At 36.7% G+C, this 57671-nt stretch carries 40 protein-coding genes and 3 tRNA genes (2 of these 43 cut by a window edge); 21 read left to right on the forward strand and 22 right to left on the reverse strand.

From position 1 onward, the window contains the following. A protein-coding gene (locus ACM9HF_RS04000) for a DUF3422 family protein (RefSeq protein ID WP_473614439.1) crosses the window boundary here: on the reverse strand, positions 1-293 show its 5' portion. The gene continues 952 nt to the left of window position 1, outside the view; the window shows 293 of its 1245 coding nt (coding positions 1-293); its start codon is at positions 291-293; the stop codon falls past the left edge of the window. A gap of 19 nt (positions 294-312) precedes the next feature. After that, on the reverse strand, positions 313-1437 hold the full coding sequence (locus ACM9HF_RS04005; protein ID WP_473614443.1) for an S-methyl thiohydantoin desulfurase family protein: 1125 nt from the start codon (positions 1435-1437) through the stop codon (positions 313-315). 245 nt (positions 1438-1682) lie between these two features. On the opposite strand from ACM9HF_RS04005, the gene ACM9HF_RS04010 reads away from it, so the two are divergent. Next, the gene (locus tag ACM9HF_RS04010) at positions 1683-2798 is read left to right on the forward strand and encodes a M14 family metallopeptidase (RefSeq protein ID WP_473614446.1); all 1116 of its coding nucleotides are present in this window, start codon (positions 1683-1685) and stop codon (positions 2796-2798) included. 74 nt (positions 2799-2872) lie between these two features. On the opposite strand, the gene ACM9HF_RS04015 is transcribed toward ACM9HF_RS04010, so the two are convergent. Both ACM9HF_RS04015 and ACM9HF_RS04020 read right to left on the reverse strand, forming a co-directional pair. Further along, positions 2873-4177, reverse strand: a complete 1305-nt coding sequence (locus ACM9HF_RS04015) for a cytosine permease (RefSeq protein ID WP_473614450.1) — start codon at positions 4175-4177, stop codon at positions 2873-2875. Positions 4178-4289: 112 nt separating this feature from the next. Further along, complete coding sequence (locus tag ACM9HF_RS04020; RefSeq protein ID WP_473614453.1) at positions 4290-6446, reverse strand: TonB-dependent receptor; 2157 nt, start codon at positions 6444-6446, stop codon at positions 4290-4292. Positions 6447-6680: 234 nt separating this feature from the next. Here ACM9HF_RS04020 and ACM9HF_RS04025 point away from each other — a divergent pair, with 234 nt between their 5' ends. Next, positions 6681-7199 (forward strand): Lrp/AsnC family transcriptional regulator, encoded by a 519-nt coding sequence (locus ACM9HF_RS04025; RefSeq protein WP_473614457.1) that lies wholly within the window; start codon positions 6681-6683, stop codon positions 7197-7199. Here the strand turns inward: ACM9HF_RS04025 and ACM9HF_RS04030 are convergent. Together ACM9HF_RS04030 and ACM9HF_RS04035 are read right to left on the reverse strand one after the other, a co-directional pair. Further along, positions 7196-8305, reverse strand: a complete 1110-nt coding sequence (locus ACM9HF_RS04030) for an arginase family protein (RefSeq protein WP_473614460.1) — start codon at positions 8303-8305, stop codon at positions 7196-7198. The two genes, ACM9HF_RS04025 and ACM9HF_RS04030, sit on opposite strands and share 4 nt — an antisense overlap. A 205-nt stretch (positions 8306-8510) precedes the next feature. Further along, positions 8511-8993, reverse strand: coding sequence for a GNAT family N-acetyltransferase (locus tag ACM9HF_RS04035; protein ID WP_077341750.1), 483 nt, complete (start codon positions 8991-8993; stop codon positions 8511-8513). A 194-nt stretch (positions 8994-9187) separates the two neighbouring features. On the opposite strand from ACM9HF_RS04035, the gene ACM9HF_RS04040 reads away from it, so the two are divergent. Next, positions 9188-10897, forward strand: coding sequence for a proline--tRNA ligase (locus ACM9HF_RS04040; RefSeq protein WP_473614467.1), 1710 nt, complete (start codon positions 9188-9190; stop codon positions 10895-10897). A gap of 152 nt (positions 10898-11049) precedes the next feature. Here the strand turns inward: ACM9HF_RS04040 and ACM9HF_RS04045 are convergent, their stop codons facing one another. Further along, positions 11050-12201, reverse strand: a complete 1152-nt coding sequence (locus ACM9HF_RS04045) for a lipase family protein (RefSeq protein WP_473614470.1) — start codon at positions 12199-12201, stop codon at positions 11050-11052. 20 nt (positions 12202-12221) lie between these two features. Then, entirely contained in the window at positions 12222-12692 is a 471-nt protein-coding gene (locus ACM9HF_RS04050) for a DUF6795 domain-containing protein (protein ID WP_473614475.1), read from the reverse strand. Between the two features lie 319 nt (positions 12693-13011). On the opposite strand from ACM9HF_RS04050, the gene ACM9HF_RS04055 reads away from it, so the two are divergent. Together ACM9HF_RS04055 and ACM9HF_RS04060 are read left to right on the forward strand one after the other, a co-directional pair. Further along, positions 13012-14208 carry a leucine-rich repeat-containing protein kinase family protein gene (locus ACM9HF_RS04055; RefSeq protein WP_473614478.1) on the forward strand — a complete coding sequence of 399 codons (1197 nt, stop codon included), beginning with the start codon at positions 13012-13014 and terminating at the stop codon, positions 14206-14208. Between the two features lie 119 nt (positions 14209-14327). Continuing rightward, on the forward strand, positions 14328-15002 hold the full coding sequence (locus tag ACM9HF_RS04060; protein WP_473614481.1) for a flagellar brake domain-containing protein: 675 nt from the start codon (positions 14328-14330) through the stop codon (positions 15000-15002). 95 nt (positions 15003-15097) lie between these two features. Here ACM9HF_RS04060 and ACM9HF_RS04065 read toward each other — a convergent pair whose 3' ends face one another. After that, on the reverse strand, positions 15098-17233 hold the full coding sequence (locus ACM9HF_RS04065; protein ID WP_473614483.1) for an alpha-galactosidase: 2136 nt from the start codon (positions 17231-17233) through the stop codon (positions 15098-15100). A gap of 319 nt (positions 17234-17552) precedes the next feature. Between ACM9HF_RS04065 and ACM9HF_RS04070 the strand changes: the two genes are divergently transcribed. From ACM9HF_RS04070 to ACM9HF_RS04085, 4 genes are all read left to right on the forward strand, one after another. After that, positions 17553-19517 (forward strand): beta-galactosidase, encoded by a 1965-nt coding sequence (locus ACM9HF_RS04070; protein WP_473614486.1) that lies wholly within the window; start codon positions 17553-17555, stop codon positions 19515-19517. Positions 19518-19660: 143 nt separating this feature from the next. After that, positions 19661-19933 carry a hypothetical protein gene (locus ACM9HF_RS04075; RefSeq protein WP_473614489.1) on the forward strand — a complete coding sequence of 91 codons (273 nt, stop codon included), beginning with the start codon at positions 19661-19663 and terminating at the stop codon, positions 19931-19933. An 88-nt stretch (positions 19934-20021) separates the two neighbouring features. Next, positions 20022-20237 carry a DUF6500 family protein gene (locus ACM9HF_RS04080; RefSeq protein ID WP_473614492.1) on the forward strand — a complete coding sequence of 72 codons (216 nt, stop codon included), beginning with the start codon at positions 20022-20024 and terminating at the stop codon, positions 20235-20237. Positions 20238-20289: 52 nt separating this feature from the next. Then, positions 20290-20577 (forward strand): hypothetical protein, encoded by a 288-nt coding sequence (locus ACM9HF_RS04085; protein WP_473614496.1) that lies wholly within the window; start codon positions 20290-20292, stop codon positions 20575-20577. Positions 20578-20664: 87 nt separating this feature from the next. Here the strand turns inward: ACM9HF_RS04085 and ACM9HF_RS04090 are convergent, their stop codons facing one another. Beyond that, complete coding sequence (locus tag ACM9HF_RS04090) at positions 20665-21696, reverse strand: hypothetical protein (protein ID WP_473614499.1); 1032 nt, start codon at positions 21694-21696, stop codon at positions 20665-20667. A 146-nt stretch (positions 21697-21842) separates the two neighbouring features. Then, entirely contained in the window at positions 21843-22769 is a 927-nt protein-coding gene (locus ACM9HF_RS04095) for a hypothetical protein (protein WP_473614500.1), read from the reverse strand. A 314-nt stretch (positions 22770-23083) separates the two neighbouring features. On the opposite strand from ACM9HF_RS04095, the gene ACM9HF_RS04100 reads away from it, so the two are divergent. Then, positions 23084-23764: a DUF2982 domain-containing protein gene (locus ACM9HF_RS04100; protein WP_473614503.1), complete on the forward strand. Its 681-nt coding sequence runs from the start codon at positions 23084-23086 to the stop codon at positions 23762-23764. 147 nt (positions 23765-23911) lie between these two features. Here the strand turns inward: ACM9HF_RS04100 and ACM9HF_RS04105 are convergent, their stop codons facing one another. Next, positions 23912-27496: a carbohydrate-binding protein gene (locus ACM9HF_RS04105; RefSeq protein WP_473614507.1), complete on the reverse strand. Its 3585-nt coding sequence runs from the start codon at positions 27494-27496 to the stop codon at positions 23912-23914. 423 nt (positions 27497-27919) lie between these two features. Here ACM9HF_RS04105 and ACM9HF_RS04110 point away from each other — a divergent pair, with 423 nt between their 5' ends. Then, positions 27920-29191, forward strand: a complete 1272-nt coding sequence (locus ACM9HF_RS04110) for an O-acetylhomoserine aminocarboxypropyltransferase/cysteine synthase family protein (protein ID WP_473614510.1) — start codon at positions 27920-27922, stop codon at positions 29189-29191. Positions 29192-29725: 534 nt separating this feature from the next. Further along, positions 29726-31927 carry a YgiQ family radical SAM protein gene (locus tag ACM9HF_RS04115; protein WP_473618251.1) on the forward strand — a complete coding sequence of 734 codons (2202 nt, stop codon included), beginning with the start codon at positions 29726-29728 and terminating at the stop codon, positions 31925-31927. Between the two features lie 74 nt (positions 31928-32001). Here the strand turns inward: ACM9HF_RS04115 and ACM9HF_RS04120 are convergent, their stop codons facing one another. Both ACM9HF_RS04120 and ACM9HF_RS04125 read right to left on the reverse strand, forming a co-directional pair. Then, the gene (locus ACM9HF_RS04120; protein WP_473614513.1) at positions 32002-33216 is read right to left on the reverse strand and encodes a type II toxin-antitoxin system HipA family toxin; all 1215 of its coding nucleotides are present in this window, start codon (positions 33214-33216) and stop codon (positions 32002-32004) included. After that, positions 33210-33482 (reverse strand): helix-turn-helix transcriptional regulator, encoded by a 273-nt coding sequence (locus tag ACM9HF_RS04125; RefSeq protein WP_473614517.1) that lies wholly within the window; start codon positions 33480-33482, stop codon positions 33210-33212. Before ACM9HF_RS04125 ends, ACM9HF_RS04120 begins: the two co-directional genes overlap by 7 nt. Positions 33483-33808: 326 nt before the next feature. Here ACM9HF_RS04125 and ACM9HF_RS04130 point away from each other — a divergent pair, with 326 nt between their 5' ends. Continuing rightward, a complete protein-coding gene (locus tag ACM9HF_RS04130; protein WP_473614521.1) occupies positions 33809-35401 on the forward strand; it encodes an ABC-F family ATPase in 1593 nt (530 codons plus the stop codon). Between the two features lie 226 nt (positions 35402-35627). On the opposite strand, the gene ACM9HF_RS04135 is transcribed toward ACM9HF_RS04130, so the two are convergent. The 4 genes from ACM9HF_RS04135 to ACM9HF_RS04150 form a co-directional block, all read right to left on the reverse strand. Beyond that, positions 35628-39257 carry a VCBS domain-containing protein gene (locus ACM9HF_RS04135; protein ID WP_473614524.1) on the reverse strand — a complete coding sequence of 1210 codons (3630 nt, stop codon included), beginning with the start codon at positions 39255-39257 and terminating at the stop codon, positions 35628-35630. A gap of 65 nt (positions 39258-39322) precedes the next feature. Continuing rightward, positions 39323-42370, reverse strand: coding sequence for a TonB-dependent receptor (locus tag ACM9HF_RS04140; RefSeq protein WP_473614527.1), 3048 nt, complete (start codon positions 42368-42370; stop codon positions 39323-39325). 237 nt (positions 42371-42607) lie between these two features. Further along, a complete protein-coding gene (locus tag ACM9HF_RS04145) occupies positions 42608-43609 on the reverse strand; it encodes a polysaccharide lyase family 7 protein (protein ID WP_473614531.1) in 1002 nt (333 codons plus the stop codon). A 598-nt stretch (positions 43610-44207) separates the two neighbouring features. Further along, the gene (locus ACM9HF_RS04150; protein WP_473614535.1) at positions 44208-45041 is read right to left on the reverse strand and encodes a mechanosensitive ion channel family protein; all 834 of its coding nucleotides are present in this window, start codon (positions 45039-45041) and stop codon (positions 44208-44210) included. 177 nt (positions 45042-45218) lie between these two features. Here ACM9HF_RS04150 and ACM9HF_RS04155 point away from each other — a divergent pair, with 177 nt between their 5' ends. Continuing rightward, positions 45219-46058, forward strand: a complete 840-nt coding sequence (locus ACM9HF_RS04155) for a 23S rRNA (adenine(2030)-N(6))-methyltransferase RlmJ (protein ID WP_473614538.1) — start codon at positions 45219-45221, stop codon at positions 46056-46058. A 50-nt stretch (positions 46059-46108) separates the two neighbouring features. On the opposite strand, the gene ACM9HF_RS04160 is transcribed toward ACM9HF_RS04155, so the two are convergent. Beyond that, the gene (locus ACM9HF_RS04160; RefSeq protein ID WP_473614542.1) at positions 46109-47440 is read right to left on the reverse strand and encodes a DEAD/DEAH box helicase; all 1332 of its coding nucleotides are present in this window, start codon (positions 47438-47440) and stop codon (positions 46109-46111) included. A gap of 573 nt (positions 47441-48013) precedes the next feature. Between ACM9HF_RS04160 and ACM9HF_RS04165 the strand changes: the two genes are divergently transcribed. Continuing rightward, positions 48014-48925 (forward strand): MipA/OmpV family protein, encoded by a 912-nt coding sequence (locus ACM9HF_RS04165; RefSeq protein WP_473614545.1) that lies wholly within the window; start codon positions 48014-48016, stop codon positions 48923-48925. A 62-nt stretch (positions 48926-48987) separates the two neighbouring features. Here ACM9HF_RS04165 and gltX read toward each other — a convergent pair whose 3' ends face one another. Next, a complete protein-coding gene (gltX, locus tag ACM9HF_RS04170) occupies positions 48988-50406 on the reverse strand; it encodes a glutamate--tRNA ligase (protein WP_473614548.1) in 1419 nt (472 codons plus the stop codon). 271 nt (positions 50407-50677) lie between these two features. Here gltX and ACM9HF_RS04175 point away from each other — a divergent pair. The 3 genes from ACM9HF_RS04175 (at position 50678) to ACM9HF_RS04185 (ending at position 50980) form a co-directional block, all read left to right on the forward strand. Then, positions 50678-50753: transfer RNA gene (locus tag ACM9HF_RS04175), tRNA-Val, on the forward strand. Positions 50754-50792: 39 nt separating this feature from the next. Then, a tRNA-Val gene (locus ACM9HF_RS04180) sits at positions 50793-50868 on the forward strand. A gap of 36 nt (positions 50869-50904) precedes the next feature. Continuing rightward, positions 50905-50980 (forward strand) — tRNA-Val (locus ACM9HF_RS04185). A 574-nt stretch (positions 50981-51554) separates the two neighbouring features. On the opposite strand, the gene aroG is transcribed toward ACM9HF_RS04185, so the two are convergent. Then, positions 51555-52610, reverse strand: coding sequence for a 3-deoxy-7-phosphoheptulonate synthase AroG (gene aroG / locus ACM9HF_RS04190; protein ID WP_473614552.1), 1056 nt, complete (start codon positions 52608-52610; stop codon positions 51555-51557). 223 nt (positions 52611-52833) lie between these two features. Here aroG and add point away from each other — a divergent pair, with 223 nt between their 5' ends. The 3 genes from add to ACM9HF_RS04205 all read left to right on the forward strand — a co-directional run bounded on the left by add (position 52834) and on the right by ACM9HF_RS04205 (position 56178). Then, positions 52834-53835 (forward strand): adenosine deaminase, encoded by a 1002-nt coding sequence (add, locus tag ACM9HF_RS04195; RefSeq protein ID WP_473614556.1) that lies wholly within the window; start codon positions 52834-52836, stop codon positions 53833-53835. A gap of 175 nt (positions 53836-54010) precedes the next feature. Beyond that, positions 54011-54715: a purine-nucleoside phosphorylase gene (gene deoD, locus ACM9HF_RS04200; protein ID WP_473614560.1), complete on the forward strand. Its 705-nt coding sequence runs from the start codon at positions 54011-54013 to the stop codon at positions 54713-54715. Positions 54716-54855: 140 nt separating this feature from the next. Continuing rightward, a complete protein-coding gene (locus tag ACM9HF_RS04205; protein ID WP_473607552.1) occupies positions 54856-56178 on the forward strand; it encodes an IS4 family transposase in 1323 nt (440 codons plus the stop codon). Positions 56179-56228: 50 nt separating this feature from the next. Here ACM9HF_RS04205 and ACM9HF_RS04210 read toward each other — a convergent pair whose 3' ends face one another. Next, positions 56229-57671: the 3' portion of a TonB-dependent receptor gene (locus ACM9HF_RS04210; RefSeq protein ID WP_473614563.1), read on the reverse strand. It continues 837 nt past the right edge of the window; 1443 of the gene's 2280 nt are visible here — the last part of the coding sequence; its start codon lies off the right edge, out of view — the gene reads right to left on this strand; it ends in the stop codon at positions 56229-56231.

Consider the following 57671-nt stretch of genomic DNA (forward strand, 5'->3'; position numbering starts at 1 on the left):
TGTTCAGGTACATTTCGAATATGCTCTAAATCCCCCTTTGCTGAAATAATCCAAATGTATAATACAAATTCATGGTGTATTTCTTTTCTAAGATCGACATTTTCTCCACAGTAAACTTCTAACCGAGAAGAAACATCAACTTCGGCTAATTGAAAATATTCAACTAGCTCAGCGGTATGTTCTTTTTCTTGAATAATATCAATTTCATTTTGACGTAAAAAAGAGTGGCAAAATACAGTGCTTCCTCCTTCAAATTCAGGAGTAGGCCTTGCATTTAGCACTCTATTTTTCATCTTTAAAACGCCTTAAATATTAATATTGCTTAAAGTGTTTTTCTACTGCAGAAAAATACTCATCCGCTAAACCTAAGTACGCAGGTCCAAAAGCTTTTAAACCTTTTTCTGTTAAAAACTCTTTAGGTGCAGGTAAAATAATAACAGCGACATTCATACCAACAAGGTGATTAGGATTGGTAATAGGTTCACCTTTATCGAGATCAATACAACAAATAAGCTCAGGAATAGTAACGTCAATTACACCATTTTTACGCGCAAGCATATTTTCATTTTTAACGTCAATAGAGTAAGTATCACCCTCAAAGTTATTTACACCTTCTATCTCAATATAACCCAGAGTAAACCCATCTTTAGTCTCAAAATTAAAGTTTTGAGTTTTTCCTCTAAAAGCGACATAACCATTGCCTTTATCAGCAATAACTTGAGCAATATCACTCCCATCTGCTTTGGCTAAACGGTAGGCTTTACCTAACTCTAAAGCCGTTGATATGGTGCCTTGAATTACAGCTCCTCTTAAGTTCTTCGCTTCGGTTGCATGATCAATAGCAGCAATATCGTTACGACTTACTTTAGCCAAAGCACGTACTAAACGCTCTGCTCGCATATCGTCTTTAACATTTTCGCAAACAAAACATTCACCAAATTCATTTGCAGCAACAATCGGTGCTGCTGGTAAATTATTTAAATAATAAGTTGAATGCGTTATTTCAGGCACAGCTCTACCAGCGGGATCAGCATCAATAATATAACCATTACTCATCGCTGCTACGTAAAATGAAATAGCCGTATTAGAGCCACCTAATTCACAACAAATAGTGCCGAAATAAGAGTCACCTGTAAGCTGTTCTAGTCGACGAAGCGCTGTCATTATAGAAGGTTCACCACTTTGAGGTAATTCGCTGTATTCTTGTTCTTCTTCAGCAGATAAATCTGAAATAGCGCCTAACATATAAGGTGTACAGATTTTGGCGTTATCAGGTACATGATCAAAATCTATCAACTTAAATTCTTTACCTGCATCAAACGCTTTATTTATATAATTAAAGCCTTCATCAAGTTCGCCTCCACCGCCTGTTCCTAAAATGGTACAACCGTATAAAATATCAGATAAATCTTCTTTGCTTAGACGTTTAAATTGCATGTATTACTAACACCTTTGTCAGAACTTTAGTTACAGCAAATAATAACGAATTGTTAAAAATTTAAGTTTCGAATGCGGCCACTAAATCAAATTTAAATTTTTTCAGGTATCACTATAAACCAATTTAATTTTTAGCTTTTATTACACACTAAACATAGAGTTATACCCGTTACCAATCAATATGCGTATTTCAGAGTATCTTGAATGGTTACGGGTATAAATATTGATTGTACTAAGGGTTAAAAATGAGAATAGATTCCAATTTCGATAGCGGCAATATTACCGTTATAAACACAGACTCACACACGAATATACGATTAAATCTACGTAAAGACACTAACGCAGATCATAAACAGTGGTTCTATTTTAGAGCTTCAAATGTGCAAAACTTTAACTGCCAATATTTTATTGATAATGCAGATGAAGCTTCATTTCCTGAAGCTTGGGATACTTGTACTATTGTTGCCTCGTCAAACAGAAAAGAATGGCGTCGTATTAACACCCATTACGACGGAAAAACATTATCCTTCTGTGATCAATCAGACTCGCCTATTACTTATTATGCTTTATTTGCCCCTTATTCGTATGAGCGTCATATCAATTTAATAGGAAATTCTCTGGTTCATCCACAATGTTCTTTATTAAAAGCTATTGAAACCGTTAATAAAAACCAAGTAGAAGTATTACAAATTGGATCACCTTCACCACACAAAAAATCAATATGGATTATTGCTCGCCAACATCCAGCTGAAACGATGAGCGAATGGTTAATGGAAGGTTTTTTACAAGAACTGTTAGCACAAAACGACCACAGCATATTATCTAAAGCGACATTATACCTTGTTCCTAACATGAACCCTGACGGGAGTGTTGTTGGTAATATACGCACCAATGGGAGTGGTATAGACCTAAATAGATCTTGGAAAACACCTTGCGCAGAAAAAACCCCCGAGTCTTTTTACGTATTAGACTTAATGAAGCAAACTGGTGTTGATTTATTTTTAGATATACATGGTGATGAAGATCGCCCATTTACCTTTGCAGCAGGTTGTGAAGGCAATTCAAACTACACTGAAAAGCAAGCCAGTTTAGACAAAAATTTTAGACATTATTTTAATGAAGAAACAATCGATTTTTCAATTGAGAATGGCTATCCAGCAGATGAACCGAATCAAGCCTTGTTAGATATTGCTTGTAATCAGGTGGGTTACTTATTTGGGTGTTTATCTCTTACTATCGAATTACCTTTTTTAGATAATAAGTACAACCCTGATCCTATATATGGCTGGTCACCTGAGCGTAGTATAAAAATGGGTACACAACTATTATCACCTATAGCGCGTATTTTAGAAGAATTGTAAACAGCCACTTAAACAAATCAGCTTAGCTTTATTTCATTAAAGCTAAGCTGATTTTTATAGATTGACTTGTACGATTAATTAACGGGATTGGTATTAAATTTAGGATTAATTTTCATTAATAGATAATAAACTGGAGCCGTAATTAAAAGTGAGTCACATACTTCTATTGTTGTAAGCGTGAAATACCCTTGATTAGTTAACATAGAAACAACAATACCTACTGCCCACGCGATAAGCGCAACGACATTAACTTTACTCACCGCCGACAGTTCTTCTATAACATAGCGCTGCTTCTTTCTAATAAAAAAGAAATCAACAACATAAATAGCAGCCACAGGTGTAAAAATAGTAGATAAGCCAAACAGAAAACTTGTAAAGTTATCGAGTAAATTAAAAGAAGCGATAAATGTTCCTAAAATACCTACAAAAATAATAACTTTCCATTCAGGCCACTTTTGCGTAATAGAATTTAGACCTAACGCAGAACTGTACAAATTAATAACACTGGTAACCCAACCTGAAGTGATCAATAACACAAAAGCAAAACCACCTAAACCAAGCGCCAGCATAACTTGTAAAACATCATTATTCACCACAGCTAATCCTGCTATAGCCGCTACAATATAAACAAAATTATTAATGAATAAAAAAGGCAAAAAGGAAGCGATAAAAGTCCCTCTTTTGGTTGCTGAAAACCGTGAAAAGTCAGGCATTAACACCACGCTCACAATAAAGCTCCCCACCACAGCAGATACAGCTTCGCCAAAGGTAAAATCAGTATTTGGAGGAAGGACACTAAGCTCGTTAGCGCTATAGCCTATGCTTTGATAAAGCATGTATATAACAATAAGAAAAAGCACAGGAACCAGTAAAGTAGAAAGTTTTTCTAACAGTTTAAATCCCAAAATAGTGGTGAGTGTTATTAATATACCAATAACAATTTCTAACACCCAAATCGTAGCGGTATAGTCATAAGTATCTTGAATGAGTTCTTGTATAACTTTACTAAAAACATCAATATTTACCCCGTACCATCCCAATAACGACAACACAAAAGCAAAACTTAATATATTGGCGCCAACATTCCCAAACACAAACTTCATCATCATACATGAAGCAAGTCGGTTATACATTCCCACAAGACCCGTAATATAGCCCAATATAGACAGTATTAAGCCACCTAATAAAAAAGCATATAAACTTTGTTCAAGTCCTAAAGCTTTTCCTATTTCGAGTCCAGTAATTAACCCTGGAACCGCAAACGCTAACCCTCCATTTATCATACCAATACGCACACCACCAATGGTTTTCTCTTCAGGCACTGGGCTGGTTGCATAATCTTCTAAAATATCATTTTTACACGTTTCGCTATTGTTCATAAGAATAGACACCTATTAAAAAAATCAGCCTCCTAATACTAAAATAACACTAGAATAAAACTAAAAGGCTGATAAAAGCTTAGCACCTTAAGTTGTGCTAAACATGTCTAACTTAAAAACTATATATGGCTTCTAATCCGAAACTACGTGGTCTATTAGGTTGGCGAGCTAGGTCAGTTACACCATCACCAAAAATAAAGATGTCTTCTATACCTCTTTCATCGGTTAAGTTTTTAACATAAAACTGCAGTGTTATATTTTCTGACTTTATACCAACACCTGCGTTTACAAAGGTGTATTGAGACGATTTAATCTCAGGTAATTCAAGATTGAATGACTTAGGCCCAATGATTTGAACATCCGCACGTGAAATAAGCGACCATGTTTCGTTCAATTCAAAAAAGTGGTTAATTGACGCTGAATAATTATAATCGGCAACCCAAAACTGTGATTCACCGACTAAGTTTGGGCGTCTTTCAAATTCAATAATTTCTGAGTCAATTAGCCCTGCACTTAAACGAAAATCTAAGTTAGCAGTAATGGCAACGCCTACTTCTAACTCAAGTCCTTTGGTTTCGACTTCATCAATTCCTAAGTTTTCTAAGGTAAAAGTATCAACATTGAATTGCGTAATTTGTGCATTTTCTTGTTCTATCGCGAAAATAGCACCATTAATGGTGACTTTATCATCAAATAATGTAGATTTAAAACCTGCTTCGTAGCTGTCTGAAACTTCTTTATCGAAGGTTCTAAGAATACCTTCAGCAGGCTCATTAAAGCCACCACTTCTAAAACCTTTTGAATAACCCGTATAAATAAGTACATCTTCTTGCATTTGATAAGCAATAGTTACTTTAGGTTGTAATTGGCTAAAGTCTTTTTTGGCAAAGGTGTCGTTAACAAAGTTAGGATCAAACGACTCCCTTGAGTCGTGGTCGTAACGTAAAGCACCTGTAATTTCTAGTTTGTCGGTAATATCGTAGTTAACTTGCCCTGCAACAGCCCAAGCTTCACTACTGTTAATGTCAGCAATCACTAAATAGATTTGATCGTTAGAAAAGTCAGCTCGAGTTTCGCGAACATCACCATTAAAATCATCAAAAAAGTTAATGGTATTATCACGCTCTTTGTCTTGATAGAAAGCAGATACCGCCCAGCGTAAATCTTGATCACCTTGCGAAGTAAAACGTGTTTCAACTGTTAACGACTCAACATCAAATAAACCTTCTGTACCAAAAGGCGCTCTAAAAAAGTCAGCTTCATCAATAAACGTAGGATCAGCAGAATAGTCGCCATCATAAAAATGTTCATTTTCAGACTTACTATACGAAGTAATAAAATCAAGTGTACCTAAATCATATTCTTGCGTTAATTTAGCACTTAACTCGTACACATCTCTTTCGTCTTTGTTTTTAATATTGTTTGAGGTGTTAATTGAAAAGTCTTCTATCGTATCGGTCGATACATTTTGATAATAAGCAAAGCCGGCTGTACTGCTAGTATAACGACCTTTTAAATTTAAGCTTGTATCGTTAAACAGTTCAAACTGCAGTTGGGCAAAAAGAGAATCTTCTTCTGAATAATCAGCTTCTTCACCTAAAAAGTCGTCATCTATTAAGCCATCCGTACTTTTTGTATAACCACCAACACGAAAATAAGCCGTGTCTTGTTTATTAAGCGAGCCTGATACAACACCACTTATATTGTATGTATTACCATTACCATAAGAGGCTTTAACTGAACCTTCTAAATCTTCAATTGGTTGTTTGGTTGTAACAATAACCGCACCACCTACAGCACCACGACCGTATAAAGCACCTTGAGCACCACGCATAACTTCAATGCGTTCAATATCAACTAAGTCTTGGTTTATAAACTCGAGATCGGGTGCGGTAACGCCATCAACAACAAAAGCTAATGGTGGATCGCCCACTTGTGGCGTTATTAATCCTCTAATGGTAATTCGTGCTAAGCCGGGCCTAAAGTTGTCAAGAGCACTAAGGTTGGGAGTCATGTTTGCTACATCTCGAAAATTAGTAATACGAGAGCCTTCAATCATGTCTGCTGTAAATGCAGTTACAGAGTCAGGAACATTCTGAATGGTTTCAATACGACCACGAGCAGAAATTGTAATTTTTTCAATTGAAGCTTCTTTCTCTTTTATCGTTTCGTCTTCAACCGCTTGAACCGATGAAAATAATGATAAACTAATTGCACATGAAACAAGTGATTTACAAAATACTTTACTTATCTTTTTAGATTTACTCATAGCGTAGCCTTAATGCTTTATAATTATTCTTAAGTAGTTAAGTGTTAGTTAGCAACTTAAACTCTAGGGTTAAATTAATTATGAGTGTTTATAGAAAAATATTATTTTGTAATAGTGTATTCTGGCACTACATTTATATTGATTTATTATAATCAACAATAAATCTTTAGGTTACCTAAAGAGATAATAAGTTACGCAAATTAAAATAACTAAAACGATGAGAGCACTTAAAACATGAAAAAAGTGATTAAAATTGACAGCTACAATAAAAAAATACTAGGCTTTTTACACCTACAAGCCGACTTAACTAACATTGAATTGGCTGAAAAAGTGAATCTGTCGCCAAGCGCTTGTTTCCAAAGGGTGAAATCTTTAAAAGAAGCCGGTTATTTTAGATCTTTTCATGCAGACGTAAACCTAGATCAACTTTGCGAACACGTTTTTGCTTATATCGAATTTACGTTAAACGACAACAGCGCACCTACCCGAAGAAAATTCGCTAATGCGTTACAAGACATACCTGAAATTATGGATTGCTTACAATTAAGTGGTGACGTAGATTATATTTCATTAAGCTGTTTTTCTAATATTAATAAGCTTAACGACTTTTGTAATAAATTAAGCGACGATGAAACCTTATCCATAAAACGCATTAACACTAGAATAGTATTAGATCGAGCTAAATGGTTTTTAGGTTACCCTTTAGCTCAATTAAAATGGTTAGACGACTCACCTTATTCTGAAGAAAACTAGTTTTTCGACATAAAATCGATCAACAATGCAGATATTTTTGCCGCCACTGAAAGCGTTATTTCTCTAGCGTTTTCATTATGGCTTGTGCTATTAGTAAATGGTGCTATTTCCATCATATCTGCTCCGGTAATATTAAAGCGTTCACCTAATGCAGTTATTATTTGTAAAGCTTCATTTGGATAAAGTCCATCAGGTTCAGGTGTTCCTGTGGCCGAAGCAAACTCAGCGTCAATAGCGTCTATGTCAAAGCTCACATATAGTTCGTCTATATTATTCTCTGTAAGCTGTTTAATAATATTTTCAACAATAGGGTTAACACCAAGCGTTCTTACCTCGTTCGCCCAATGCTGTTTAACACCAAAAGTATTTTCCCAATGTGATTTAGGTTTACCACTAGAACGAATACCTATTTGAATTAAACAATCAGGGCTGGGTAAGTCATCCAATATATGCGTACACCACGAGCCAAAACATAAGTCGATACCTAAACGCTCAGTAAGCAAATCGGTATGCGCATCAAAATGAATAACCGCGGCTTTTATTCCTTGTTTTTTCTTACCTTGTAAATAAGCTTTAACTAAAGGATAACTTACCGAATGATCGCCACCTATACCAAAAATACCTTTTTGCGGAAACTCGCTATAAAAGTCATGCAATACATCTTCAGTAATACTTAATGGCGACACGGGGTATAATTTATCACTGCTGCCATAAAGTGCTTTTTGGCAATTTGAAATAGTCGCTTCATTCAAGTATTTATCGTGCAGCAAATGCGGTATAACTCTAATATCACCTAAATCATAACTGTTTAGCTCTGGGTGCTGTTCTAATAAAAACGAACGTAAAAACAACGGCCCCCAATTAGCACCTCTTAAAATACCGCCACCACAATCTGAAGCAATACCTAAAATAACAGCGTTTGAAGTATTAGGAAGTAAAGATAAAGTATTAAGCCAATGTTTATCTATGTTGGTTGTTGTACCAAAAATACGTTGATGAAGCTGCTCTTTACGCTCTTTAGCAGTGTTAACCGTGAACACGCCATTACCTGGCGGACACAAACAATGTGAGAGTTTCTCGAATAAGGGAGTTGATATCGGCTTCATAATTTACCTCTATATTTAACGTTAACCAAAACTGGTACATAAAGAGATATTTTATGGGAATACTAAAAAATTAAATTTTGAAAATGGGAGCATTTCAAAAAAATACGATGGTAATCCCCCCCTCTAACAATTACTTGAGCTTTAATATCAATTCTAACAATTAATTATTGGCGTTAATATTAAAGCCCTATTATAGTTAAGTAAGTTATAACTTCTTTTGCCAAAAAACAGCTTGACCCATTTTAGGATCTAACTCGTAACCTGCAAAACCTTGTTTAGCATAAGCAGACTTGGCAACCGTATTCCCTTCTAATACTTCAAGCGTTAACTTACAGCAGCCCATTTCTTTTGCTATTTGTTCAACCTTATTAAACATCAGCTGCGTTAAGCCTTGTCTTCTATACGCTTTTAATACCGCTACATCATGAAAGTTAACTAAAGGTTTAGCATTAAAGGTAGAAAAGCCCACAACACAATTAGCAATAGCCGCAGGTTTATCATCAACATACACCAACACCGAAAACACATTATTTTGTTGTTTTAAATTTTCAATTAAATGTTGCTGGGTATATTCACAAAGCGGTTCACCACCGCCCATAGGATCCATCGCATATGCATTTAATAAGAGTAAAACATCTTTCGCGTGTTGTTCATTGTGGTAATCGGCTTTTATTACTTCTACAGTCATCACTATTCCTTAAGTTAACCCTTTAATTTTTTTAAACAATGTACCTCAATATATTCAACAATATAACCCTGTAAAACAGCAATATTAAGGAAAAACATCAATAATGTTTATTTATCGCTTTTGCCAACCAAAGTGCCCTGTTAGAATACCGCCATTACGAAATTAACACGTCTATTTAACGGAAAATTTTCTCAATGCGTACTAGCCAATATTTACTTTCAACACTGAAAGAAACCCCAGCCAACGCTGAAGTTATCAGTCATCAATTAATGTTACGTGCAGGTTTAGTACGTAATTTAGCGTCAGGTTTATATACTTGGTTACCCACGGGCTTAAAAGTTTTAAGAAAAGTGGAAAACATAGTACGTGAAGAAATGGAACGAGCTGGCGCTTTAGAAGTATTAATGCCAATGGTTCAACCTGCCGATTTATGGGAAGAGTCTGGTCGTTGGGAAGATTATGGTCCTGAGTTATTACGCTTAAACGATCGCCACAATCGCCCATTTGTTTTAGGCCCAACACATGAAGAAGTTATTACTAAGTTAGTTGCTAACGAAATTAGTAGCTACAAACAGTTACCTTTAAACGTGTACCAAGTGCAATCAAAATTCCGCGACGAAATTCGACCTCGCTTTGGCATTATGCGTGGTCGTGAATTTTTAATGAAAGATGCTTACTCTTTTCATTTAACAGATGAGTGTTTAGAAAAAACCTATCAAGTTATGTTCGATGCTTATTGTAGAATATTCGATCGTTTAGGTTTAGATTACCGCCCAGTAATTGCTGACACAGGATCAATTGGCGGCGAAGCTTCACATGAGTTTCATGTATTAGCTGATTCAGGCGAAGACGATATCGCATTTAGTGATGTTAGCGACTTTGCAGCAAACATAGAAAAAGCTGAAGCATTAGCGCCAACAGGCGACCGCCCTGCTGCTACACAAGACTTAGCTGAAGTTTCTACGCCTAATGTTAAATCAATTGAAGACCTTGCTGACTTTTTAAAAGTTGACGTAAAAACTACCGCTAAAACGTTACTTGTTTTAGGCGAAGAAGTTAAAGGCCAAGCTACGCCAGTTATCGCCCTTGTATTACGAGGCGATCATCAGTTAAACGAAATTAAAGCAGAGCATTTACCTTTAGTAGCCTCGCCACTGACTTTTGCTTCAGACGAACAAATAGAAGCGGCTGCGGGTTGTAATGCAGGCTCTATTGGCCCTGTGGGCTTAAATATTCCAGTAATTGTTGACCGCAGTGCAGCCCACTTAGCAGACTTTGTTTGTGGTGCTAACAAAAATGATGTTCACTTTACCGGTGCTAACTGGGATCGCGACTGTACTGAATATACAGTAGAAGACATTCGTAACGTAGTTGAAGGCGACCCAAGCCCATGCGGCCAAGGTAACATCGTAATTAAACGTGGTATTGAAGTCGGTCATATCTTCCAGTTAGGTCAAAAATACGCTCAGGCAATGAACTGTGGCGTACTCACTGAAGAAGGTAAAAACCAAATACTTACCATGGGTTGTTACGGTATTGGTGTTTCACGTATTGTTGCAGCAGCCATTGAGCAAAACCACGACAAATACGGTATTAAATGGCCAACGGCTATCGCACCATACCAAGTAGCGATTGTTCCAATGAACATGGCTAAATCTGCACGAGTTAAAGAAACCGCAGAAGCACTGTACGAAAAATTACAACAAGCTGGCATTGAAGTAATATTTGATGACAGAAAAGAAAGACCGGGCGTAATGTTTGCCGACCATGAATTAATTGGCACACCGTTACTACTGGTTATTGGTGAACGTAACTTAGACAACCAAGAACTTGAAGTTAAAAACAGAATCACTGGCGAAAAAACCATGATCAAAATTGACGATGTAATGTCTTTATTTGCGTAAGCTAAACTAGCACAAACTAAAAAGCCGTTTTCATTATGAAAACGGCTTTTTTAATAATACAAATAATTTTATTAATAACTTATTAACTCTATTTACATTTATACCTTATGGAATGCATAAATAATTCTTTGAACTAAAATTCAGAATTACATCTACAGCATAGACAAAGCAAGGCTTCCAACAGCGGCAACTTTACCTAAAGTAACTGAAAGTACCCAACGAATAAATTTATACGACATATCAGTAATAGTTACACCATGTTTACCTGCAAAAACCAACATATGGCCCAACATACCTTTTTGCTGCTCAGCGAAACGACCTGGCATTTCAGCAATTTCGGTTAACGCCATAGCAACTTTATCGTAAAAAGTTAAACTACTCGTTACCATGTGCTGAATTTGAGCTAAGTAACCGGTATCTTGTAATAACGTAAATAAAGCGGCGCCTAAACGGTGTGCCCATCGCGCAGTAAAACTCGCTTGATGACGTTTTTCATAATCAAGCCTTACTTGTTCTTTATGTAGATGTGCACTATTTTTGTTTATAGCAGCAAAGCTTCTATAGCTACTAGCCGTGTTAATATAACCTGGAGAATTCCCTGCCATTCTGTGCGCATTTGCACTAATATTTGGCCCTGCATTAAGTACATATTCGCCTTCGGTATGAACAAAAGGCCAAAAAGGGATAAGAGGAATAGGATCGGCCATATGTAAACTACGGTATATTTTATTCAGGCTATTACTCGTTTTATCAGCAAACCCCGAATATCCAACGCGTGGAGCACCAAAAGTGTATAAGTTAATAGGACGACCACTTTGTTTTTCACTTAACCAATTCGCTGTTAAATGAGCCAACGCACCTCCCAAGCTATGGCCAACACAATGCACAGGGCCGGTATTATTTTTGGTAAAATAGGCGTCTAAGGCAGGCCTAATAGAATTAAAGGTTTTATTAAACCCTGCATGAGCAGGCAAATTATTCGCACTAGTACTTAATCCGCAATGCACGTCAGTTACTACATCACGTTTCATGTCAGTGCCTCGTATTGCAACAACAGTGTGGCCATTATAATCACCGCCTTTTTTACCTGTTCCAATAACAGCAAAGCCTGTTTTATGCTTAAATATGTGCTCCATAAAAGAGCCACTAATACCTTGCACTACATTATTTGAGAGGTTGAAGTCGAAGTCTTTGGATAAAAACTTAAGTGCAGGTGTCTCATACCCTCCACCTAAAGTTTTTTCTTTTATTTGATATGAACCTTCCGCGAGTTTCACGGCTATTGTAGGGGTTAAATCACGCATGTTATATTTCCTTATATTGTTTAATCTTCAATGATGTGATCGATTTCAAAATCAGTATCCCAACGACAAATACTAGAAGCCCCGTGTGGAACATGAGAACTGTCGTCATTAGTAAATTTAAAAAATACTAATGGGTTTTCTAAATCAGCATTTAAACAAGAGAGTTTTTTATCATAAGCCTCTATAGGCTCAGTACCAGGTAAATATGTCCCCCAAAGTTTATAAAATTTATTTTCATAAAAAAAGCCAATTGTTTGACCTGTCATTTGTTCACAAAACATCCATCCAGGTGCTTTTGATCGAACATTGACAACGGAAAGAGTGAAACAACCCTTTTCGTCAGTCAGCGCACTATCTACTCTTTTTTTATTATCAATATACCTTAGTTCGCGTTCAATCTTAACACCCGCTAAAGGCTTACCTTTATCAAGTATTCGTCCTGATACCGCGGAGCATAAATGAACATCGTATTTTTTAAACCAAGCAAACATATCAATTCCTTGATGTTATATCAGAGAGTAAGGAGTAGACATTTAATAAATATAGAGGGGTAATGCGAGAGAAGACGCTTCCTACGTTCACTTATTAGCTATCCTTACTAAATATTTCAAGGCATTTTAGGGGATTGAATTGAAAAAGTAAATAATGATGAAACAAACATTTATGTATCAATCACAATAAAACTTCAAGGTGCGGCCCTAGCTGTATTTTAGGACTAGCTTCAAGTAAACTGTCGCGTTTTTAAGATACTGTTTTTACCTATATTTTAGTGTAACGGTTTTAACTTTTTAACACGTAAACGGATGATTAATGCAAACTCTTTCTCAATTACAGTCGGGCGATTTAAAAGGAGTTAAACGTTTAGCGCTTGCTGAAAACTTAACAACCTTTCCATTAGAAATACTGTCGTTAGCCGACAGTTTAGAAATTTTAGATTTGTCTAATAATCAGTTAACGTCATTACCGAAAGAGTTGGCGCAGTTAACGCAACTTAAAATTATTTTTGCGTCTAACAACCTTTTTGAAACGCTGCCTGAGGTGTTGGGGCAATGCGAAAACTTAGAAATGGTGGGTTTTAAGTCTAACCAAATAAAACACGTACCTGAAAACGCGTTACCGTCTAAATTACGTTGGTTAATTTTAACGGATAATTGTATTGAGGTTTTACCTGATTCGTTAGGCGAGCGTCCACGCTTACAAAAATTAGCGTTAGCAGGCAATAAGTTAACTCGTTTGCCGTTAACTATGGCTAAGTTAAATAATCTTGAATTGGTGCGTATTTCAGCGAATCAATTAACCGAGTGCCCTACTCAATTATTACATTTGCCTAAGCTGGCTTGGTTTGCTTTTGCGGGTAATCCTTTTAGTTATTCAGATCTGAAAATAGATTCAGTGCCTTTGTTAACGGCTTCAAGTTTTACCTTGCAGCAGGTTCTTGGCCAAGGGGCTTCGGGTGTTATTTCAAAGGCGGTTTGGAATGAAAAGCAGTATGAATTTCCTGATGATATTGCGGTTAAGGTTTTTAAAGGTGAAGTGACAAGCGACGGTTACCCACAAGACGAGCTACAAGCATGTTTAAAAACAGGTAACCATCCCAATTTAGTACGTAGTTTAGCGCAAGTAAATGAAGCGGGTTATTTAGCTTTGATCATGAATTTAATCCCTGAAAATTATAAAAACTTAGGCTTACCACCGTGTTTTAAAAGTTGCACCAGAGATACGTTTACTGAAGGGTTTAGTCTAAGTGTTGGGCAAGTTGATAAAATAGTTACGCAAATGAAAGCGGTGTTTGAGCATTTGCACGCGAATCAAGTTTGTCATGGCGATTTATATGCTCATAACACATTGTTTGATGAAGAGGCGAATATTATATTTGGCGATTTTGGTGCGGCGTCTATGTATCACATGCTTAGTGATGAGCAGCAAGGGTTAATTAAAACAATTGAAGCACGTGCTCTACAGTACTTTATTGAGGATTTGTTAAGCGTGTGTGATGAACAAAATTGATGCTATTGTTAAATGTATAAACTATTTAAGTGAAATAATTAATTGAAAACAAAAGATTGTTTCTTATGGTTAGTTTGATACTATTTAAAACATTAGCATTATGAAAAGTATAGGAACTAATGGCCGATTTAAGTAGTAAAGAGCCAAAGCAACTATTTGAGTTGCAGCCAGGGAAAACGTTAGACCTTCAAATTAACCACCCCGTACCTCTTCGACTCAAGTTAACACTTGTAGGCTTTGAGATAGGAAAATATATCTTACTCAAGTATCCTAAAGTTGCGCGTGCTTCCGATTATAAAGACGTACTGGTTGATGGTAACATGGTGATTGTGCGTTACCTTATGGAAGGTAATAAGGGAGAATGTTTTGCTTTTCGATCATCTATTAAACACATTACTTTACATCCCGAGAAGCTACTTTTTCTTGAGTACCCCAAAAAAATAGAAAACCGTCAGTTAAGAACACAACAAAGAACCAGTATTCATATACCTGCTACTATTATGCTTGAAGGCAAAGGTGATGAGACAACTAAAATTAGTGGTGTTATTAGTGACATTTCAGCTAAAGGCTGTGGATTTGCTTTTAAAAGTAAAAGTGAAAAAACACATGTAAATAAAATTAATATTTTAGTCTGTATTCAAAGCCCTATAGATGGCGAAGTAAGAGTCCCCGCTAAAGTATGTAACAGTAGAAATACACACGGTTTAGTCAATGTAGGTATACAGTTTTTAGATGAAGAGAAAAAAATACCAAAACTACTCGAGCAGTTATTTATTGAACCAAGTAATAGCTAATTATTCAGAAAGCTATTGATTTAAAAGCAATAAAAAGCCCGAGCGCGGTTAAACGCTCGGGCTTTTTTGTGTGACTCAACTACATAGTGTAAACGTTATTTCACTTCATTTAATTCAAAAATTAATGTTGTTTGCGGGAAGCTAATAGGTAATTGCATACCCAGTTGCATTAATGCTTCGCCTGTAAACACTTGTCCGTCAACTTTACTAAGTACTGATGTTGAATATTCTTTATGTTTAGTCGGCCAAATAAAATCAAGTTGGTATTGTTTGGTGGTATCTAAACCATTGAATCGATATTTTTTAGGTGCTGTACGTTTAGTTTCGTTAACACTGTTGTATGAAAATAACGCTTGTGTTTGGTCGTCATTCACAATACCAAAATCGACTGAATCACCATCAGAATTAGCACGTATTACACGACCATTATGAATAAGCGCACGATGTTTTTTATGCAATGCAATAACATGCGTAAGCTGTTCACGTTCATGATCCGTTAACTCACGAGGGTCCATTTCAATTCCCATATGACCAAAAAATGCTACGCCAGCACGCATTTCAATACTTACATGCTTACCCGTAATATGGCAATCGCGAGGCCCTACGTGTGATCCCATAACATCTGATGGGAAGAAGTAAGAACAACCACGTTGAATGTCGAGTCGGTCTAACGCGTCGTTAGAATCAGACGTCCAAACACGATCAGTATGTTGCAACACACCATAGTCAACACGCGATCCACCTGAAGCGCAGCTTTCAATTTCAACATGCGGATTTGATATTTTTAAGCGTTCAATTAACTTATATAGTGCAAGTGTTTGTTGGTGAATAACAGGTTTACCGTTATGTCCGCCAGCGTGGTTAATGTCGCGATTCATGTCCCATTTGATGTAAACAATTTTAGGGTATTCAACTAAAATATCGTTAATGGCGTTATATAAATATTCTACAACTTCGCTACGCGTTAAGTCTAAAACCAATTGGTTTCTGAAGCTAAGCTGTTCGTTACCTTGTGTTTGTATTACCCAATCTGGATGCGCGCGGTATAAGTCGCTGTCTGGGTTTACCATTTCAGGCTCAAACCAAAGGCCAAATTCCATTCCACATTGATTAACATGCTCAATTAATGGCGATAACCCATTTGGATAAATGTCTTTATCAACCACCCAATCACCTAAACCGGCTGCGTCACCACGACGACCTTTAAACCAACCATCATCAAGTACAAAGCGCTCTGCCCCTACTTTACTAGCATGTTCAGCAAGTTCTTTAAGGGTATCCACGTCGTGATCAAAGTAAATACCTTCCCATGTGTTGTAATGCACTGGGCGAGGTTTATTTCTTACTTTTTCTTTCAATAATTGTGTACGTACATATTGATGGAAGTTATGAGATAAGCCATTAAAACCATTTTCAGAATATGAGGAATATAGCACTGGGCTTTTATACGATTCGTTCACAGCAAGTTCTACTTCGCCCGGTAATAAGAGCTCACCAAGTTGCACATAGCTACGCCCTTCTGGCAATAATTCAGCACGTAATTTGCTGTTACCGCTCCAACCTAAATGAAAGCCATAACATTCACCATTGTTTTCATGAGTAAATTCGTTATGCATAAGAAAGCCAGGAAAGTTATCGTGGCTAGTTTTACCTTTGCGGTTTTCACGTACAAAGCTACCTAAAAACAAATCGATAGTTGTGCGTTGAAATTCGTACGACCAACGGCCACCAAACGACATGATTTTATTCATAACATCTGGCATAGGTATCGTTGGCGCTGCGCACCAGTTAACATTTAATACTTTATCGCCTAGGTTAACTAATTCTGTGGTTAACGCTAGCACGTTTGAATGTGAATCAATTTTTATGGTGTGAATAGATTTTATTTGTCTTATTTCGTCTACCGATTCAAAAATAACTTCATGCTCATTATTTTGAATAACGTTTGTTGTTTTACCGCCCATAGACCATGCGATATCACTATTGGTTATTTCAATACCTGGCGCGCCTGTAAATCCTTGCCCTAATAATGGCGACAAAGAAATAGGCGCTTCTACTACAACAGCACATTTAACTTCTTGGCGTGTTGATAAAAGACTTATCATCTGACCTGTTGTGTCATGGTTTAGCTTTTTCCCCCAGTAAGCTATCGCTGGAGTTTGATTACTACAATCAATTAATAAAGTAGAAGAGTCACTGTGTAATTGAACAAATTCAGGTACTTGCTTCATTAGAGTTATCCTATAAATATTCTAGGTGGGATGTTTGAGAGGTTGTCATATAACAACATTCACTTAGAGGGTGCTTTTAATAAAAATGATTATATGAATAAATTTCACTATACACAAACATTAAAAATTCGAAAAAGAACAAAAACGCAATAAATTTCATAAGACTTCTTTTTGAACTCAGGTTACACTAGCTTAAACAGGCTAAATAATTAACTTTAGAACAAAAACGAATATTTTCGAAAACGAAACATTCACCTTGATAAAGTACATATAAATATTCTAGCTATACTTAAAAACTAAAACTTATAGGATAAAATACATGTTAGGTGTTTGTTATTACCCTGAACATTGGCCAGAGTCTATGTGGGCTGATGATGCTAAAGAGATGCGTGAATTAGGATTACGCTATGTACGTATTGGTGAATTTGCTTGGTCGAGAGTTGAACCCAATGACGGTGACTATACTTTTGAATGGTTAGACCGCGCTGTAGAAGTACTTTCAGCAGCAGGTTTAGAAGTTATTATGTGTACGCCTACCGCAACCCCACCTAAATGGTTAATTGACAAACACCCTGATATTTTACCTGTAGACATAAATACAGGTACAGTGCGTGGTTTTGGTTCGCGTCGCCATTATGATTTTTCAAGCCAAAACTACTTTGATGCAGCAATGAAAATATCTGAGGTCTTTGCGAAACGTTATGGTAATCACCCTGCTATTTGTGGATGGCAAACAGATAATGAAATTGCATGCCATGATACAACGCATAGCGGGTCTGAAAATGCGAAACTTGCCTTTCAACAATGGTGTGAAAAGAAATACCAAAGTATTGATGCGTTAAATACAGCATGGGGCACGGTGTTTTGGTCAATGGAATATAATAATTTTAAGCAAATTGAATTACCTATTTTAGCTGTTACTGAAACTCACCCTGCGCATCAATTAGATTATCGTCGTTTTAGTTCAGATCAAGTGGTGCATTTTCATAATGAAATGATCAAAGTTATTCGTCAGCATTCACCTAATCGATTTGTGACTCATAACTATATTCCTATGGTTGATACACAAACCGACAATTATGCATTAGCTGAAAACTTAGATTTTGTAAGTTACGACAACTACCCTTTAGGTCGTTCTGATTTATTTTTTGCACAGCGCCCTGCTGAAGAATTTAAACCTTACATGCGTACAGGTCATCCTGATTTTGCCAGTTACTCCTTTGATCAAAGCCGTGGGGTAAGTAAGAAAAACTTTTGGATAATGGAGCAACAACCTGGGCCAGTTAACTGGGCTCATCATAATCCTCGTCCCGAAAAAGGCATGGTTCGCTTATGGTCTTGGCAAGCTTTTGCCCACGGCGCTGATTGTGTTTGTTACTTTAGATGGCGCCAAGCTCCATTTGCACAAGAACAAATGCACGCTGGTGTAAAACGTAACGATAATTCAAAAGCCGCAGCATGGGCTGAAATAGAACATATGCGCGATGAGTTAAAAGCAACCGACTTTAATATTGAAGATCCAGTGCAAGCTAAAGTCGCTATTGTTACAGGTACACTTAATCAGTGGGTAAGTGAAATAGAGCGTCAAAGCGACAGCTATAATCATCAACAAGTTGAATTTGAATACTACTCTGCACTTCGTCAATTAGGTTTGGCGGTAGACTTTATTTCAACCGATTGTGATATTAGCCAATACAGCTTAGTTGTTGCACCTTGTTTACCTATTGTGGATGCCGCCTTTGCTGAAAAGTGTAAAGCGTCTAATGCTCACTTTGTATTTGGACCGCGTTCTGGCAGCAAAACGAAAGACTTTAGCTTAGCGCCAAATTTAGCTCCGGGTTTAATACAATCACTTATCTCGATAAAGATACTTTCGGTAGAAACCATACGACCTGACTGTAGCGAAAAACTAAGCTATCAAAATCATTGGTACGAAAGTAGATGTTGGAGAGAAGAGTTAGAAATTTCGGAAAATACCTCTGTTATTGCTGAGTATCATGATGGAACACCCGCTGTAGTACGTGAAAACAACACAACCTATATTGCTTCATTAAGCTGTGTTAGCTTTTTAATCGAGTTATTTGCTAATTTAAGTAACGAACTAAATATTGATACCATTAAATTACCTAAAGACCTGAGAATGGTACACAGAGGTAATTCAGCTTATATCTTTAACTACGCAGGTTACGAACAAACATTTCCTAATCCAGAATTAGGAACATTTGTTATGGGTAGCGAAAAATTAGCCCCTTACGACGTAGCGATATTAAAGTTAAATAAATAGAGATTAAATAAGTAATAGTTAAAAACAGTTTCTACTTATTATAAAGTAGAAACTGTTTATTGATTTAGAACAAGGACTTGTTACATTTATTATGTTGTTATAATTAATATCCTTCCTTCATAACAACTGTAAAAAAACAGACAATGAATAAAAAACCTGACTGTGTCACAGCAATGAAAAATCTCATTACTGAGGTACGTGAAGAGTTTCCTTTTACTACTCCTGAAGCTAATATTTGTGGTACTTCTTGTGTAGGTTGTCCTAAAAAACTATTAGAAATAGTTGATACTGAATTATGTGACTGGGAAGCAAAACTTAACAACAACGTTGTGCCTAAACTTGGCGAAATATCTAAATTAGCAAAGCTTTGCAAAAATGTAAGGCGAGGATTAAAACGTAACGGTTTAGTTAGTTAAATCACGTTATTTCCTACATACAATAAGCTTTATAAATATTATTATACCTCTTGTTTAAAATCCCTTAATTAAGCTGATAAAACCCATCATGAATGAACTTATTAGAGCAAGAATAATAGAAGTGTGTAACCAGAAAATTGAACAAAAAGGTGATAATGTCGGTTTATCTTTTTATGCTTTTTTCAAAAACAAAAATTCAGAGCCAGAAACATTAATAGAAGTAGCTACTTGGTGGATAATGACAGAAAAATTAGATCACTTTGAAAAAGCAGTAAAAATTAAAAAAATGATCCAAGCTTTATAACGATAAGCTTATTACAATTCAAACCATCACAAACCTATAAGAACTAAAAATAATGAAACACTCTAAAACAACAAAAAAACTACAAAACAAGCTCGACTCTACTATAGAAAAATTAAAAGTTTTATTACAAGAAGAATTAATTGGTTTTAGTGACATAAACTTCACCGTTAAGTTTGATAACTTCCCGAATAGTTTATTAATACACTGTGTTTTTGATAATGAAGAAAATTTAAGTACAGCAAAAGCGATAGAATCAACTTACCAAAAAAAACTGCATCAACTCTTATTTAAGCAAGGAATTTTATTAAAAAACTCGAGTCATAATTTAGCTTTTATATAACCTATAACTACATATAAATAGTAAATAATTTAACTTATATAATGAGCAAAGCGTTTTATTTCAAATTAAAATAACCACCACAGAATATTATGCCCATTTAATTGTATATAATTCCGCAATATTTTTAGGTCTTGTTTCACTACCTCCTGTCTGTTTTGTCTCCGAGGTTGTAAGGAGATTTAATCCTGTTCCAGGAGTCCCTGAACTTGATGCGATTTGAGCAGTAGAATAACCCAATTGATGAACGTGATTCAAAAATTCATCGGTCTCAATAGTTCCAACATAATCTCCAATAACAGTTTCATTACCTGAAGTTTTCCGCTTGGATGCATCTGTATCGACCGTTGCTCCATTATTCCACGATCGGCTAAAGTAACCTCTCATATCAGGCAATAATGACAAACTATTTTGGCCAAGCCCAAACCTTTGATTAAGCACTGAACTTAATCTTGTTTGATTAGGACTTAATTCGAGATTATCAGTGCACAATGATAATTCTTCAGCGGGTGGATTTTCAGTTGCTATATATTGCTTTCGCTCACCAATAACGCCGTTAACAATGCATGGTAAACTCTCAATCGCAACAGATCCTACATTTGCATATACTTTACTGATAGAAATCACAGCTGATGCCGATTGACTTTGAACTTCGATATAAAGTTGTTCTGCGCTGTTAGCAACATTCAAACTTAATTCAACATCAAAAATTCCTGCTACACCCTTAATCGATTTTCTTGTGCTATCAGTGAAACCATCAGACAATATAACCTTTACTTGGCAATTTTCACTGACTGTCATGACTACTCTCGCCGTTACCGTATTACCATTAAGAACACTTTGCCATCTAGGGAACTCATTCAGGTTTTGCCGAAAGGTCATTTTAGAAGTTGTATCGCTGCTGGTTAAAATTCTACAGTTTTCGCCATCTAAACTAATTTCCGCATTTTTACCAGGATCATTATAAATCCAACCGTCAGGATGGTTATAATGAATCATATTAGAAACAACTGTTTTATTACTAAAGTATAAAAAATTATAATTGTATACCAAATTTTTTTGCTGTAATGAATTAAGTAATTCATTGCAGCCTGACTTATAAAAAAAATCATTATCAAACATACTTATATCCCTTATAAAGATACGTCTACGAATATACCCGTTATCAATCAAGTGCTTCTTCGATGAATCTAAAAACCTACATCTTGAATAATAACGAGTATAAGTAAAACGTATCAATAAAATGGCTTACCTAACTTGACTACCTATTAAGAAAAAGTAGCGCTATTTCCAGATTTTGCTGTACACATACGCCCAACAAAAGGACCACCTGTAGCGCCTACTTGATACTCATGGTGCAATATAATTGCATTAGGGTTACTTAGGTTGGTGATAGTAACAGGATCATTAAAGTTCGCCGCAACACCTGTAGAAATAACAGCTGTTCCAGCTTCATTTTTTATTTGAGCATTTGAATCGATGCTTATTAACTTTGCTTCTGATGTTATAGCCAAGCTTTTTGTACTAGGTGTTGTCGTCCAAGTTCCGTCCGCGTTGTAACTAACATTAAAGGTAGTAAAGCCACTGGTTGCATCACAAAGAGCAGCATGAACAGAAGAGCTACTGAAATTAATAACGGTTCCAGCAGTATAAGCACCTGTCGCTACATAGAACTTCAAGATAGGTTGACAATCAAGGTTTGTACTAGGATTAACCGTTACATAATTTGACAGTACGATTGCTCCAGTACCAAGTTGTACAGCTGTACCTCCATTATACTGCTCTAACTTGGGATTATAAACCGGTGATGTAATTCGAAATGCTCCTGGCTGTACTGCTTTATCATTGATAGGTGGAGCTAACCCCAATGGTGATACACTCATGATGGTTTTATTATTAGTTGCTGTCCCTCCAGGGGCCGGTGTAAGACCAACCTGTTGAATAGCTGATGCATAGCCTGAAGGTTGACCTACTTCCGGCGGATTTACTCTTTGTTGAACACCTGCGTAGTATTGTAGTTCTAACAAAAAGGTATAATTAGAACCTGAAATAGAATGTGGTAATATCGGTGTTCCCAACAGACTATTTGAATAAGTTTCAGGTCCTCCTTCATAAACAGCCGGCTCTTGAAAAAAGTAGAAATTTGTTAGGTGATCACTATTATTCGTAACGACAATTTGTATTAATGTTGACATGTTAAAACTCCGGTAATAATTAATTAACGATTACATCGTAGTAAATTGTAAAATGGCACTAAGACCACGTGTTATGAAACGGTTTTGGACATTGCATCCTTGCCTGAATCAACACCAACACTGTATACAATATAAAAATTAGAGAACATTACCTCTTATTACATTAATGAACTACACCTTGAAAAATGTTAAAAGACATAAATATAGAAGCATAGTCATAACGAATAAAGGCTTTCAATAGTGCAAACTGGATCCTGTTTAATTTTAACCGCGAGTAAGTATCCGATAACTCTGCTATTTTTGAGGTTAACTTCTTGCAATCTTCTATAGAAGAACAAATAACAATAAAACCTAAAGCCAAACATAATGGTATGTTTCTCATATTGTTAGGCTTTTGTTTTATTTGTATTAGCATGCTTCTCAATTCGTGGTATTGGGCTGAATTTAAGTTTCAGTTAATGCTGTTATTTTTTGCTAGCTGCATTGTTTTACTTACCGGCGTATTAAAATATTCAGAGCCTGACATCAGCTACAAATTAACGCGACATCACCTTTGTTTTTTTCATAGAAATGGGAATTGGACAATAAAATGGGACAGTATTATTCGATTAGGGATCCCTACCTCAAGTACCGGTTTTAATGTAACTCACCTGCCCTATATTGGTATTAAGTTAAAAAACATTGATCTTATTGCAGACAATATTTCCCCTCGCCTTGCAAATAAACTCATTCACGAGCAAAGAGAATTACTGATACTAGCCGCTAAAAATGATGAGATAACCTTAGATAATGGCTTGATCAGCTTCGATCACTTCACTTTAAACAATAAAGTATATAAAGGCCCTATAGCCGCATGGCTTTTCAGAACAGAACAGTTAAATAGTATTTACGGTTATCACCTTTATTTACCAGATACAGGATTTGATAGAGATATAGAAAACTTTTTAACATTACTAAAACAATGTAAAGAACACGCCATCCATCTTAATCAATAAAGTTATCTTAACAAACTAGAGGGTGTTGACCTTCGCGGTATATTTAATAGAGTGAAATCATCATATACAGGTCTTTAATTTATTATTCAAACGGGTATAAAAAAACCAGCATAAAATATACTGGTTTAAATAAGTTACATAAAACAACTATCTATTCGGCTGGCTTGAAAAACCTAAGACAGTTAAGTTAGCAACAGTTAACTCTCCATTATGATGGAAATTAACATCTATTTTGTTATTGGTTTGTAATACCGATATAGGTACTGGTATTTCTAGTGTAGCAAAATAACGTTCATTTCTATTTTCAGCTGGTCCTCTCCAATCAATTGGAGTATCAACGCTTGTGCCGTTAACTTTTAATGAGTCAATAGTTAAAAAGCCACCGGGTTTATCATCAGCATCAGGAAATAACGAAACTGTTAAACGTAATGTTGCTTCAGCAGAACCTGAAGGAATTGAAACATTATTAATATTAAGGGTTTTCTCTCCGCCAGTAATTGAAATACGATGTGGTACTGAACCACCACTTACACTTTCACCAAAATACTTAACTTCTTGCGCGACTTGGTTGATATTAATATTACTTTTTAAAGAATAACGTAATACAACGGTTGCGTCAGGAGAAAGTGTTAATGTATTTGGCGCTGTTTTCATATGACGACGATCAAGGATGGTTTCTTGTTCATTAACAAAGTACATTTGACGCATTTCAACATTGTTAATGTTCGCATTTCCTACCCCTGCAACACTTAAGTTGATGGTTGTCGCTGTCTCTTCAAGATTATTAATGATAACAAATAACTCATCTCCATTAACATATGAGTCAACTTGTACATCAAGATCAGTAGATGAAGAGTCTACACGAGTACCATCAACATTTGCCCATAGTTCATAGAATTTTATGTATGAAGACCATTGCCAATCACCACTATTAATTTGTTCTTCAATTAACATTGCATAATGATAAGGCGTAACACAATCTGGCACCTCTTTATAACCACATACACCAACAGTAATAAAGCCATCTTGTAAACCTTGATATCCCCATAACGGTTTAGCTGGAGTAAATGGCATTGATTTAACAACATAATCAGGACGTTCTAAATATTGCATTAACATAGCATTGAAAGCTTTTAAGTTAGTAATATCATAACGTTCTTGATGCGGTAATCTATCCCATCCTCCTTGAACCGCACCATATTCAGATAACACAATAGGCTTACGATTAGCTAATCCACCTTTTTTAACATCATACCACTCCATCATATCTAACATCGCTTGCACATGTCCTCCACGGCGAGCCACATCAATACCTGTCGCGTCTACTGCTGGCCAGTCATAAATATGAACAGAATAAAAATCCATATTATCCCCCGCAGCTTCCATAAAGCCACGCCACATTACATCCCATTGATACCAATTCTCATTGCGAGTATCGTCTACAGGAGTAGACATTCTGGATAAATAAAGCGCTTTGCTTTCGGCTTCAGCTGCTGGATCATCTGGTATTGAAATATATTGAGAATAATTGTCATCAGGAAGTCGTGAAAGCCCATCACGACGAAAGAAATCATGTAGCCCCCATGTCATACCACCAATAAGTGGTGCTTCATTACCTAATCGATTACGTATTTGTTCTGCGACTAGATTATGATATTCCCAAATTTGTTCTTGGTTAGTTACCACAAATGCCCCTGTTTTCATCCTCATATCAGGTTCATTAATAACTTCCCAATATTTAGGTAGTGGCTCTCCAATGTTACCATTAAGGGAATTCGAAAAATAACTTTCAAGATATTGGCCTACCCATTCAGCTGATGTAGCTATTTCTTTTGGTTGCCAACCCGTCCAAGTTGAACCGTTAGGATTCCAATTTAACGTGGGATAAAGAGGATTAACGTTCGTGCCTGCAATCATCTCTGTTTTAGCTGTAGCAAAACGCTTATAAAGAGGAATACTATCGTACTCTTCTCTTAATTCTTTGCCTCTAGTAACCATCCAGCTAAGATTTGCCCAATTATTACGGCTAGGATCTTCTTCTGTTTCTTGAAAACGCCATGTTGATGACCCATTATCACGGCCCATATAAACATCTAAAGTATTTAAAATATAATTTAATTTATCAGTATGACCATTCCAATCGCGCTCAAAAATAGAGCTATGCATAGTCATATGACGATTACGTCCAAAATCAGAAACACCATTTACTTCATGGCGCATATTAGCAGTTACCGTTACATCTACAGCTAAATTATTATTAACTTGTGAAGTGGAACAACCTTGTTTATTTGCAAACTCACCTGCGGGTGTATTACCACAAGTATCTAGATTATTTGCAACGCCATCATTGTCTGAATCGTTTCCATTAACATTACAGCCTAAACCATTAACATTAATGCCATAAGAAGTTGATAGACATTGATCAACATGGTTATCAACGCCATCAAAGTCATCATCATCACCACCACTACTCGTACAACCTACACTATCAACAAAATCTGTTATTGGTGTATTTGGACATTGATCTAAGTCATCTGTAATCGAATCACTATCAGAATCCAATTGTGAAGGTGCACAACCAACAGAGTTTACATTATTACGTTCAGCATCTGAGGTATTAGGACAAATATCAAATTCGTCATTAACATTGTCATCATCAGTATCAGGATCAACATCTCCAACGCGTGTTAAAGTAAGTAAATCAATATTGAATTGAAAGTCCGCACTACCTGCGCCATAAACACGGATAATATTCGCGCCTTTATAAAGATTAAATGTCGAGCTACCTTGTTGATCATAAAAAATATCCCAAGAAAGCGCTGCGTCAGAACTCTGCATAATAACAGAGGTATTATCCTTAACTTCTAAAGCCCCATTAAAACCATTAGCTTGCAAACCAGCAACTACATTATTGTTTACACCTGTTGCAACACGATAAGTTACTTTATATGAAGCGCTTTCAGCAATATTTACATTGAAATTAAGCGCATCACCACTATTAAAATAGTTAATAGCTTGACCACCACCACTTAAATTAAACGTTTGTACGTCTCCTATTGCAGAATCGTAGTCTTCAGCTTGTAAGACAAAGGATGTTGCTCCCGTTAATGTACAACCATCATTATCAACCACATCTCCTTGAGGCGTGTTAGGACATTGATCTAACTCATCATTTACACCATCATTATCACTATCAATAACTGATGTGCCACCAGAGTGAGTTAAAGTAAAAGCATTAATATTCCATTGCCAATCATTGGTTCCTGCTCCTCTTAGTCGAAGAGTTTGAGATCCAGCTGTAAGTTGCACCGTATAACCGGCTAAAAGATCTTGAAAATTATCCCACCCGGTATTTGGTACAGTTGTTTTACCTTGTGAAATAAAGCTATTATTTTGTTCAATTAAAAACTCTATCTCCGATCCACTAGCGATAGCAGTCCCTATACTGTAAACCAATGAATAATCACCGGGTTCCGTTACTGTAATTTGATAATCAATAACATCATCACGATTAATATAATTTAAAGCCGTTTCACCATTAGTTACATAAGTACTAACAGGAGTGGGTTGTCCATCAACGAAAGTTCCATCAATATTAATGTAGCTTTCAGCTTCTACCCTGATTGATTCCGAATGTGCTGTTGTAACTATGCCAAAGCATAATATTAATATAGGCAATAAAGTACTCAATACTGAATATTTAAATTGCTCTTTTAGTGTGTTTTTTTTCATTATTATAAATCCATTTTATATTGTGTAATCCGTGTAAGCTTTATTTTATTAACTAAATACTTACGCCCCTTGCTTTATTATGTGTAGCTTTTAAAGCAAGTATAAAAGGGTTAACTAAAAGCTAACCCCATACAAAAATATAGGAAGCGTTCGTAAAACAATCAAACTCTACTCTTGATTATTTTTAATAAAAATCATTCTTATTATCATCTACAGATGTGTATTTATAATTAATTTCAACGAATTAAAAATTATTACAATAAATTACAAAAAGTAATTTATTCGCATAACTAGTAACCTGTGTAAGCTTCAAATACCTAGTCCGAACTCAGGTATAGATAAAAACCGATTTGAAAATTTAACAATTGTTAATTTAATGATATAAATAATGCACAAATTTTTTAAACAACGAATGGACCCATTATGAAATTAGCCTCACTAGCCTTACACCACGGATATGAGTCGGAAGCAACGACTAAAGCCGCAACCACACCTATTTACCAAACAACGTCTTACACCTTTGACAATACACAACACGGTGCAGACTTATTTGATTTAAAAGTTCCAGGGAACATTTACACTCGAATAATGAACCCAACCACTGACGTGTTAGAGCAACGTGTTTCAGCGATGGAAGGCGGTTTAGCTGGTTTAGCCGTGGCTTCAGGTATGGCTGCTATTACTTATGCCATTCAAGCAATTACCTCTGTAGGTGATAACATTATTAGTACTAGCCAATTATACGGTGGTACTTACAACCTTTTTGCTCACACTTTTCCAAGACAAGGTGTAAACGTAAAGTTTGCCTCTGCTGATAATTTAGCTGCATTTGAAGCCTTAATTGACGACAACACACGTGCTATTTTTTGTGAATCTATCGGTAACCCTGCGGGTAATATTGTCGATTTAGCCGGTTTAGCTAAAATCGCAAACAAGTATGGCGTACCATTAATTGTAGATAACACAGTGGCGAGCCCTGTGTTATGTCGCCCATTCGAACACGGCGCTCATATTGTTATTCATTCACTCACTAAATACATAGGCGGACATGGCACAAGCATCGGCGGTATTATTGTTGACTCAGGTAAGTTTGATTGGGTAGCAAATAAAGAGCGTTTCCCTATGCTAAACGAACCAGATCCTTCATATCATGATGTTGTTTACACCGAAGCATTAGGTGCTGCAGCTTATATTGGTCGTTGTCGTGTTGTACCATTAAGAAATACCGGTGCAGCCCTTTCACCACATAGTGCATTTTTAATTATGCAAGGCTTAGAAACCTTATGTTTACGCATGGAACGCCATTGTGAAAATGCATTAAAAGTAGCTAACTACTTAAACAATCACGATAAAGTTAACTGGGTAAATTATGCCGCACTGCCTACAAGCCCGTATAACGAATTATGTAACACCATAACCAGCGGTAAATCATCAGGTATTTTAAGCTTTGGTATTAAAGGTGGTAGTGAAGCAGGCGGACGCTTTATTGATGCACTCAACATGATTTTACGCCTTGTAAATATTGGTGATGCTAAATCGTTAGCGTGTCACCCAGCATCAACAACTCATCGTCAGTTAAATCCTGAAGAATTAAAATCAGCAGGTGTTTCTGAAGATTTAGTGCGTATTTCTGTTGGTATTGAAGATATTGACGACATTATTGCAGACATTGAGCAAGCATTAGAAAAAGCGTAATCCTTTTTCAACAACAATCAAATTCAAACTCAACCAATCCAAACAACCAAAGGAATGAATATTAACGTATTCATTCCTTTTTTATTTATTGATTTACTAACCTGTTAATTCACACTTCTCTCATCAATATAACTAACCTGAACTCGGCTTAACAAATTCTTCTCTAGCAGCTATTTTTCCTAATTTCTGCGTTAAATTTACTTGCAATAGACCAGCTATTGACGCGAAATTTGCCTTGAATTAAGAAAAAATATCAAGCTAGAGGAACAATAAAACTATTTTTTCTTATATTTCATTTTGTTAAGCATCTCTTTAACCGAGTTCAGGTTAACTAAAGTAATAAAAGCCCTCCGAAATAATTGAAAGAAAATTCCTATTTAAAGAGGCACTAGGTATAATCGCGTCAAAGTTTGCCCAAGTTTAACTAAGAGTTGCAACGTGAAGTCTACCGACAGAGTTACCCAAACGAATAAGTTATTATTCGATTACCCAAAATACTGGGCTGAATGCTACGGCACAGCACCATTTTTACCTATGTCTCGTGCTGAAATGGACGTATTAGGGTGGGATAGTTGCGACATTATTATTGTTACCGGCGATGCTTATGTAGATCACCCTAGCTTTGGTATGGCCATTATTGGTCGTATGTTAGAAGCCCAAGGTTTTCGTGTAGGGATTATTGCTCAACCAGATTGGAGCTCGAAAGACGCTTTCATGCAGTTAGGCCAACCCAATTTATTCTTTGGTGTTACCTCGGGCAACATGGATTCAATGATCAACCGTTATACAGCTGAGCGTAGAATACGTCACGACGATGCTTACACTCCAAATGATGAAGGCGGTAAACGTCCAGATCGCGCAGTCAATGTTTATACACAACGCTGTAAAGAAGCTTATAAAGGCGTACCAGTAATTATTGGCGGTATTGAAGCTAGTTTACGTCGCGTTGCTCATTACGATTATTGGTCAGACAAAGTTCGACGCTCTGTATTATTTGATTCAAAAGCCGACTTATTAATATATGGCAACGCTGAACGCCCGCTTATCGAAATTGCTCATAGAATAGCAAATGGTGAAGAAGCAAAAAGCATTACTGATGTTAGAGGCAGTGCATTTTTAGCCAAGCATGCCCTACCCGGCTGGAAAGGCATTGATTCTAGAAACATAGATAAACCGGGTAAAATCGATCCTATCTATAGCCCTTATCAAGACATGACCGAAAGCAGCTGTGAAACCAACAGTGCTGAAGCAGCTGAAAATGATAAAAACTCGGCGTTAGCAACAGACGTCACTAAATCACCACAAGTGATTGAGATAAAAGATTATCAAAACAAAAGTTGGAAAGATAAATTAAAGCCTTGGGAAACCACTTATATTAATTTACCCACATACGAACAAGTACGTGATAACAAAATGTTATACGCGCACGCTTCTCGTATTTTCCATCAAGAAGTTAATCCAACATCAGCTAAGCCTCTAGTGCAAAGCCATGGCGATAGAATTATTTGGTTAAACCCACCTGCTCAGCCATTATCTGAAGCAGAAATGGACAGTGTTTTTGATTTAAATTATCAACGCGTACCACACCCAAGTTACGGTAAAGCAAAAATACCTGCTTACGACATGATCAAAACATCAATCAACATTATGCGTGGTTGTTTTGGTGGTTGTACTTTCTGTTCCATTACAGAACATGAAGGTCGTATTATTCAAAGTCGTTCAGAAGAATCTATTTTGAATGAAATTGAAGATATCAAACTTAAAGTTCCTGGTTTTACTGGCGTAATATCCGATTTGGGTGGCCCAACAGCCAACATGTATAAGCTACGTTGTAAAAGCGAAAAAGCAGAAGCTACCTGTCGTAAACCCTCTTGTGTATGGCCAACTATTTGTGGTCATTTAGATACCGACCAAACACCAACTGTAGAGCTATACCGTAAAGCTCGTAAAATACCAGGCATTAAAAAAGTATTAATTGCCTCAGGTGTTCGTTACGACTTAGCGATTGAGTCGCCAGAATATGTTAAAGAACTGGCGACACATCATGTTGGCGGTTACTTAAAAATAGCACCCGAACATACTGAAGAAGGCCCATTAAATAAAATGATGAAGCCAGGTATGGGAAGCTACGACAAGTTTAAAGAAATGTTTGATCATTACTCAAAACTTGCTGGTAAAAAACAATACTTGATCCCTTACTTTATTTCAGCGCATCCCGGTACAACCAATAAAGATATGGTAAACCTGGCGCTATGGTTAAAAGAAAATGACTTCAAGTTAGACCAAGTACAAAATTTTTATCCGTCGCCATTAGCGAATGCGACGACTTTATACCATACAGAAATTGACTCACTGAAAAATGTAAGAAAAAACAGTGAAAAAGTAAACGTTCCTAAAGGCACCATTCAACGACGATTGCATAAAGCGATATTGCGTTATCATGATCCAGTTAACTGGCCAATGATCAGAGAAGAACTAACCAAAATGGGACTTAAAAAGCTTATTGGTTCTGGTCCTGCGTGCTTAGTACCTGCAGAAACCCGTGGTGAATTAAATAAACAACACTACAAGAATAATGGTAAAGGCAAGAACAACTCAACGGGTAAGAAAACCTCTCCAGGGCAAACAAGAGCTTACGGTAAAAAGCCAAAACCAGCAGGTAAAGGTAAACAAGGGTTAACGCGTTTTTCTGAGAATCAGTTTAACGACCGTAAACCTAAGAATAAAAAACCTTAATTCTCCTATACGTTTCAGAGGGGAAGCTGATTAGATTTTAATACTCACACTTAACAAAAAATTAAGTTTGAGTATTATTCTGTTTTTATTAATTTAGACATAAGTTTTATATCTCTCTCACTTACATCATTTGCTTTAAAGGATTCTTCCCAATCGACTAAAGCACTTTTTACTCGTTCAGCAACATCCACTACTTGCGCTTTTGTTAAGCCAAAATTTCGGTGGTAACGCGTAATATTGCTATGGCTTGGTAAAATATCGTCATAACCTAACTTAAGTTGATGATAAGCTCCATAAGTTACTGAAGGTACAACATCGTAAGCGGGTGTTAATTGCCAACCATCTTCCTTACAAGAAAAGCTAAAATTACGTAAATGATCATCTGTATTATTCAAAGCAACGTTAAACAACATTTGACCTAAAAGTTGTTTTTTATCTTCAAGAGGCCTACAAGAATAACGTGCAATTAATTTAACAATATCGTCGTATGATGATGTGTAAGGATCAGATTGTGTATTTTGGTTTTTCAGTAACGCATTAGCCGTTATTTGATGATAACGCCCATCATGAGGTGTTACATCAAAACGCTCAACCAATAATACATTATTAGCTTCGGCTTTAATTACCTCGGTTTGTGCAACCAACAACCCTGCTGCTTCCATCAATTTTAAGCAAGCATGTTCTACAGTAGAGTAATCAAATTTGTCTTCATCTTTTGCAAATTTAGCAATATAGGCTTTATGCTGATCATGCACCAGCACTTTAGGCCGAGCTCCACCAATACTAGAGCCTCGAGCAAACATGGCTAATTTGTATTGCTCTATTTCTTCATCAGTTAACAAGCCAACATCAATTTTATTAGCGAGTATCTCTAATTCTGTTAAATCAGATTTATTACACCCTAAACCAAAAGATACAGGCACATTATCATCACTAGAAAAGTGTAATGCCCCAATAGTGGAATACTCCATTATATTGAGTAAGTCTGTCGTTTTGGGAAATCGAATATTATGAATACGGGCGAGTACTTTCTTACCCCAAGAATCAGGCAGTATGTCATCAATAAATCCAGCTACCGCATTAGAGCAAGGTAACTCAATCAACTGAGCGTTAAATGAAAGGTGTTTTGGATCAATAGGATACTGTGAATATTTTCTAAAGTCAGGATGATACACAAATTCTATTTTATCTATTTGCCCTTGGTGATTTTCATACACGTCAGTTTGGGCGCATTTAATAACCTCACCTGAAGGTGTCATAAACCTTATTTTAAATGTTTTACTTACCATGATGTTGTTCTCGATACTAATGTGCTTGCATCAGAATTCGGTATAAATAACTCATCCATAGCATTTTTTTTATCAAGTAACTCTAGCACCCTAAAAACAGTACCCCATGCAACTCCTTCTTTGCCAGCCTCAAGGTTTTGTATTGTTGTTACACCAACACCAATTCTTGCAGCAAAAGTCGTTTGCGTATCATTAGGGTACTTATTTTTACGTAGTTGTTGTATTTTAGCGCCTGCTTTAACAAACCAATCTTTATCAATAGTCATAACACCTCACATAATAAAAACATGTTATTACATGTAAAAATAATAATAAATACCAAAATACACACTATAGCATGTATTATAGTTACTTAAATTAATTATAACAGATGGATTATTTGGATGACGTGACTGAAGATAATAACGAAGAGATTGCAACAAATTATTTAAATGTAAAAATATTTTTATAACTCTGCTAGCTTTGCTGTACTCAATTCATAAAACTAAAAGCATGACTTTGAATACAAGCAAGATAGAGTTGCTGATTTACAACCCTATTGTGTATAATGCGCGGCATTAAAACTCAGGATTCACAGGAATAAAATAGCCTTATGCTCGCTGCAAATAATATTACTCAACAATTCGGTGCAAAACCTCTTTTCGAAAACATCTCGCAAAAATTTGGTGGCGGTAATCGCTACGGTTTAATTGGTGCTAATGGTTGTGGTAAATCTACCTTTATGAAAATACTCGGTGGTGATTTAGAGCAAACATCAGGAAACGTGAGTTTAGATCCCAATGAACGTATTGGTAAATTACGCCAAGACCAGTTTGGCTTTGAAGAATATTCTGTAGTTGATACGGTTATTATGGGCCATACCGAGTTGTGGGCTGTTAAAGAAGAGCGTGACCGTATTTATGCTTTACCAGAAATGAGTGAAGAAGAAGGTATGCGTGTTGGTGACTTAGAATCTGAGTATGCTGAAATGGATGGCTACAGTGCGGAAAGTCGCGCGGGTGAATTACTAATGGGCGTTGGTATTCCGGTAGATCAACATTACGGTTTGATGAGTGATATCGCTCCGGGCTGGAAGCTTCGTGTATTACTCGCTCAAGCCCTATTCTCTGATCCAGATATTTTATTACTCGACGAACCAACCAACAACTTGGATATTCACACGATTCAATGGTTAGAAGAAACCTTGAACGAGCGTGATTCAACCATGATCATCATTTCTCATGATAGACATTTCTTAAACTCAGTTTGTACTCATATGGCTGATTTAGATTATGGTGAGTTAAACGTATTCCCAGGTAATTACGATGAATACATGCTGGCTTCTACCCAAGCCCGTGCTCAACTCATTGCTGATAACGCGAAGAAAAAAGCACAAATTGGCGAGCTTCAAGCTTTCGTTGCACGTTTCTCTGCTAATGCTTCAAAAGCAAAACAAGCGACTTCTCGTGCTAAACAAATCGATAAAATTCAATTGGCTGACGTTAAAGCCTCAAGCCGTGTAAATCCATTTATTCGTTTTGAACAAGAAAAGAAATTATTCAGAAACGCTTTAGTACTTGAAAATGTATCAAAAAGTTTTGACGACAACCACGTACTAAAAGACTTATCTATGATGATTGAAGTTGGCGAACGTGTTGCCGTTATTGGTGAAAACGGCGTGGGTAAAACAACTTTCTTACGTATGTTAATGAACGATGTAGGTTACGCGAATGACACAGGTGAATTAACTTGGTCTGAAAACGTAAACATTGGTTACTACGCACAAGACCATGCTCACGAATTTGAAACCGATATGACATTATTTGAGTGGATGAGCCAATGGCGTCAACCTACGGATGATGAACAAGCGGTTCGCGGATACTTAGGTCGTTTATTGTTTTCTGCTGACGATATTAAAAAATCAGTAAAAGTACTATCAGGTGGTGAACAAGGCCGTATGTTATTCGGTAAAATAATGATGCAAAAGCCTAATATTCTTGTGATGGATGAACCAACTAACCACATGGATATGGAATCAATTGAATCGTTAAACATGGCGATGGAACAATTTGAAGGGACTATTATTTTTGTGAGTCATGACCGCGAATTCGTTTCAAGTATTGCGACACGTATTATTGAACTTAAAGATAATAGCTACAGCGACTTTGCTGGTACTTACAACGAGTACTTAGCATCTCAAGTATAACTTTTATCACTTAAAAATAATGATTAAAAAAGGCTTTAACTCGCAAGGGTTAAAGCCTTTTTAGTTTTTAAAGTGAGATTCTAAAGTTAAGATTTAAACAAGTAAAAATCGATTAACAAAGATGTTTGTTTGTGAGGTGGAGATATAAAAGCTAAAAAATGCCGCTTATTAATAAGCGGCATTTTTAACACAATGTTTAAAACATTAATCTACAACTGCAAGATGATTAGTCTTCTTGAACTGTTGCTTCAGCAGAACTAGAGTATGTAGTGCTTAGATCATCATTCACAGCAAAGGTTTCAAAGTCTTCAGTTAGCGCTGCCGTACCTGCTGCATCAGCAACCACGATATCATCAGCTAATAACTCTTTCGCTGACTCTTTACTTGAGCTACCTATACGAACTTGATACGTTTCTGTTGCTGTACCTGTATTAATTGCAACATAAGGTCCGAAGAACGTTGTGCCACCATCAATTGATAAAGAGTAACCTGTAGCAGTCCATTCAAGTACTACATCAATATCCGTATCATCAAAGTAGGTCAAGCCATCAATGGTTTGTTGCGATTTTGATGCATCACGATACTTAATGGCGCCATTACTAAAGATAATTTCACCCGTTAAGTTACTTGAAGATGCAGAACCACCATAAATACTAATATAAGCCGTATTATCTTCTGAAACATCTGGTGTAGCAGTGAAGTCAGAGATTGCTTGTAGTTTAATCGTTGTAGAAATAGATCCTTCAGCAAGTGCGTCTGTTGTTAAACGCAATTCAGCATCTGCCGTTGTCGTTGTATCAGCCATTCTTGCAACAAGGTTTACACCCGTTCCTGCGATGGTTCTAACTGTTGATTCAGCAGAGCTTGAATAAGAAGTACTTAAATCTTCACCATCGGCAAAAGTTTCAAAGTCTTCAGTTAGCACTGCCGTACCTGCTGCATCAGCAACCACGATGTCATCAGCTAATAACTCTTTCGCTGACTCTTTACTTGAGCTACCTATACGAACTTGATACGTTTCTGTTGCTGTACCTGTATTAATTGCAACATAAGGTCCGAAGAACGTTGTGCCACCATCAATTGATAAAGAGTAACCTGTAGCAGTCCATTCAAGTACTACATCAATATCCGTATCATCAAAGTAGGCCAAGCCATCAATGGTTTGTTGCGATTTTGATGCATCACGATACTTAATAGCGCCATTACTAAAGATAATTTCACCCGTTAGGTTACTTGAAGATGCAGAACCACCATAAATACTAATATAAGCCGTATTATCTTCTGAAACATCTGGTGTAGCAGTGAAGTCAGAGATTGCTTGTAGTTTAATCGTTGTAGAAATAGATCCTTCAGCAAGTGCGTCTGTTGTTAAACGCAATTCAGCATCTGCCGTTGTCGTTGTATCAGCCATTCTTGCAACATTGTTATCGCCAGTATTAGCAACAATAGAACCTGTGATTGTAATTACCAAATCAGCAGTCGTTCCGTCAACAGACTCAATAGTGAAAGTATCAGTCTCATTCTGACCAACAACAAGTGCAGCAATAGTTGCATTGTTGGTATCAAGTGTATAAGTCCATGAGCCATCAGTTTCAATAGAGAATGTACCGTAAGTTCCAGTTACCGTTGAAGCCATAATTGATGCTTCACCTTCATTGATATCTTGTACCCTAACAACACCTATTAATGGAGTTGTTTCATCACTAGCAATTCTTCCTGTTAAGTCAAAGAAAACAGCGGGAACAGCCTCTTCTGTGCCATCGCCTGCATCAAATACAGCAACTTCAGCGTAAACAAGTGTAGAATATAGACTTTCAGTACCACCTAAAGTGTTACCTGCTTCATAGCCTTCAAAGTCGTCTGTAAATACTCTTGTAGTACCAGCAGTGTCAGAAAATACTTCAATATTGTCTACAAAGTAAGAGCCGAAAGGAATAGTTGTGCCGTTATCACCGAATCTGAATTGAATAGTTTGAATCCCATCAGCGAACCACTGATCTAAATTTTCAAAGTCAGAATCCACAACTGCAGCAGTAGAAAATGCTCCTCCAAAAATAACTTCTCCATCAAGCGACACGGTAATTTGCTCAGTTGCATCCAAATCCCATGTAATGTCTATGTCATAAAATTGATTTTCGTTAAAGTCTTCAATAAGTGTATTGCCAGGGTAAGCGTCGCTGTCAGTATTTCGGACAAATAAACGAGGTGCTATTGGAGTTTCTGTTCCGTTAGCGTCAATTGACGTTTGCTCACCTTGAATTCGTAGATCTATAAGAGATTCACTATTACTACCAGATGAACCACCAAGCTTAATATAAGCATCTTTACTGTTTCCATCACTACCTATTGCAACTTCTTTTAAGAAAGATGCACTAAGCTTACCTTGACGAAGGTTAGCAACCCTAAATAGAATTTCACCTGTATCGCTATCAGTATTACTTATTTTCACGACCTGAGTAAGTGCAGCAACACGAATATCAATTTGAGCTGTAGTACCATCAACAGAGGCTATTGTGATTGAATCTGTTACAGAATTACCCACTTCAAGACTAGCTACTGTGTCATTTGTTGTATCAACAATGTATGACCAAGTGCCAGCGGCATCTATACTAAATGTACCATAAGTAAGTACTACATTTGTTTGAGCGACTACAGCGTCTTCTTCAAAGTTTGGATCAATAACGTTTACTGAGCCAGTTAATGGGTCAGTCGCAGTATTTTTCACAGTACCCGAAAGGTCACCTTCAATAATTGCTGTAACAGGCGTATTGTTATAGCCTGCCGCAGAACCAATTACATCAAGCAAAGATGTATCAACAGCACCTGCAACTTGTGAAGTCGTTTGCAGGTTAAGTTGAGCTATTTCAAGAGCATCTTGCGAAGCTTCAGAAAAAGAACCATCGGCTAAATCAGTCGCTAGGTTTTCAATAACCGAAGATATGTCTGCATTAGCATCATCAGCATCAAGTTGTGAAATAAGTGCTAAAACAGAACCATATCTATCACTATCTGCAGCAACAGATCCTAAGTCACCAAGAGCATCTACTCCAATTACAGTAGGAATATTGTCCGTAATATCAAAACGAATACCAAATCTAGCATTAATTATTTCAGCTTGTTCAGCAAAACTGTTTAAATCAGTACCAGTATTTTGAACAGCCATTTCAGTCAAAGCTGAAACGGTGTAAATTGGTTCTACTAATACAACCTCTCCATTTTCATCTACAGTTTCTTCACCATTTTCATCTTTAGCAGGAACGAGTTCAGCTACGTTTATTACAGAGCGTAATTGAGGAGCATCTAAAGTACTACCAGTAGACTCATCTGTATAAGTACCGCCAGTACAACTAATTAAGCCGACACCTTCAAAGTGTACATCAGTAAATGTAACGCCACCTGAAGCGTCTGTATCTGCAGTACCTTGTGCAGGAAGAACCGCAATACCAGAATCATCAACTTCAAAAATTTCACAACTTGCACCACTCACAGGACCTTTAATAATGCTAGCATCAACATTTAAAGTTGGTGCAATAACAGGTGTCGATGCACCTACACCTTCAGTAAAACCTGCTTCATCGGTATATCTAGCAGAAACCGAGATTTCTGAGCCTTCGTCATCTTCAGTAATTGTGTAGGTTGTGCCAGTAGTCCCCGTTGACCAAACGTATACGAGTGTTTCTGCTCGAATCCCGTCAGAATCAGTAGCCAATGCTGATAGTTCGCCACCTGCGTAAAAGTCGCTTCCAGTTATTTCAATGTTACCACGACTATTACCATCTAATTGTGCGGTATCATCGCCGCCACATCCAGCAAGAGCTGTAGCAATAAGTGCTGATATAAGTGATTTCTTAAACATGTTTTCTACTCCCGAATATTTTAATTTTTCAACTTTAACTTGTTTTAATTGAGTACATTGTTTGCTTAGTACTTAACGCTGATACCGGCGAATATGCGAGGACCATAGTCACTTACGCTGCCCAAGTTCCCTTCAACAAAGAAGTCATCAGAACGTGGTTCGCTAAACAAGTTAATTGCAGAAAATTTAACACGGACGTGTTTATTTATTTTGTAAGAAGCACGAGCTTCCCAAACATTTGCCTCATCAACATAACGTAGTCTTGTACCGTTAGAAGTATAAGGCTGGAAGTATTCGCTACGATATTTGTAGATAAAAGCCGTATCGAAATCGCCAATTTGGTAGTAAACTTGACCACTAAATACATGCTCAGAGAATCCTGGTACAGAACCTGGAGGAATGATTCCTTCTTTAAGTTGAGTAGTAACACCATCTAAATCAGTAGTAAAAGTATTTCCGTAAAGACTATCTTCAAACTCAAAGTCTGTATCTGCGTAGTTATAACCAAACTTCACACCAAGACCAGAATCCCAACGATACGAAAATGATGCTTCTAAGCCCATAATTTCACTTTCATCATCACTAGTTACTGAATTAGTAATAGGTAAAGAGACATCAACACCTTCAACGTTAAAATCTTCTAACACGGTTTGCTGTTGAAAGCCGCCATTGAACTGTTTGTAATAAATACCAAACGCTACAATAGAGTCATCGTTAGGATACCATTCAAAGCCTAAATCATAGTTCCATGACATTAATGGTTGAGTATTTGGGTTACCAGACCCTTCAGCACCTACTAACAAGTCACCAACGGATGTAGGGGCGCTGTTATCATCGGTTACGAAAGAGCGGTCAAAGCCTAAATCAGATGGATCTGCACGTGACATAGCACGGAAAATACCCGCTCTTAAGATGATATTTTCTTCATAATCAACAACTAAGTTAAAACTTGGTAAAACCTTAGTATAATCGCCACCACCAACAACACGTTCAATCTCACCGTTTCCTTCTAGACTAACTACGCCTAACGCATCAGTAAGAACGTCAAAGTCCTCTCTAAAGCCAATAGAAGTAACATCAGTATTCACTACACGTACACCAAAGTTACCACGAATAAATTTACCGAACATTTCAGTGTCGTAGCTAGCCATTACATAAACAGCCGTTGTCTTTTCTGTTACGTCACTAGTGCCTGAATTCTCGTAAACAACTTCTGGATATCCGAACTCGCCATTGGCACCCGAAGCTACTGCTTGAGCGAAACATTCGTTATTGTATGTTGCCCACGAAGCGCCTGTACCGTTTTCTATGACATTACCTGAACTGTCAACATTTGTAATAATATTGCCATCAGAAACGCTTGATAAAAAGCTAGACTCAGGGAAGTTTATTTGACAGCCTTCAAGTATGCCAAGGCCAGCTTCAGGGTCATCTATAGTAAATTCAGTTCTTGAACCGTTACCACTATTATTAACACCACCAAATTGAACAAACGACAGCTCAGAAACTCGAACTCCACCTTGGATGCTAGTAAAAACATCGCCGCCTAGTTTGTAGTCAAAATCAACTCGAGCACCGATAATTTCGTTGTCACGTACATTTTCTCTGTCGAGGCGAGTACGAAGATCACTAGAAAAATTAGAGATATCAGTAACATCAAAATCAGTTAATTTAAAGTGAGGTATATGTTCACCTAAATCCCAAGAAAAAGGGTTTGCAGCAGAGCTCGTTCTTCCTCGGTTAGAAATTTGTAGCTCTTCACGGTTTGTTTCAGAATAACCAATATCAACATTTATAGTTAAATCGTCATTTACATAATGTTCAATATTTAATCCGTAAGCAGCATAGTTTTCTTCACGCTCAAAATACTCACCGGCAGATTCGATACGGTCTGAACCTTCCCAATGAAGAATACCACCAACATCATTTGTAATAAGATTTTGCCCTGTTACACCGGGAGTAACACGCTTTTGTAAGAAGATTAAATCATGGCGAGATTCTGTTTGTGTTCTATCTGAAATTTGAGCATCAAAGTTTATATCCCAACTCTCTGATGGACGGTATTGTAAAGCAATAAATAAAGCTTCTCTTTCGTCAGATGTTTCGTTTTGACGGAAGCTCCGGCTTGAACCAGTCCATGCGTATGGTGTGCCAGAGTCTATTGCACGACCTGTTTCAGGATCAATTTTAGAATTGTAACCTGCGTTATTAATACCACTATTATTAATTCCATCTTCACAGTCACCAGCTTGACTACGGAAGAAACCAGTTTGAGTATTTGTAGGATCATTTAAACATGCCCACAAAGATGAGCCTGACGGGCTTGAGCTTCTATACTCAGCTTCTGGTTGGCTGATGTCTTGACGTTGCCAACCAACACTTACACCAAGTGCTTGACCGTTGTCGAATTCAAATTGGTCAACATAACTTAATGTACCACGGTAGCCTAAATCACCTTGAAGTGAGTTTTCAACGTTAGATTGGTCTGGATTATAGTTCCCCTTTAATTCACCTTGGATACGTTGTTCACCAAAATCTAATGGTTTAAGTGTTTCAAGTGTAATAACACCTGCAACACCACCTTCGATCATCGAAGCATCTTGCGTTTTATAAATAGCGACTTTTTTCATCAACTCTGATGGAAATTGAGAAAAGTTAACTGAACGGTCGCCGCTGCCATTAGTGGCTTCACGGCCATTAATATGAGTGGCACTTAAGAATGGACCTAAACCACGAATACTGATCTCAGTGGCACCACCATTTTCACGATGAGATGATGCGCCTGTGATTGTTTCTAGTGCCTCACCAATTGAAAGCGCAGGTAAGTCACCAATATCTGAAGCAGATAAGCCGTCAACAACAGTTGTAGCTTCACGCTTTATTGCGATTTGATCTTGAATCGTTCTGCGAGTACCAACAATTTCAACAACTTCTATATTGTTATCTGTTTTAACTGTATTTTCAGTTTCTGCTTCTTGTGCTGTTGCCGAAAATGCAAAAGAGCTAGCTACCGATGTAATAATGGTAGCTTTAACCCATTTTGCTATAGGTGAAAGTCTAAACTTACCTACTTGATGAGTGGATTTTGTGTTTTTCCCTAATATCAAAGACATTTGGAGTTCCCCGTTTGTGTTTATTGCTAGCAGGTTAGTGCTATTAATTTGTTATATTTCTTATTTCAAATAATGTTATTGCTATTTAATTATTATTTTTATATAGCTCGACATAAATTTTAACTTACGCAAAACAAACCAATGTGTCAACCAATTTATTTAATTTAACTTACCAAAACACGTGACCAATAATCATTATTGCGAGCTAATAATTAAAAGTTATTTGGGTGTTCTTAACTAAAACTTATATCCTTTATGTGTGTTATGGATATGATAGAAAGTAGCTTGTACATAATCCCCTTCGGCGCCGCCATTATTTTGGTTATACACGCCTACTTTAAAATACATATATTGGTTACCTGCACTATAACCACTCTCTTTCATATCATAATGCTTAGTAATATTAGGCTTACCTTCCCTGATTAAGGTGACAAATAAGACTTCATCTTCCACAGAAATTTTATAAGAGAATTTTTCGTTTAAAGCGATACCATCAATAGGATCTGACAACTTATGAGAACGCGTACCCACCATATTTATCCAAACATCATCACCACCGTTTATTTCATGGGCAAAATAAACAGCTCCTTTAGTGTTACCTGGTAATTTTCGGTAATATAAACGAATAGGTTCATCGTCAGTGGCATGGATTTGCCCAATAACCACACGACCAACCTTTTTTTCATCGCCTGTGGTAGATACACGGTTTACCGCTAAAGTCCCTTCTAAACTGCCTTCAATCCCCCCAGACTTAGCTTTCATCGAACCATGTGCTCCAGCGAAAACCCAATTATTTTTAGTAATGCCACGAACTTTTACACGGCTATTGCCTCTGCGTAACATTTCTCGCAGTTCTGCTCTGGCATATTTTGTATTTTTTGACGTTTTAGCACCTACATTAGGAGAAGCGAATACTAAGCCACCATCATCTGCGGTATAGAAAAAAGGTTTTAAGTTGAAGCCTTTATCTAATGATTTTTCATAAACGGTATCCGCTTTTTTATCTTTGTTAAGATCCGTTGGTAAGGTTAATGACCAATCAAGTAAATCAAAGTTTTCATTAGGTTTTTTAAGGGGATCAAGTTTGGATAAATCTCCGAGTAAAACGCCTTCGGTAAGGCTACTGTGTAAATTAGAAGTCAGTGTATTATTTGAAGCTTCCTGAGCATGGAGTGATGAGCTAGCACTAGCTAAAACTAAAATTAAAATTAAAATTAATGCAGTGAAAACACTGAACATTTTCTGCTGCAAGTAATGATAATATTTATATGTAGGGATATTGAAATAATGCATTATATTTGTTCTCTCTGCTTAATTTATGATTCTATTTTTTGGGTTTTAATATTCAACTTTTGTATAGAGGTTTTGTATAAGTCTTTGTATTTACTATAGATATTGGCATATATAAATATAGCTAACCTTGTTATAAGCAGTAAAAAAAGCGATAAGTAACTATTTCTACCCAACATTAGAAACCACTTAATTATTATGTATAGAGTTATACGTAATTTATTTTTTTTAATACCGATCCGACAAACTTGGTGACAACATTATTTATTAATTATTGGACACAATATGTTTTTTATCTCGCCATATAACCAGAACCACACCAAACCGTCAACCAAAAACAAACAATAATTATTACCAAAAAACACACATTGGTCACACACAAAAGACAGGCCAAATTTAAAATATCGGCCTACACGAATTACATATAAAAAAAATCCCTGCTAATTACTTAGCAGGGATTTGTTTATAAACGACAGTTATATAAGATCTTTTATGTTTATAAGATTTTATTTCTCAATATTTTTATTTATCAATATAAGGATAAAAATTATTCGCTTTTTGCAGCAGCTTGAGAATATAAATGTACATCTTGTTGTGGGAACGGGATAGAACAACCAGCAGCTTCTAAAGCAAGTTTTCCTTGTTCGTGAATATCAAAATAATATCCCCAGTAATCATCTGTTTTAACAAAAGCACGGTAGAGAATATCAACTGAACTATCGTTTAAGTTAGTAACAGCAACAACGTTACCTTCTTCTTTTAAAATTCTTTCATCGCTGTTCATTAAGTTAGTTAATGCATCGCGAGCAACTTTCATATCATCTTTATAGCTAATACAAAATGTAACTTCTACTGCGCGAACAGGGCTTTTTGTAAAGTTAGTTAGGTTACCGTTAGACAAAGGGCCATTAGGAATAACAATAATACGTTTATCAAATGTTTCTAATAACGTAACGAAAATACCCATTTCGATAACTACGCCCGACTCACCTTGTGCTTCAATATAATCGCCAACACGAATTGGACGAAATATAAGTAGCATTACACCACCAGCAAAGTTAGATAAACTACCTTGTAAAGCAATACCAATCGCTAAACCTGCAGCACCAAGTACAGCAATAAACGACGTGGTTTCAATGCCAACCATAGAAGCAACACTAATAATTAATAGCACCTTTAATAGAATATTAATGCCACCCGTTAAAAACGAGATTAAGGTTTCGTCTTTTAAGCTTTTAGAAAATGCTACATTTACTGCTTTGCTAATACGCTTAATGACCCATAAGCCAATAATTAATACCGCTAACGCCATTAATGCTTGTCCGCCGTACTCAACAGCATAACCAAATATTTGATCTGAATATTTCTCGATTGTTTCCATAATCATTCCTAATTATATTTATATTTAAATTCTGCCTATTAGATTAGCGCATAAATAAGCAAAGTCTAGGAGTATTTACATTTTATTAACATATGTAAAAATTTATTTTACTCAAAAACACTTTTATTCAGTATAATAGCGCCGTTTAATTCTCTTATTATAAAGAAGGTTTTTACCTTGTTAAGTTACCGCCACGCCTTTCATGCAGGCAATTTTGCCGATGTGTTAAAACATGCCGTTTTAACTAACGTACTTGAGTACATAACCAGAAAAGATAAAGGTTACACTTATATCGACAGTCACTCTGGTGCAGGTATGTATCAATTAACTGAAGAGTACGCACAAAAAACGGGTGAATATAAGCAAGGTATCGCTAAGCTCATCAACAACGATGATGTTCCTGAAGCGTTAGAAGAATATATAACCCTTATAAAATCTTTTAATCAAGAGCAACAGTTAGAGCTTTACCCTGGCTCCCCTGCTGTAGCAAAAGAATTTTCCCGCAGACAAGACAGCGCTCACTTATTTGAACTTCATTCAACCGACATTAACCACTTAACCGAGTTTTGTGAACGTTGGAGTAAATCTCACGTTAAACAATCTGATGGTTATCAAGGTATTTTATCATTAATCCCCCCACCAAGCAGACGTGGTGTGGTGTTAATTGATCCGCCGTACGAGCTAAAAGAAGATTACACTAAAGCGGTTAAAACCATTATCAGCGCATATAAAAAGTTTGCTACAGGCACTTACATTTTATGGTATCCCGTAGTTAAACGTGAACTTGTTGAAAAAATGAAAAAGCAATTTGTTTCGAGTGATATAAGAAATGTATTACAAGTAGAGTTTTGTATGCAAAAAGATACCGACGCTTACGGTATGACAGGTACAGGATTATTTGTGGTTAACCCACCTTGGCAGTTAACAAAACAACTAGAAGAAATTTTACCTTATTTAAAAGATAAAATAGGTGATGACGACAGCAATTTTAGCTTAGAGCAAATTATTGAAGAATAATAATACCTATAATACGAGTTACCTTCATAACTCGTATTAATCAAAACTAACTATACCTCTTCGTTATCATCTCGCTCTTGCAAAGCGCTTTGCTTACGCATAATAGGTCTATGCCCTGCTTCTTCACTAACAAATTGCTTTTTAACCATTTTACGTGCTTTGGGCTTGTTTTCTGTTCGAGCTTTATCTTGTGTTTTCGCTTTAACAACCGCTTTAGGCTTTTTAGGTTTAATGCCTTTAAACTTGCCTTTTAACCCATCTACCGTATCAAACGTTACTTTTTGCTGAAGAAAACCTTCAACGTTTTTCAAGCTTACCCAATCTTTAGGGCCAACTAACGAAATTGAATCGCCAGAGCTACCTGCTCTACCAGTACGACCAATACGATGTACAAATTCTTCAGTATGCTTTGGCATATCAAAGTTAATAACGTGAGATACATTAACAAGATCTAAACCACGCGAGGCTAGATCTGTTGTTACCAGCACTTTATGTTGGCCTTTACTAAAGCTTTCCATAATTTGGTTACGTTGCCCTTGGTTTAGCTCTCCACTCAATGCAATAGAATCGTGGCCTTGCTCATTAAGCACTTGTGATAGTCGTTCGGTATCACTTCTTGTGGCGGTAAAAATAATAAGCTGCTGAATTTTTTCGGTATTTAAAAAGTGCTCTAACAAAGCTTGTTTGTGATCTAAGTTGTCGCATAAGTAAAAGCGTTTCGTAATATCTTCATGCTCAGTATGACCTGCATTAATCGCAATACGCTTTGGTTTTTTTAATAACGCTGACGCAAAATCGTTCACTTGTGCATGATCTAACGTTGCTGAAAACATAAGGGTTTGGCGTTTACGGTGATCTGCCGCTTCGTTAATTAAGGTAAGTTCTTTTGAAAAACCCAGATCTAACATACGATCGGCTTCATCTAAAATAAGTAACTCTAAACCGTTTAAGTAAAAATGGCCTTGTTTTAAGTGATCGGCTAAACGTCCTGGTGTTGCAACAATAAAATGAGGATCTTTTTCTAAGGTTTTAACTTGGTCGTTAAAATTTTCACCACCTAAAATAAGTACCGCTTTAAATTGAGAAGACGATGTAAACATACGTAATTGACTAAACACTTGTTTAGCTAATTCACGTGTTGGCGTTAAAATGAGTACTCGTGGGTCTCTTTTACTCAACGCGCGGTTTCTACTTAGTCGCTGCATGGCAGGAATAATAAAGGCTAATGTTTTGCCTGAACCTGTTTTAGATGAGGCAATTAAGTCATGACCTTTCATTGCAGCAGGTATTGCTTGCTGCTGTATTTCTGTTGGTGCAGTAAAACCTAAATGTTCAACTGTCGACATTAAACCGCTATCTAATCCAAAATCACTAAACTGCAAACGAAACTCCAAGGTAAAAATAATAAAAAACAACTTATCTATTATAACCTTTATATTGATAAGTGATGACAAGTATTTATACATGTAGCGCAAAAAAAATATAGAAGAAATAAAATATTGAATAGTTAACTTTTGATCTATACCCGTTATCATTCAAGATGCAGGTTTCAGTGGGAACTAAAAACAATTTAGGCACAGATTTCACGTTCCAAACGAAATCTAAGTACATACATCCATGTATGCAAGGCATTAAGTTTACGTCATGGTTATTCTCGGTAACTGCTCCTGCGTTACCCTAATGTCCTACATCCATGTAGGAACCTTACTAAAGTTAATAAGCCCCATAAATTGTTTTTAGACCCATCGAAGAAGCACTTGAGCAAAATCACTTCATCGTTAATGCTTTTTATAAGGGAACAACCATTATTACAAAGCGTTGCCTTGAACTGATATCGCTCAAGTGCTCTGAAATACGCACCTTGATTGGTAACGGGTATATATTGTCAATTTTATCGTAAGGACTCTATTATAACGCCCCTATCTACTTGCAATTACTTCAACTAAAGAGATTTTATGTTTTTAAAAAGTTATCACTCTATTGTTATAGGATGTTTATTGGTTTGCTCCACCAAGGTTAATGCTGAAGAGCAGAACAATATTAAAAAGGTATCTGTTGAGCGAGACTTAAACGGATTTGAAAATGTTAATGAAACCTTATCTCTTTGGGAGGCAGGTGTTGGTGGTGGTGTCATTGATGTTCCCAACTATCCAGCGTCTTCACAAAGAAACACAATAACAGCTGCAGCTCCCTATGTTGTTTATCGAGGAGATATATTCAGAGTCGGTGATGGTAATGGCGTTAGAGCTGTTGTAGTGGATAAAAACAATTTGGAAGCTGGCTTATCTTTTGGCGGATCTTTTTCTGCTGACAGTGAAAAAGGCACCGTTAGAGAAGGTATGCCTGAACTCGATTTTTTATTAGAAATAGGCCCACAAGCCATTTATAAACTTAAAGATTATAAGTTTGAAAATGGTGGTAACGCTCGTTTGAACGCAAGATTGCAAGTGAGAGCCGCATTTTCAACTGACTTTTCAGCCATTGACGACCGAGGTTTTGTGCTTAATCCGGTTATAACCTACCAACAACGCGGCCGATTATTTGAAGGAACCGCTTTAAGTACTTCTATTGGTATGGTCTTCGCGACAGAGCGCTTTCAAGATTACTTTTATGAAGTATCTAATCAATTTGTTACCGATACACGTACAGCCTATGATGCAAAAGGCGGTTACTTAGGCACAAGGCTCGCTGCAAGCATATCATTTCCAATAAGCGATAGTATTAGAGGTTTTGCAGGTATAGGCGCACAAATAAACTCAGGTGCCGCAAATGAAAATAGTCCATTATATGAGAAAGATATTACCTACAGTGCTTCTTTAGGTTTTGTTTGGCGATTATACAAAAGCGACAGTAAAGCCCATTGGTAAAATATTAAGCCAATAAAAAAGGCTAGCTTAAACGCTAGCCTTTAAAAAATTTGAAAAAATTATTAACCTGCGCTGTTCGCGATTCTTTCTTCTACAACTTGTAATGCAAAATCAATACGCGAAAGTACTTTGTCTTTATCTAATAAAGCTAAAGTTATATCTAAAGATGGTGAATTACCACCACCTGTAGCAGCAACACGTAAAGGCATTCCCACTTTCCCCATACCTACTTCTAATTCAGTTGCCGTGTCGTTAATAGCAGCATGAATTAACTCAGGAGACCATTCAGTTAATGCCGCTAATTTCGCTTTAACTAAAATTAGCGGCTCTTTAACCACTGGGCGTAAATGCTTTTTAACTGAAGTAGCATCTAATTCAGAAAAGTCTTCATAAAAGTAACGGCTGATTTGTGCCATTTCTTTTAATGTTTTAACACGGTCTGCTTGAACTTTTACAACATCAGCAAGCGCAGGACCGTTTTCAGTATTTATACCCTGTTCGTCCATGTGCCATTTTAAATGAGTAGCTACGTATTCAGGATCCATTGTTTTCATGTAATGTTGGTTAACCCAGATAAGTTTGTCTGTGTTAAAACCTGACGGTGCACGGTTACAATCTTTTAGATCGAATAGCTCAATCATTTCTTCACGAGAGAATATTTCTTTATCGCCATGCGACCAACCTAAACGAACTAAATAGTTTAATAGCGCTTCAGGTAAATAACCATCATCGCGATATTGCATAACACCAACAGCACCGTGGCGTTTAGATAAACGTTTACCGTCATCACCTAAAATCATTGGAATATGAGCATATTCAGGTAATGTAGCGCCTAATGCTTTAAGAATGTTAATTTGCTTAGGTGTATTACTAATATGATCATCACCACGAACCACATGCGTTACTTTCATATCCCAATCGTCTACAACAACCGTTAAGTTATATGTTGGTGTACCGTCTGAACGCGCAATAATTAAATCGTCAAGCTGGTCGTTACTAATGGTTATATCGCCTTTAACCATATCTTTAATAACAACATCACCGCCAATGGGGTTTTTAAAACGAATGACAAAAGGTTTGTCTTCTGGATAATCCGTACGTTCACGCCATAAACCATTGTACTTTTCAATTTCGCCTTTCGCTTTTGCTTGTTCACGCATTGCTTCTACTTCTTCAGCGGTAGAATAACAACGGTAAGCGTTACCTGAAGCAAGTAGTTGTTCGATCACCTCTTTATAACGATCGAAGCGTTTGGTTTGAAAATAAGGGCCGTGTGTCCACTCAAGGTTCAACCAATTCATACCATCCATAATAGCGTCAACAGATTCTTGAGTTGAGCGTTCTATATCAGTATCTTCAATACGAAGAATAAAATCTCCGCCATTTTTTTGAGCGTATAACCAGCTATATAAAGCTGTGCGAGCACCACCTACGTGTAAATAACCTGTAGGGCTTGGAGCGAAACGTGTTGTTAAAGTCATATGAGTCTCACGAAAGAAGCTAACATAATTGATAATTTCAATAAATTAGCAGAATGGTTCAAAAATAATTGGCAATATTTTAACAGGCTAACGAAACTAATACACCTTTTGTATAACCCTGTGCCCAATTGTTTTCCAACAAAAGAATACAAATTAATCAGGATGTTGAAAATACGAGCACTTAATCAATAATATTAAAAAAAGTTAAAAAAAAGGCTTTGTTTTTGTTGACAGCTTTTGGGATCTCCCTATAATACGCCCCCACAGAGACGGACGATTAGCTCAGTTGGGAGAGCACCGCCCTTACAAGGCGGGGGTCACTGGTTCAAGCCCAGTATCGTCCACCATTCTGCTTTATTGATGGACACTCTGTATTTTAAATGATTGGACGATTAGCTCAGTTGGGAGAGCACCGCCCTTACAAGGCGGGGGTCACTGGTTCAAGCCCAGTATCGTCCACCAATCATTTAACCTATTCATATCATACCTAGTATATATGGACGATTAGCTCAGTTGGGAGAGCACCGCCCTTACAAGGCGGGGGTCACTGGTTCAAGCCCAGTATCGTCCACCAATATTCAAACTCTCATATCTAATTAATATTTTTATAAATCTCGTTAAATAATCTTTACTCTAGTTGCGATGCTAGCACCTTCTACTCTTTACAACCCGTGCCAGTCAATGGTTCAAGCCCAGTATCGTCCACCATTATTTTAAATTATCCAAAACAACATACAGAACACTATAAAGTTAAAACACCTTCTACTCTTTACAACCCGAACCAGTCAATGGTTCAAGCCCAGTATCGTCCACCATTATTTTAAATTATCCAAAAAAACATACAGAACACTATAAAGTTAAAACACCTTCTACTCTTTACAACCCGCACCAGTCAATGTTTCAAGTCCGTATCGTCCACCAATATTCAAACTCTCATATCTAATTAATATTTTTATAAATCTCGTTAAATAATCTTTACTCTAGTTGCGATGCTAGCACCTTCTACTCTTTACAACCCGAGCTACTCACTAAATGAATTTTAAGCCTGTACTTAGATTTTTTCGTGGCAACTGATGCTTGTATATTGAATATTAGACAATAAAAAAACCCACATAAATGTGGGTTTCTAAATACAAAAAGTTATCAATCTATTTTGAACGACGCGCTATTACTGCATCGTTAAGTTGCGCTAGCATGGTTTCAGTATCGCCCCAACCAATACAAGCATCAGTAATACTTTGCCCGTAAGTTACTGCTTTACCATCAACTAAGTCTTGGCGACCTTCAACAAGGTGACTTTCTACCATAACACCAAAAATATTTTGATTGCCGTCTGCTATTTGTTGACTAACATCTGTTGACACTAGCATTTGATTCTCAAATTTCTTACTGCTATTAGCATGGCTAAAATCAATCATGATACGAGTATTCAGCTTCGATTTTTCTAATAGTTGAGTAACTTCGCTTACGCTATCGCGATCGAAGTTTGTGGTTTTACCACCACGTAAAATAATATGACAATCTTTGTTACCCGTTGTTTCTACAATGGCTGAATGACCAAATTTAGTCACAGATAAAAAGTGATGTGAGGCAGCCGCAGAACCAATAGCATCTACAGCTACTTTGATGGTTCCATCTGTACCGTTTTTAAAACCAACAGGACATGACAAACCTGATGCTAATTCGCGATGTACTTGGCTTTCAGTGGTACGTGCACCAATGGCACCCCAACACATAAAATCAGCCATGTACTGAGGTGTGATCATATCTAAAAATTCACCAGCAGTAGGTAACCCCATTTCATTTAAATCAAGTAATAGTTTACGACCAATGCGTAGTCCATCATTTAACTTAAAACTTCCATCCATGTAAGGGTCGTTGATTAGCCCTTTCCAACCAACAGTTGTACGTGGCTTTTCAAAATATACACGCATTACAATTTCTAAATTATTTTTATACTTTTCACGTAGTTTAACTAAGCGTTGACCATACTCTATAGCGGCTTCTGGATCATGAATTGAACAAGGACCAATCACAACTAATAAGCGATCGTCTTTCCCTTCAAGAATATTGTGAATTGCATCTCTACCTGCAATAACCGATTTTGATGCGTTATCAGACGATGGAAATCGTTCAAGTAATGCTACTGGTGGTAATAAGTCTTTAATATTGTTGATACGTACATCATCGGTTTGATTAAACATAATAAGTTCTCTTAACTGCAAATTTTATAAAATTTAGTAACGTTTAATTATCAGCCCATACTCCATATTGAATATATAGATAACTAGCGAAAAATTAGCCGGCCAATGTATCAATCTTCTACAAATATTGCTAGAGATAACGCTATAATAAATAAATTAAAGATAAAATGGGTTAAACTGATATAAACCCTAACAACTTAAATATAAAGGAGACTCTATTTACATGATAAATCCAAACCTGCCTCTTATAGATTTACACCGCCACTTAGACGGAAACATAAGAGCACAAACCATTTGGGAATTAGCTCAACAAAATAATATTGCTTTACCTGTGAAACACTTCGAAGAATTTATTCCGCATGTTCAAATAATAGAAAGCGAACCTGATTTACTTGCCTTTCTAAAAAAACTGGATTGGGGAGTTAACGTATTATCAAGTTTAGATGATTGTAAACGTATCGCTTTTGAAAACGTTGAAGATGTATTTAACGCGGGGATTCATTATGCTGAGTTAAGATTTTCTCCTTATTATATGTCTATGGCTTATAAGCTTCCTATTGAAGATGTAGTTGCAGCTGTGATTGACGGTGCAAATGAAGGCATGAAAAAATACCCAGTTAAAATTAAATTAATTGGTATTTTAAGTCGTACTTTTGGCGTAGAACAATGCCAAAAAGAGTTAAGCGCATTATTAGCCCATAAAGATAAATTAATTGCTATCGACTTAGCCGGTGACGAATATAACTACTCTGGGGAGTTATTTACTGATCACTTTAAACAAGTAGCTAATGCTGATTTACACGTAACTATCCATGCAGGTGAAGCGGCAGGTCCAGCTAGTGTATGGCAAGCCATTAATGACTTAAAAGCAGAGCGTATTGGTCATGGCGTTAACAGTTACCAAGACGAAAGCTTACTTGAATATATGCAACAACATAACATTGCTATTGAGTCATGTTTAACCTCTAACTTTCAAACGGGTACAGTAACCGACTTAAGCAAACACCCTATTAAAACATTTTTAAAATACGGTATTCCTGTTTGTTTAAATACAGATGATCCAGCTGTTGAAGGTATTGAATTAAAAGGTGAATTTAAACTAGCGCAAACAGTGTTAGGTTTTACTGATGCTGAAATAAGCCAACTACAACAAAACGCTGTTGCCGTTGCTTTTATGTCTGATAGTGAACGAAAATCACTTATTGAAGCGGTAGCAAAAAAATAACAAGTTATACAAATAATATTACTTAGCATGAAGCTGGATTTACCCAGTAACTTACAGTAAAATTTAATCGATTAAAAAATTAAACACCCATCAGTAAAAAATCCTTGATAGCAGATTTTTCTATAAACTGGCTAGAAACTTACTGAGATTTTAACAACTAAAAAGGTTATTTCTCATGGCAACACCTCATATAGAAGCAGCTCCAAATGATTTCGCTAAAACAGTACTTATGCCTGGCGACCCATTGCGAGCAAAGTTTATCGCAGAAAACTTTCTAGACGACGCTAAATGCGTAACACGTGTACGTAACATATTAGGTTACACAGGCACTTACAAAGGCCAACCTATTTCAGTAATGGGTTCAGGCATGGGTATTCCGTCAATATCTATCTACGCAACCGAATTATATAAAGATTACGGCGTTGAAAACATTATACGCATAGGTTCTTGTGGCGCTGTTCGCGACGAAATTAATGTAGGCGACGTAATTGTTGGTATGTCAGCAAGTACTGATTCTAACGTAAACAGAATGCGTTTGAATCAATGTGACTTTGCAGCAACTGCTGACTTTGGTTTATTACAAAAAGTAGCTAATACCGCAGAAAAAATAAATAAAAAAATAAATGTAGGTAATGTTTTTACCGCTGATTTGTTTTACACACCTCAACCAGAAATGTTTGCATTAATGGAAAAATATGGAATTTTAGCAGTAGAAATGGAAGCGGCAGGATTATATGGCGTTGCTGCTGAATACGGTAAAAAAGCATTAGCCGTATTTACGGTAAGTGATCATATTAAAACCGGTGAAAGCATGTCTGCAGATGAACGTGAAACATCGTTTAAAGACATGATGGAATTAACATTAGAAAGTATTTTATAGATAAAAACACTTCTCAATAACAATAAAAAAAGGCTAGCGATGCTAGTAATGCCGATCAGTTAAGAAATGTTTAACGATCCATTGACCGATCTTCTGGTTAGTATATAAAGGCTTCTGAATTTATTCAGGAGCCTTTTCTTTTGCAACTCTCTACCGCCTTATCACAAGTTTCACAAAATAGTTTTACTGAATTTACAGGATTAAGTGAATTATTAGACCCAAGCATCGTTGATGAAGCGTTGGCTCAGTCAGGTATTGCGACCATAAGGAAGCGCAAGCTTCCTATGGAGCAAATGGTGTGGGCTGTTATTGGTATGGCTTTATTTCGTAAAATGTCTATCCGCCAATTAGTTAATCAGCTTGATATCATTCTACCTAACGGTGACCCCTATGTTGCACCTAGTGCCGTAACACAAGCAAGAAAGAAACTTGGTCATAAAGCAATAGAATCTATTTTTAATAAAACACAATCGCTATGGCATGAGGAGTCTACTCACCCAACATGGTGTGGGTTGACACTATTAGGTGTTGATGGCGTTGTATGGCGAACACCTGACTCAAAAGAAAATAATGAATATTTTGCACGTACAGGAAACTCTCATGGCAAGGCAAGTTACCCCCAAGTGCGCATGGTATGCCAGATGGAATTAACAAGTCATTTATTAACACAAAGTGCTTTTGATAGTGTTGATATTAACGAAATGAAATTAGCTGGCTCGCTAGTTGAAACAACACCAGATCATAGCTTGACACTATTTGATAGAGGCTTCTACTCGCTTGGATTACTTTATCGTTGGCAATCCACGGGAATATCACGTCATTGGCTGATACCGCTAAAAAAGAACGTACAATATGACATTGTTCGTTCATTAGGACGCCAAGATAAAATAGTTCGTTTAACCGCCTGTCCCCAAGCACGAAAGAAGTTTCCTGAATTACCTGAATCAATTGAAGCTCGATTAGTATCGAGAAAGGTTAATGGTAAAGCGTGCGAAGTGTTAACGTCTATGACGGATGCAATGAAGTTTCCTGTCGCTGATATTGTCGATTTATACGGACATCGGTGGGAAATAGAACTTGGTTTTAGAGAAATGAAGCAGTCACTACTTGATAGCCAATTTACCTTGCGTAGTAATCAACCTGAGCTTATAAAACAAGAGTTGTGGGGGATATTACTCGCTTATAATCTGATCCGTTATCAAATGGTATTAATGGCGAAGTCACTCGATTCAATACATCCAAACCAATTAAGTTTTCATGGTGCTTCAATGCACATAATTTATCAACTGACTATGTTGCCATTTTGTTCGCCAGGAAATGTGTCAAAATTTGTTATGGATATAACCAAAAGTGCCAAACAGTTTGTATTGCCAGCACGTAGAGAGCGGAGTTATCCGCGAGAATTGAAGTGTTCTAAGAATAGGTACCCTGTTAAAAAAAGAAATGCCGCTCACCTTAAGTGAACGGCATTAAGCGATGCTAGCCTTTTTTTTACTCATTTTATTAATAGTTATTAATAAAAGTTCGCTTTAAACTCTACACCAAAGAAACGAGGCTCATTAACAAAACCTGTTAAATTGTTAAAGTCGATAGCACCTGTTAACTTTTCTTCATCAGTAATATTACGTCCGAATAAAGCTACTTCGTATTCACTATCATTAGCACTCCATTCATAACCTACGCGGAAACCACCTTCTAATAATGCATCACCTGTAAATTCAGTTGATTCATATAAAAAGAAGTTAACTTCACTACGGTAAGACCAATCGGTATAAACGTAGATTTCACCATCACCTAACTCTTGAGACCAACGAGCAGAAAGATTACCGATCCACTCTGGTGATTGTGGTAAAGAATTCCCGTCAATCAACGCAAAGCCTCTAGAGTCAATCGTGTCTGTTACTGTACAACCACCACCACACGGTTGAACTCCAAGCCCACGTTCTTGTATTTCGGTATTGTTATAGCTCACACTTCCTGCAATAACTAAATCAGCTGTAATAAAGTATTCACCGTCTAGCTCAAAACCGTAACCAACCGCTTTATCTGCATTGATCAAACTTGTTAAATTACCACTACCACCTACAGCCGTTAACTGCTGGTCGTTAACTTGATAATAAAAAACAGAACCATCTAATCGCCCCATATTATCAGCAGTAGTCGATTTAAAGCCCATTTCAATTGAATTAACCGTTTCTGAATCTGCTGTTGATGAAGGTACAGCAAATAATGTATTACGTCCTTGAACACTTGGCGCTCTATAACCTCTAGCTAAACGACCATACAAATTAGTTTGTTCTGTCCACTTATAATTAATACTTAAATCACCACTGACTTGAGAATCATCAACATCAGCGTCATCAGTAAATGTAGATCCTATTAACTCTCCATGCCATTTACGTTCATCATCAGAATAACGTAAACCACCATTAATACTTACAGTGTCAGAAATATCATAATCTAATGAAGCAAATACAGCCCAAGCTGTTGTTTCCATTTCTTGTATGGCAACACCGTTTGGAATTCCATTTGCTAAAGTATCAAAACTCAGGTTATTAATCGTTAAATCTTCATCAAAATAGAAGAAACCCACTTGGTAATCAAACTTCCCTAGTTCATTACTAGAAAGTCGGATTTCTTGCGTTAATTGTTTATGATCAGGCATTTTAGCGCCAGATTCTGATGGAAATGGAATAAACCCAGGCCCTGATATAGCTGCAGCTTCAGAATCAGATGCACCATCCGGTACTAAAAATGCGGCACCGTAACCTCCATCAATATCACCTACAGAAAACATTTCAGCCGACTCGTAACCTGAGATAGACGTTAACGTATAATCGCCTAAATTGTATTCAAGTTTTAAACTTGTTCCTTGCATATCTATCGTTTGATTATTTCGAACAGCCGCATCATGGAAAATGGTTTCACGATCAAAGTTATCAACTAAATCATTTGT

The sequence above is a fragment of the Colwellia sp. RE-S-Sl-9 genome (assembly GCF_048296855.1).
Lineage (GTDB): Bacteria > Pseudomonadota > Gammaproteobacteria > Enterobacterales > Alteromonadaceae > Pseudocolwellia.

What these genes read in the sequence shown, in the direction of transcription:
- ACM9HF_RS04005 (WP_473614443.1), bottom strand. Translation starts at nt 1,437, where the DNA reads ATGCAATTTAAACGTCTAAGCAAAGAAGATTTATCTGATATTTTATAC.
- ACM9HF_RS04010 (WP_473614446.1), top strand. Translation starts at nt 1,683, where the DNA reads ATGAGAATAGATTCCAATTTCGATAGCGGCAATATTACCGTTATAAAC.
- ACM9HF_RS04015 (WP_473614450.1), bottom strand. Translation starts at nt 4,177, where the DNA reads ATGAACAATAGCGAAACGTGTAAAAATGATATTTTAGAAGATTATGCA.
- ACM9HF_RS04020 (WP_473614453.1), bottom strand. Translation starts at nt 6,446, where the DNA reads ATGAGTAAATCTAAAAAGATAAGTAAAGTATTTTGTAAATCACTTGTT.
- ACM9HF_RS04025 (WP_473614457.1), top strand. Translation starts at nt 6,681, where the DNA reads ATGAAAAAAGTGATTAAAATTGACAGCTACAATAAAAAAATACTAGGC.
- ACM9HF_RS04030 (WP_473614460.1), bottom strand. Translation starts at nt 8,305, where the DNA reads ATGAAGCCGATATCAACTCCCTTATTCGAGAAACTCTCACATTGTTTG.
- ACM9HF_RS04035 (WP_077341750.1), bottom strand. Translation starts at nt 8,993, where the DNA reads ATGACTGTAGAAGTAATAAAAGCCGATTACCACAATGAACAACACGCG.
- ACM9HF_RS04040 (WP_473614467.1), top strand. Translation starts at nt 9,188, where the DNA reads ATGCGTACTAGCCAATATTTACTTTCAACACTGAAAGAAACCCCAGCC.
- ACM9HF_RS04045 (WP_473614470.1), bottom strand. Translation starts at nt 12,201, where the DNA reads ATGCGTGATTTAACCCCTACAATAGCCGTGAAACTCGCGGAAGGTTCA.
- ACM9HF_RS04050 (WP_473614475.1), bottom strand. Translation starts at nt 12,692, where the DNA reads ATGTTTGCTTGGTTTAAAAAATACGATGTTCATTTATGCTCCGCGGTA.
- ACM9HF_RS04055 (WP_473614478.1), top strand. Translation starts at nt 13,012, where the DNA reads ATGCAAACTCTTTCTCAATTACAGTCGGGCGATTTAAAAGGAGTTAAA.
- ACM9HF_RS04060 (WP_473614481.1), top strand. Translation starts at nt 14,328, where the DNA reads ATGGCCGATTTAAGTAGTAAAGAGCCAAAGCAACTATTTGAGTTGCAG.
- ACM9HF_RS04065 (WP_473614483.1), bottom strand. Translation starts at nt 17,233, where the DNA reads ATGAAGCAAGTACCTGAATTTGTTCAATTACACAGTGACTCTTCTACT.
- ACM9HF_RS04070 (WP_473614486.1), top strand. Translation starts at nt 17,553, where the DNA reads ATGTTAGGTGTTTGTTATTACCCTGAACATTGGCCAGAGTCTATGTGG.
- ACM9HF_RS04075 (WP_473614489.1), top strand. Translation starts at nt 19,661, where the DNA reads ATGAATAAAAAACCTGACTGTGTCACAGCAATGAAAAATCTCATTACT.
- ACM9HF_RS04080 (WP_473614492.1), top strand. Translation starts at nt 20,022, where the DNA reads ATGAATGAACTTATTAGAGCAAGAATAATAGAAGTGTGTAACCAGAAA.
- ACM9HF_RS04085 (WP_473614496.1), top strand. Translation starts at nt 20,290, where the DNA reads ATGAAACACTCTAAAACAACAAAAAAACTACAAAACAAGCTCGACTCT.
- ACM9HF_RS04090 (WP_473614499.1), bottom strand. Translation starts at nt 21,696, where the DNA reads ATGTTTGATAATGATTTTTTTTATAAGTCAGGCTGCAATGAATTACTT.
- ACM9HF_RS04095 (WP_473614500.1), bottom strand. Translation starts at nt 22,769, where the DNA reads ATGTCAACATTAATACAAATTGTCGTTACGAATAATAGTGATCACCTA.
- ACM9HF_RS04105 (WP_473614507.1), bottom strand. Translation starts at nt 27,496, where the DNA reads ATGAAAAAAAACACACTAAAAGAGCAATTTAAATATTCAGTATTGAGT.
- ACM9HF_RS04110 (WP_473614510.1), top strand. Translation starts at nt 27,920, where the DNA reads ATGAAATTAGCCTCACTAGCCTTACACCACGGATATGAGTCGGAAGCA.
- ACM9HF_RS04115 (WP_473618251.1), top strand. Translation starts at nt 29,726, where the DNA reads ATGTCTCGTGCTGAAATGGACGTATTAGGGTGGGATAGTTGCGACATT.
- ACM9HF_RS04120 (WP_473614513.1), bottom strand. Translation starts at nt 33,216, where the DNA reads ATGGTAAGTAAAACATTTAAAATAAGGTTTATGACACCTTCAGGTGAG.
- ACM9HF_RS04125 (WP_473614517.1), bottom strand. Translation starts at nt 33,482, where the DNA reads ATGACTATTGATAAAGATTGGTTTGTTAAAGCAGGCGCTAAAATACAA.
- ACM9HF_RS04130 (WP_473614521.1), top strand. Translation starts at nt 33,809, where the DNA reads ATGCTCGCTGCAAATAATATTACTCAACAATTCGGTGCAAAACCTCTT.
- ACM9HF_RS04135 (WP_473614524.1), bottom strand. Translation starts at nt 39,257, where the DNA reads ATGTTTAAGAAATCACTTATATCAGCACTTATTGCTACAGCTCTTGCT.
- ACM9HF_RS04140 (WP_473614527.1), bottom strand. Translation starts at nt 42,370, where the DNA reads ATGTCTTTGATATTAGGGAAAAACACAAAATCCACTCATCAAGTAGGT.
- ACM9HF_RS04145 (WP_473614531.1), bottom strand. Translation starts at nt 43,609, where the DNA reads ATGTTCAGTGTTTTCACTGCATTAATTTTAATTTTAATTTTAGTTTTA.
- ACM9HF_RS04150 (WP_473614535.1), bottom strand. Translation starts at nt 45,041, where the DNA reads ATGGAAACAATCGAGAAATATTCAGATCAAATATTTGGTTATGCTGTT.
- ACM9HF_RS04165 (WP_473614545.1), top strand. Translation starts at nt 48,014, where the DNA reads ATGTTTTTAAAAAGTTATCACTCTATTGTTATAGGATGTTTATTGGTT.
- gltX (WP_473614548.1), bottom strand. Translation starts at nt 50,406, where the DNA reads ATGACTTTAACAACACGTTTCGCTCCAAGCCCTACAGGTTATTTACAC.
- aroG (WP_473614552.1), bottom strand. Translation starts at nt 52,610, where the DNA reads ATGTTTAATCAAACCGATGATGTACGTATCAACAATATTAAAGACTTA.
- add (WP_473614556.1), top strand. Translation starts at nt 52,834, where the DNA reads ATGATAAATCCAAACCTGCCTCTTATAGATTTACACCGCCACTTAGAC.
- deoD (WP_473614560.1), top strand. Translation starts at nt 54,011, where the DNA reads ATGGCAACACCTCATATAGAAGCAGCTCCAAATGATTTCGCTAAAACA.